The 57671-nt window shown below is 61.6% G+C and carries 46 protein-coding genes and 1 tRNA gene (1 of these 47 running past the window's edge); 35 read left to right on the forward strand and 12 right to left on the reverse strand.

The window, feature by feature from the left end; genetic code table 11:
• Positions 1-51: 51 nt before the first annotated feature.
• Positions 52-125, forward strand: a tRNA-Cys gene (locus AAIL67_RS16090).
• A 210-nt stretch (positions 126-335) separates the two neighbouring features.
• Here AAIL67_RS16090 and metE read toward each other — a convergent pair.
• Positions 336-2657, reverse strand: coding sequence for a 5-methyltetrahydropteroyltriglutamate--homocysteine S-methyltransferase (gene metE, locus AAIL67_RS16095; RefSeq protein WP_343484376.1), 2322 nt, complete (start codon positions 2655-2657; stop codon positions 336-338).
• 128 nt (positions 2658-2785) lie between these two features.
• On the opposite strand from metE, the gene AAIL67_RS16100 reads away from it, so the two are divergent.
• Complete coding sequence (locus tag AAIL67_RS16100; RefSeq protein WP_034360133.1) at positions 2786-3709, forward strand: LysR family transcriptional regulator; 924 nt, start codon at positions 2786-2788, stop codon at positions 3707-3709.
• 42 nt (positions 3710-3751) lie between these two features.
• Here the strand turns inward: AAIL67_RS16100 and AAIL67_RS16105 are convergent, their stop codons facing one another.
• The gene (locus AAIL67_RS16105) at positions 3752-4969 is read right to left on the reverse strand and encodes an MFS transporter (RefSeq protein ID WP_224650147.1); all 1218 of its coding nucleotides are present in this window, start codon (positions 4967-4969) and stop codon (positions 3752-3754) included.
• 150 nt (positions 4970-5119) lie between these two features.
• Between AAIL67_RS16105 and AAIL67_RS16110 the strand changes: the two genes are divergently transcribed.
• The gene (locus tag AAIL67_RS16110; protein WP_343484424.1) at positions 5120-5686 is read left to right on the forward strand and encodes a TetR/AcrR family transcriptional regulator; all 567 of its coding nucleotides are present in this window, start codon (positions 5120-5122) and stop codon (positions 5684-5686) included.
• 215 nt (positions 5687-5901) lie between these two features.
• On the opposite strand, the gene AAIL67_RS16115 is transcribed toward AAIL67_RS16110, so the two are convergent.
• Entirely contained in the window at positions 5902-6525 is a 624-nt protein-coding gene (locus tag AAIL67_RS16115; protein ID WP_034410309.1) for a DJ-1/PfpI family protein, read from the reverse strand.
• 90 nt (positions 6526-6615) lie between these two features.
• Between AAIL67_RS16115 and AAIL67_RS16120 the strand changes: the two genes are divergently transcribed.
• Entirely contained in the window at positions 6616-7953 is a 1338-nt protein-coding gene (locus tag AAIL67_RS16120; protein ID WP_343484377.1) for a PLP-dependent aminotransferase family protein, read from the forward strand.
• Positions 7954-8109: 156 nt separating this feature from the next.
• On the opposite strand, the gene AAIL67_RS16125 is transcribed toward AAIL67_RS16120, so the two are convergent.
• The 3 genes from AAIL67_RS16125 to AAIL67_RS16135 all read right to left on the reverse strand — a co-directional run bounded on the left by AAIL67_RS16125 (position 8110) and on the right by AAIL67_RS16135 (position 11150).
• Entirely contained in the window at positions 8110-8970 is an 861-nt protein-coding gene (locus tag AAIL67_RS16125) for an isocitrate lyase/phosphoenolpyruvate mutase family protein (RefSeq protein WP_034360141.1), read from the reverse strand.
• Between the two features lie 128 nt (positions 8971-9098).
• Complete coding sequence (locus AAIL67_RS16130) at positions 9099-10100, reverse strand: tripartite tricarboxylate transporter substrate binding protein (protein ID WP_034410319.1); 1002 nt, start codon at positions 10098-10100, stop codon at positions 9099-9101.
• A gap of 75 nt (positions 10101-10175) precedes the next feature.
• On the reverse strand, positions 10176-11150 hold the full coding sequence (locus AAIL67_RS16135; protein WP_034396738.1) for a tripartite tricarboxylate transporter substrate binding protein: 975 nt from the start codon (positions 11148-11150) through the stop codon (positions 10176-10178).
• Positions 11151-11333: 183 nt separating this feature from the next.
• On the opposite strand from AAIL67_RS16135, the gene prpR reads away from it, so the two are divergent.
• Positions 11334-13343 carry a propionate catabolism operon regulatory protein PrpR gene (gene prpR, locus AAIL67_RS16140; RefSeq protein WP_343484378.1) on the forward strand — a complete coding sequence of 670 codons (2010 nt, stop codon included), beginning with the start codon at positions 11334-11336 and terminating at the stop codon, positions 13341-13343.
• A gap of 231 nt (positions 13344-13574) precedes the next feature.
• A complete protein-coding gene (locus AAIL67_RS16145) occupies positions 13575-14522 on the forward strand; it encodes a sensor domain-containing diguanylate cyclase (protein ID WP_004341372.1) in 948 nt (315 codons plus the stop codon).
• Positions 14523-14573: 51 nt separating this feature from the next.
• On the opposite strand, the gene prpF is transcribed toward AAIL67_RS16145, so the two are convergent.
• The 5 genes from prpF to prpC are packed head-to-tail and all read right to left on the reverse strand — an operon-like array spanning position 14574 to position 20769.
• Positions 14574-15767, reverse strand: a complete 1194-nt coding sequence (gene prpF, locus AAIL67_RS16150) for a 2-methylaconitate cis-trans isomerase PrpF (protein WP_063664664.1) — start codon at positions 15765-15767, stop codon at positions 14574-14576.
• A gap of 54 nt (positions 15768-15821) precedes the next feature.
• Entirely contained in the window at positions 15822-16397 is a 576-nt protein-coding gene (locus AAIL67_RS16155; protein ID WP_034410325.1) for a 2'-5' RNA ligase family protein, read from the reverse strand.
• A gap of 9 nt (positions 16398-16406) precedes the next feature.
• Positions 16407-19034 (reverse strand): Fe/S-dependent 2-methylisocitrate dehydratase AcnD, encoded by a 2628-nt coding sequence (gene acnD, locus AAIL67_RS16160; RefSeq protein ID WP_343484379.1) that lies wholly within the window; start codon positions 19032-19034, stop codon positions 16407-16409.
• 25 nt (positions 19035-19059) lie between these two features.
• A complete protein-coding gene (locus AAIL67_RS16165; RefSeq protein WP_224650160.1) occupies positions 19060-19548 on the reverse strand; it encodes a GntR family transcriptional regulator in 489 nt (162 codons plus the stop codon).
• A gap of 24 nt (positions 19549-19572) precedes the next feature.
• Positions 19573-20769, reverse strand: coding sequence for a 2-methylcitrate synthase (gene prpC, locus AAIL67_RS16170; protein ID WP_343484380.1), 1197 nt, complete (start codon positions 20767-20769; stop codon positions 19573-19575).
• A 171-nt stretch (positions 20770-20940) separates the two neighbouring features.
• On the opposite strand from prpC, the gene AAIL67_RS16175 reads away from it, so the two are divergent.
• The 24 genes from AAIL67_RS16175 (at position 20941) to AAIL67_RS16290 (ending at position 47822) form a co-directional block, all read left to right on the forward strand.
• Positions 20941-22428 carry a short-chain fatty acyl-CoA regulator family protein gene (locus tag AAIL67_RS16175; RefSeq protein WP_063664657.1) on the forward strand — a complete coding sequence of 496 codons (1488 nt, stop codon included), beginning with the start codon at positions 20941-20943 and terminating at the stop codon, positions 22426-22428.
• A gap of 234 nt (positions 22429-22662) precedes the next feature.
• On the forward strand, positions 22663-23394 hold the full coding sequence (locus tag AAIL67_RS16180; protein WP_034378305.1) for a 3-oxoacyl-ACP reductase family protein: 732 nt from the start codon (positions 22663-22665) through the stop codon (positions 23392-23394).
• A gap of 12 nt (positions 23395-23406) precedes the next feature.
• On the forward strand, positions 23407-24174 hold the full coding sequence (locus AAIL67_RS16185; RefSeq protein ID WP_343484381.1) for an SDR family NAD(P)-dependent oxidoreductase: 768 nt from the start codon (positions 23407-23409) through the stop codon (positions 24172-24174).
• Positions 24175-24190: 16 nt separating this feature from the next.
• Complete coding sequence (locus AAIL67_RS16190; RefSeq protein ID WP_343484382.1) at positions 24191-24838, forward strand: nuclear transport factor 2 family protein; 648 nt, start codon at positions 24191-24193, stop codon at positions 24836-24838.
• A 9-nt stretch (positions 24839-24847) separates the two neighbouring features.
• Complete coding sequence (locus AAIL67_RS16195; protein WP_343484383.1) at positions 24848-25930, forward strand: alkene reductase; 1083 nt, start codon at positions 24848-24850, stop codon at positions 25928-25930.
• Between the two features lie 294 nt (positions 25931-26224).
• Entirely contained in the window at positions 26225-27127 is a 903-nt protein-coding gene (locus tag AAIL67_RS16200; RefSeq protein ID WP_034360167.1) for a VOC family protein, read from the forward strand.
• 16 nt (positions 27128-27143) lie between these two features.
• A complete protein-coding gene (locus tag AAIL67_RS16205; RefSeq protein WP_034360169.1) occupies positions 27144-28022 on the forward strand; it encodes a CoA-transferase in 879 nt (292 codons plus the stop codon).
• A gap of 12 nt (positions 28023-28034) precedes the next feature.
• Positions 28035-28805: a ketoacid CoA transferase gene (locus AAIL67_RS16210; RefSeq protein ID WP_034360171.1), complete on the forward strand. Its 771-nt coding sequence runs from the start codon at positions 28035-28037 to the stop codon at positions 28803-28805.
• A gap of 1 nt (position 28806) precedes the next feature.
• Positions 28807-29709: an enoyl-CoA hydratase gene (locus tag AAIL67_RS16215; RefSeq protein ID WP_034360173.1), complete on the forward strand. Its 903-nt coding sequence runs from the start codon at positions 28807-28809 to the stop codon at positions 29707-29709.
• Positions 29706-30794: a nitronate monooxygenase gene (locus AAIL67_RS16220; RefSeq protein ID WP_034396759.1), complete on the forward strand. Its 1089-nt coding sequence runs from the start codon at positions 29706-29708 to the stop codon at positions 30792-30794. Before AAIL67_RS16215 ends, AAIL67_RS16220 begins: the two co-directional genes overlap by 4 nt.
• A 22-nt stretch (positions 30795-30816) precedes the next feature.
• Positions 30817-31575 carry an enoyl-CoA hydratase family protein gene (locus AAIL67_RS16225; protein ID WP_343484384.1) on the forward strand — a complete coding sequence of 253 codons (759 nt, stop codon included), beginning with the start codon at positions 30817-30819 and terminating at the stop codon, positions 31573-31575.
• A gap of 28 nt (positions 31576-31603) precedes the next feature.
• On the forward strand, positions 31604-32758 hold the full coding sequence (locus AAIL67_RS16230) for an acyl-CoA dehydrogenase family protein (protein WP_034360180.1): 1155 nt from the start codon (positions 31604-31606) through the stop codon (positions 32756-32758).
• Between the two features lie 17 nt (positions 32759-32775).
• Positions 32776-33915, forward strand: a complete 1140-nt coding sequence (locus AAIL67_RS16235; protein WP_034410342.1) for an acyl-CoA dehydrogenase family protein — start codon at positions 32776-32778, stop codon at positions 33913-33915.
• The gene (locus AAIL67_RS16240; protein WP_343484385.1) at positions 33912-35066 is read left to right on the forward strand and encodes an acetyl-CoA C-acetyltransferase; all 1155 of its coding nucleotides are present in this window, start codon (positions 33912-33914) and stop codon (positions 35064-35066) included. The genes AAIL67_RS16235 and AAIL67_RS16240 overlap by 4 nt, the downstream gene beginning before the upstream one ends.
• Before the next feature lie 100 nt (positions 35067-35166).
• Positions 35167-36732 carry an amidase gene (locus AAIL67_RS16245; protein ID WP_343484386.1) on the forward strand — a complete coding sequence of 522 codons (1566 nt, stop codon included), beginning with the start codon at positions 35167-35169 and terminating at the stop codon, positions 36730-36732.
• Positions 36733-38322: an amidase gene (locus AAIL67_RS16250; RefSeq protein WP_343484387.1), complete on the forward strand. Its 1590-nt coding sequence runs from the start codon at positions 36733-36735 to the stop codon at positions 38320-38322.
• A gap of 57 nt (positions 38323-38379) precedes the next feature.
• Positions 38380-39255 carry an SDR family oxidoreductase gene (locus AAIL67_RS16255; RefSeq protein ID WP_034396763.1) on the forward strand — a complete coding sequence of 292 codons (876 nt, stop codon included), beginning with the start codon at positions 38380-38382 and terminating at the stop codon, positions 39253-39255.
• Between the two features lie 68 nt (positions 39256-39323).
• On the forward strand, positions 39324-40463 hold the full coding sequence (locus AAIL67_RS16260) for an acyl-CoA dehydrogenase family protein (protein ID WP_343484388.1): 1140 nt from the start codon (positions 39324-39326) through the stop codon (positions 40461-40463).
• Complete coding sequence (locus tag AAIL67_RS16265; RefSeq protein ID WP_034396765.1) at positions 40460-41638, forward strand: acyl-CoA dehydrogenase family protein; 1179 nt, start codon at positions 40460-40462, stop codon at positions 41636-41638. The genes AAIL67_RS16260 and AAIL67_RS16265 overlap by 4 nt, the downstream gene beginning before the upstream one ends.
• Before the next feature lie 216 nt (positions 41639-41854).
• Entirely contained in the window at positions 41855-42640 is a 786-nt protein-coding gene (locus tag AAIL67_RS16270) for an SDR family oxidoreductase (protein WP_034378317.1), read from the forward strand.
• A 2-nt stretch (positions 42641-42642) separates the two neighbouring features.
• Complete coding sequence (locus tag AAIL67_RS16275; RefSeq protein WP_004341299.1) at positions 42643-43128, forward strand: MaoC family dehydratase; 486 nt, start codon at positions 42643-42645, stop codon at positions 43126-43128.
• A 136-nt stretch (positions 43129-43264) separates the two neighbouring features.
• The gene (locus tag AAIL67_RS16280) at positions 43265-44467 is read left to right on the forward strand and encodes an acetyl-CoA C-acyltransferase (protein ID WP_034360206.1); all 1203 of its coding nucleotides are present in this window, start codon (positions 43265-43267) and stop codon (positions 44465-44467) included.
• A gap of 41 nt (positions 44468-44508) precedes the next feature.
• Positions 44509-45756 (forward strand): LuxR C-terminal-related transcriptional regulator, encoded by a 1248-nt coding sequence (locus AAIL67_RS16285; RefSeq protein WP_063664648.1) that lies wholly within the window; start codon positions 44509-44511, stop codon positions 45754-45756.
• A gap of 617 nt (positions 45757-46373) precedes the next feature.
• Positions 46374-47822 (forward strand): sensor domain-containing diguanylate cyclase, encoded by a 1449-nt coding sequence (locus AAIL67_RS16290; RefSeq protein ID WP_174447120.1) that lies wholly within the window; start codon positions 46374-46376, stop codon positions 47820-47822.
• A 269-nt stretch (positions 47823-48091) separates the two neighbouring features.
• On the opposite strand, the gene AAIL67_RS16295 is transcribed toward AAIL67_RS16290, so the two are convergent.
• On the reverse strand, positions 48092-49225 hold the full coding sequence (locus tag AAIL67_RS16295) for a CaiB/BaiF CoA-transferase family protein (RefSeq protein ID WP_059440856.1): 1134 nt from the start codon (positions 49223-49225) through the stop codon (positions 48092-48094).
• 184 nt (positions 49226-49409) lie between these two features.
• On the opposite strand from AAIL67_RS16295, the gene AAIL67_RS16300 reads away from it, so the two are divergent.
• The 5 genes from AAIL67_RS16300 to AAIL67_RS16320 all read left to right on the forward strand — a co-directional run.
• Positions 49410-50153, forward strand: coding sequence for an SDR family oxidoreductase (locus AAIL67_RS16300; RefSeq protein WP_034378320.1), 744 nt, complete (start codon positions 49410-49412; stop codon positions 50151-50153).
• Between the two features lie 286 nt (positions 50154-50439).
• Entirely contained in the window at positions 50440-51645 is a 1206-nt protein-coding gene (locus AAIL67_RS16305; RefSeq protein WP_034410364.1) for an acetyl-CoA C-acetyltransferase, read from the forward strand.
• Positions 51646-51662: 17 nt separating this feature from the next.
• Positions 51663-53822 carry a 3-hydroxyacyl-CoA dehydrogenase NAD-binding domain-containing protein gene (locus AAIL67_RS16310; protein WP_343484389.1) on the forward strand — a complete coding sequence of 720 codons (2160 nt, stop codon included), beginning with the start codon at positions 51663-51665 and terminating at the stop codon, positions 53820-53822.
• 86 nt (positions 53823-53908) lie between these two features.
• Entirely contained in the window at positions 53909-55615 is a 1707-nt protein-coding gene (locus AAIL67_RS16315; RefSeq protein WP_343484390.1) for a GMC family oxidoreductase N-terminal domain-containing protein, read from the forward strand.
• A gap of 29 nt (positions 55616-55644) precedes the next feature.
• Positions 55645-57671 carry the 5' portion of an acyl-CoA dehydrogenase gene (locus AAIL67_RS16320; RefSeq protein WP_343484391.1) on the forward strand. Its footprint extends 385 nt past the window's final position, so the window shows 2027 of its 2412 coding nt (coding positions 1-2027); its start codon is at positions 55645-55647; its stop codon lies beyond the right edge, outside the window.

Below are 57671 nucleotides of genomic sequence, written 5' to 3' on the forward strand. Positions count from 1 at the left end.
TATAGGTCGACGGTTCGAACCCGTTTTCCCGCTCCAGGTTTTTGTGATAGCGGCGCGATAGCAAAGCGGTTATGCCCCGGATTGCAAATCCGGTTAGACCAGTTCGACTCTGGTTCGCGCCTCCAAACTTGTGGCACAAGCCCTGCAGATGAAAGTCTGCAGGGCTTTTTGCTTTGTGCGCCTGGTATCTGAATACGCCGCAAATCCTGAAGGTGGGCGCCGCATCTGCATCGCCCTATGCAACTCAGGCCTGCTGCAGGCCATGTCCTTTCGCTATGCAAAAGCCAAGGGCAACGCCCTGGGCGAGTCGGAGAAGACGGGAGCGATGCCCGCGTTCAGGCGGGCTCGGCCAGCTTCACGCTCTGACGCAATGTCTTGGCGGCTTCCACCATATGTTGCAGCGCCGGAATCACTTCGGCCCACTGACGTGTCTTGAGACCGCAGTCAGGGTTGACCCAAAGGCGTTCCGTGGGAATGCGTTTTGCGGCTTTTTGCATGAGCTCCACGATGCCTGCCTTGGTGGGAATATTGGGAGAGTGGATGTCATAGACGCCCGGACCGATCTCATTGGGGTAATCGAAGTGCTCGAAGGCCTCCAGCAACTCCATGTCCGAGCGCGAAGTCTCTATGGTGATCACATCGGCGTCCATGGCTGCAATCGAAGCAATGATGTCGTTGAACTGCGAATAGCACATATGGGTGTGAATCTGGGTTTCATCGGCAACGCCATTGGCGCTGATGCGGAAGGACTCCACGGCCCAGTGCAGATATTCCTTCCATTGTGATTGGCGCAATGGCAAACCCTCGCGCAATGCAGCTTCGTCGATCTGGATCACGCGCACGCCGGCTCTTTCCAGATCCAGCACTTCTGCGCGAATCGCCAGAGCCAGCTGATAGCAGGATGTGGCGCGCGGCTGGTCATCGCGCACGAATGACCAGTTCAGGATGGTGACCGGGCCTGTCAGCATTCCTTTCATGGGTTTGCGGGTCAAGGACTGGGCGTACTGGATCCATTCCGTTGTCATCGCCTTGGGGCGGCTGATGTCGCCGAACAGAATGGGCGGCTTGACGCAGCGTGAGCCATAGGACTGCACCCAGCCGAACTGGCTGAAGGCATAGCCGTCGAGTTGCTCGCCAAAATATTCGACCATATCGTTGCGCTCGGCCTCGCCATGCACGAGCACGTCCAGCCCCAGAGCCTCCTGCTCTTGCACGCAGCGTTCGATCTCGGCGCGCATGGCGCCTTGGTAGCGGGCGAAATCCAGGCGACCGGCCTTGAATTCGCTGCGTGCCTGGCGGATCTCTGCCGTCTGTGGGAAAGAGCCGATAGTGGTGGTCGGGAAGGCTGGCAGCTTGAGCAAGCGGGCTTGCTTGGGGGCGCGTGCTTCATATCTGCTCTGGCGCTGGCCCAGCCCGGCGCTGATCTGCTTGACCGCAGCTTGCACCACGGGGTTGTGGACGCGAGGCGATGTGCGGCGTGCAGCCAGAGCTGAAGCGTTGTCGGCCAGTTCGGCCTTGACGCAATCTCGGCCATGGCGCAAAGCCTTGCCCAGCACGCGCAGCTCATCCAGTTTCTGCAGAGCATAGGCCAGCCAGGATTTGATGTCAGCATCCAGCTTTTGTTCGCTGTTCAGATCCACGGGTACATGCAGCAAGGAGCAGGATGGCGCAATCCAGAGACGGTCGCCTAGGCGCTCTGCCAGCGGCTCCACCCAGTCCAGCACGGCAGCCAGATCGGTTTTCCAGATATTGCGGCCGTTGATCACGCCCAGCGACAGTACCTTGTGCGCGGGCAGCAGCCCCAGCAGCTGTTGCACATCGTCCTGGCCGTTGATGGCATCGATGTGCAGGCCGGCTACGGGCAGGTTTGCTGCCAGATATTTGTTTTCGGCCAACTGGCCGAAATAGGTCGCCAGCAGCAGCTTGACCCTGCAGCTCTTGAGGTGGTGGTAAGCAGTGTTGAACGCATGTTGCCAGTCGGCATCGAGTTCGGTGACCAGGATGGGTTCGTCAATCTGTACCCATTCCACACCCTGGGTCGCCAGCGCATCCAGTAGTTGCGCATAGACGGGCAGCAGCCGCTGCAGCAGCTCTAGCTTGCTGGCGCCGTCCTTGGCCTTGCCCAGCGCCAGATAGGTGACGGGGCCTATGAGGACGGGCTTGGCCTGTATGCCTTGTGTCCTGGCTTCGGCCAGTTGTTCCAGCAGGCGCGATGCATCGAGCTTGAATTCGGTGGTCGAGCTGAACTCGGGCACGATGTAGTGGTAGTTGGTGTCAAACCATTTGGTCATCTCGCCCGCGGCGACGCCAGCGCAGCAGTGGGTGTGGCCGGTGCTACGGGATTCGGTTGTGACCGCCGAACGGCCACGGGCCACGCGAAAGTAGTTGTCCAGCGCATCGCCTTCGAAGTCTTGCACCCGTTCGGGCAGATTGCCCAGCGTAAAGCTCATGTCCAGTACTTGGTCGTAGAACGCGAAGTCACCCACGGGCACCCAGTCCAGCTCTTGCTGCGCGGTCCAGTGGCGTTGGCGCAGCTCGGCGCCCAGCGCCTTGAGCGCATCGCGCGAGGATTCACCTCTCCAGTAGGACTCCAGCGCGAACTTCAGTTCGCGCTTTGCGCCGATGCGAGGAAAGCCCAGGTTGTGAATAGTCGTCATGCAGAAATCCAGTCTTGTGATCTTCGGCCCATGGCCAGAGTGGCTTGGGTCAGCGGACTGGATGTTCCTGGAATCGATGCATGAAGTAAAATGGTTGTTTCTCATGTATCCATGAATTGTGTTCACAGATGATTGAGCGTATCCATCTCGCCATCGTGCAAGAGGTTGAAAAACAAGGCTCTTTGACTGCGGCAGCTGATGTGCTGTGCGTCACCCAGTCCGCCCTGAGCCACAGCATGAGAAAGCTGGAAGCCCAACTCGGCACCGATGTCTGGTTGCGTGAAGGGCGCAGCCTGCGCCTGACGCAGGCGGGTCAATACCTGCTGGCAGTGGCCAACCGCGTGCTGCCTCAGCTGGATCTGGCCGAGTCGCGTTTGCAGCAATTTGCTCTGGGAGAGCGCGGCAGCTTGCGCATCGGCATGGAATGTCATCCCTGCTACCAGTGGCTGCTGAAAATCGTCTCCCCATATCTGGCCGCCTGGCCCGACGTGGATGTGGACGTGAAGCAGAAGTTTCAGTTTGGCGGTATCGGTGCGCTGTTCGGCTATGAGATCGACATGCTGGTTACGCCCGATCCGCTGTTCAAGCCGGGTTTGCACTTCGAGCCCGTCTTTGACTATGAGCAGGTGCTGGTCGTGGCTGCGGATCACGCCTTGGCCCAGGTCGACCATGTCAAGCCCGATGATCTGTCTCGCGAGGTGCTGATTACCTATCCCGTGGCCGTAGACCGGCTTGATATCTATACCCAGTTTTTGCTGCCCAAAGGCATTGCGCCCAGGCGCCATAAGACCATAGAGACCACCGACATCATGATGCAGATGGTCGCCAGCGGCCGGGGTGTCGCGGCCCTGCCGCGCTGGCTGGCTCTGGAATATGCCGAAAAGATGGCAGTCGTACCCGTGAAGCTGGGCAGCAAGGGCATAGCCAAGCAAATCTACCTCGGCGCGCGCGAGGCAGAGTTGCATACCGACTATCTGCAGGCCTTTATTGCGTTGGCACGAGCACCTGGTCTGGCTCTGCCGGCTGCCGCATCCGCGCAGGACGACTCTTGAGAAGAGCGGCAGCCGACGGCTGAATAAGCAATAGCGGCTGACTCACATGTTGATGGCCGTCATGCCCGGTGCGGATGCACGGTCGGCTTGCCGTCCGGCTTGCACGCCCCACAGCCACATGGCGCCGCCCGCCAGTAGCGTCAGCACAAACGATTGCTGTGCGCCCCAGTGGTCGATCAGCCAGCCGGCAGCGGCAGCGCCCAGGGCCACACCGCTGGCGAGGCCAGTCAGCAGCCAGGTCATGCCCTCGGTCAGTCGGTTTGCCTGTACCTGCTGCTCCACCAGACTCATGGCCACGGTAATCGTCGGGCCAAAGGTAATGCCTGCCAGCAGCACGGCCAGCGTCAGTGCGGTCAGATTGCTGGCCAGCAACAGGGGCAGGGCGGAGATGGCGACCGATGCCCCGACCCAGACGATTTGGCGGCTGAGCGGCATCTGCAGGCGCAGCGTGCCAAACAGCAAGCCCATGGCGCAGGAGCCCAGCGCATAGAAGGACAGCACCACACTGGCCATGCCGGGCTGGCCCTGAGCCGTGGCGAAGGCTACGCTGGCCACATCGATCACGCCCACGATGACGCCTTGTGCCAGCATGAACAGCGCCAGCGTGCGCACCACGGGCTGGCGCAGCATCGACGAAGCCCTGCCTTTTTCCGAGCTGGTATGGGGGCTGACAGGTGGTTCGGTACGGCGTTGCACCACAAACAGGCCTACGCCGATGATGAGGAACAGCGCTGCTGCTAGCGGACCGGCCTCAGGGAATAACAGCATGCTCAGGCCCACCGATAGCGGCGGGCCGACGATAAAGGCCAGATCGTCGAGCACGCCTTCCAGTGCAAACGCGGTCTGCAACTGAGGCGTTCCACTGTAGATCGCCGTCCAGCGGGCGCGGACCATGGCCGGCATGCTGGGCAGACTGCCGACGGCAGCGGCCAGTGCCAGCAGCAGCCAGTCCGGCCCCTGCCAGTGGGCGCAGGCCAGCAAGGACAGCATCGACAGCGCACTGCTGGCGGCCGCAAACGGCAGCACCCTGAACTGGCCGTAACGGTCAACCAGCGCCGAGATGCGCGGTGCCAGAACGGCAATCGACAGCGCGAAACAGGCCGACACCATGCCTGCCAGCGTATAGGCGCCGCGCTGCTGCGACAGCATGGTGATCAAGCCAATCCCCGTCATCGACAGCGGCAGCCGCGCCAGCAGCCCGGCCAGCACAAAGCCCGTGCTGCCCGGCGCCGTAAACAGCTTGCGGTAAGCATTCAACATGGAAACCCTTGAATAGATTCATTTGCATACATCATGTATGCGAGTGACATTCTAGGAGCTTGGGATGTAGCGCGTATGATTGGCATACGCTTTGTATGTGAATATTGTCGGGAGTTCGCAGTGACCCAAGTTCGCCAGAGTCGTGCCAGCATGATCGAAGCCACACGGGCCAAGCTGATCAGTGCTGCGCGCAGCGCTTTCACCCAGCATGGCTACGCCCAGGCCGCCATGGACGAGTTGACCGCGCAGGCCGGTTTGACGCGCGGCGCGCTCTATCACCACTTTGGTGGCAAGCCTGGCCTGCTGGCTGCCGTGGTGGCCCAGATGGATGAAGAAATGGACCAGCGGCTGGAGCTAGTGCTGCGGGGCCATGACGATCCATGGGAAGGCTTTCTTGCCTATTGCCGCGCCTATCTGACCATGGCTCAGGAGGCTGAAATTCGCCGCATTGTGTTGCAGGATGCACGCTCCGTGCTCACCGGCACCGACCAGGGGCAGCAGCACCAGCAATGCATTGCTTTTATCGCCGGTTTTTTGCAGCAGCTCATCGACGAGGGCGTCATCGTGAGCGCCAGTGCAGCGGCGCTGGCAAGGTTGCTCAACGGCTGCCTGATCGAAGCGGCTTTCTGGATTGCCGAGGAGGGCGCTCCACCCGAGCGCCTGAACGAGGCCTTGCAGGCGCTGGATTTGATGCTGCAAGGCTGGAAGGCGGCTTGAGCCATTGCCAGAGCCGTGCTGCAGCCATGCCTGCTGTGCTTTGCCTGCAGTAGCCAGAATGAGGATCGTCTTGACTGCCAGGGTATTCTCGAGCTGAGGACATCAGCGATTTTGTGCAAGCGAACAATCCGGAATGTGCAAAGAGTCCGGGCTCGGAGGCTTTACCGGGACCGACGACCGACAGCTTTCGAGTCGTCTGAGGTCTTCAGCGCGCTTCAGCGATCGCGCCGATGCAGCAAGTCAGGCAGGTAAGGCGAGATATTGGCGATGGCCCGGGCCATATAAACATCTTTTTCACCCACAGGGGCCACGTAATGCAATGCACTCCTGGCGGCCTCGATCCCCTCGGCACGGGCAATAAGCCAGGCGGCAAGGTATTGCGCTGCCAGGCAGCCTCCTGCGGTAGCCACGTTGCCGTTTGCGAAGAATGGCTGCTCCAGCACGCGAACGCCGGCCTCTTCAACCCAGGGCCTGGTTGTCAGGTCGGTACATGCCATCACGCCATTCAGCAAGCCGAGTTTGGCCAGTATCAGCGTGCCGGAGCACTGTGCAGCAATCAGTTGCCGTGAAGGGTCCAGCCTGAGCCTTGACATGAGGTCGGCATTGCGCGCGACCTCACGCGTTTGCATTCCGCTGCCCACGATGACCGCATCTGCAGCGCCCGCATCCTCCAGAGTGGCCTGGGCTTCGATGACCACCCCGTTCATTGACCTGACGCGTGCGCTCGGGCATGCGATCGACACCCGCCAACCGGGTCGCTTGATGCGGTTGAGTATGCCTAGAGAAATGAGTGAGTCGAGCTCGTTAAAGCCTTCGAAAGTCAGGATTGCGATATGCATTGGGATGTTCCGGATGTGAACTTGTATCAATGCTCATGCTAGAGATGAGGTTCAATACACTCAAATAATTGTCATGGATACAGGTTCTATATGCCGATTGCCCGATACAAGCAGCTGGTGGACCAGCTAGCCTCGGAAATTCGCGAAGGCCGACTGGCACCAGGCACACGCCTGCCCACCCACCGGCAACTGGCATCCCGGGAGGGACTGGCCCTGGTCACGGCGACTCGTGTCTATGCCGAACTGCAGGCCATGGGCCTGGTCAGCGGCGAGACGGGGCGAGGAACTTTTGTGCGCGAAACAGCGCTGCCACGTGGCCTCGGTATCGACCAGCATGCCGCTGCGATAGGCATGCTGGACCTGAACTTCAACGCTCCTGCTCTTCCTGGTCAAGCCGAGTTGCTGCGCTCTGCATTGCGTCAACTTGCCGCCAGTGGAGATTTGGAGGCTCTGCTGCGCTATCAGCCGCACGGAGGCCGGGCCCATGAGCGAGCGGCTATCGCCCTATACCTTGAAAACCGTAGGCTGACGGTTCCTGCCGAACAGGTGCTTATCGTGGATGGAGCGCAGCATGGACTCGCAAGCACGGCCATGGCATTGCTGCAACCGGGCGATGTAGTGGCTGTTGATGCTTTGAGTTACCCGGGCTTCAAGGTGCTGGCGCAACAGCTGAGGCTTGAGCTGATTGCCATTCCGGCAGCTGGTTCGGGGCCGGACCTCGATGCGCTGGAGCAGCTGTGCCGACGCCGCAAGGTGCGCGCGGTCTATGCAATGCCGACTCTCCATAACCCGCTTGGATGGGTGATGAGCATCAACCGACGTCATGCATTTGCAGCGTTGATCCGTCGCCATGGCCTGTTGCTGATCGAAGATGCCGCGTATGCGTTTCTTGCTCGGGACGCACCACCGCCCATGGCCGCACTGCTGCCTGAGTCCACGGTATATGTCTCAGGCTTTTCCAAGAGTGTCGCCACGGGTTTGCGGGTGGGCTTTGTGGCTGCGCCGGCAGCCTGGATATCTCGGATAGAACGAGCTATCCGTGCAACGACCTGGAACACCCCCGGCGTCATGACCGCCATGGTTGTGAATTGGCTGAGAGACGGGACGGTTGCCAGGCTGGAAGCTCAGAAGCGAGAGGACGCCCAGATGCGTCAGAAACAGGTGACGCGGGTCTTCAAGGGGCTGCCCTGTATGCGCCACCCCAGTTCGTATTTTGTCTGGCTCCCCATGCCTGACGACCTGAGGGCTGATCAGGTCGCGATGGTGTTGCAGACGGCAGGAATTTCCGTGTCAACGGCCGAACCCTTCGCCACTGGCGTGCAAGTGCCGCAAGCACTGCGGCTGGCCTTGGGTTCGGTGCCGCTCGAAAAACTTCGGCATGCCTTGATGCGGGTCAGGCTGGCGCTGGATGGAGCCACGCTGCATTAGAGGATGATGCCCAGAGCTCCCTGTGCATCCGGTTTCGAGGCCGTAGCCAGGGTAGTGAATGCTGCCGGCCATGGTCACACCGACCTGAAAACATGGCGTGCGGCGCCTGATGTATCAAGGTTGCACGCGATTCAGGCGCAGGGTCCGGAGACCGGATTACTGGTACTTTTGCTCCAGACCATCCCAGAAATCCTTGTTCACCAGCCGCTGGCGCTCAAGGAAAGGTGCGACGATGGCGGGGTCTTCATCGACCTTGTGATCGTCGCGCAGCAGGGTCAGGCACTTTTGCATGCCGGCCACAGCGCCTTGAAGTGCGGCATTGGCGTAGAGCACAAAGCCATAGCCCAGCTCGCCCAGTTCGTCGGCGTTGAAGATGGGGGTCTTGCCACCGATGACCATATTCATGAGCTGTGGGGCTTGCAGGCGCTGCGGCAGGGTGCGCACTTCTTCGGCCTGGGTGACGGCCTCGACAAACAGGATGTCGGCGCCGGCTTCCTGAAACTGCTGGGCACGCTCGATGGCGGCTTCGAAGCCGTGGACGGCGGCCGCGTCGGTACGAGCCATGATGAGAGTGCCGCTGTCGCGGCGCGCATCGACGGCGGCCTTGATCTTGCCCAGCATTTCGCCGGTTTCGATCACGGCCTTGCCATTGAAGTGGCCGCAGCGCTTGGGGCTGACCTGGTCCTCGAGCTGAATGCAGTCGGCGCCGGCACGCTCCAGAGTGCGCACGGCGTGGTAGGTGTTGACGGCGTTGCCGAAGCCGGTGTCGGCATCGACCAGCAGCGGCACTTCCACGGCGTCGCGGATGCGGGCCGTATGGTCGGCGATATCGCTGAGACCCATGAAACCCTGGTCGGGCATGCCGAACCACATATTGGTCACGCCGGCACCGGTCACATAGATGGCTTCAAAGCCCAGATCGGCGATCAGCCGCGCCGACATGGCGTTGAATGCACCGGGCACGATGACGCCGCGGCGGGCATCGGCCAGGGCTTTGAGTTGTTGTTTGGGGTTCATGGGATTTCTTGATAAAAAAGACTCTGATGCTTATCTGCCCTGCGCGGCCGGCTGTCAGCCTTGACGAGGCAGGGCGCTGCCTGGCAGCAGCTGCCCCGCGCCCAAGGCTGCGGAGCGGCTCAGGGGGATTAGTCCAGCGAAATATTCGCGTTCTTGATCACGGGCCCCCACTTGGCGCGCTCGGCTTCAAGATATTTGCCATAGGCCTGGGGCGTGCCGCCCATGATCTGGCCGCCACTGCTTTCGATCATCTGGCGCAGAGACTTGTCGTTCTTGAGCGCTTCGTTGACGGCCTGGTTGAGCTTGACCACCACAGCGTCGGGCGTGCCGGCCGGCGCAATCATGCCCAGCCAGTTGTACGACTCAAAGCCCTTGACCCCGGCTTCGTCCAGCGTGGGCACCTCGGGCAGGACGGCCAGACGGGTCTTGCTGGAGACGGCCAGGGCATTGATCTTTTTGGCCTTGATGGAAGGCAGGGCTGAGTAACCCATCTCGAACATCATGGCCAGATGGCCGCCCATGAGGTCGGTGGCCGCCAGCGAGCCGCCCTTGTAGGGCACATGGGTCAGCTGGGTCTGGGTCTGATAGGCCAGCAGTTCGCCCGACAGATGGTGGGCACCGCCCACGCCCGAGGAGCCATAGGTCAGATCGCCGGGCTTGGCCTTGGCATGGGCCAGCAGTTGCTGCACGCTCTTGAAGGGCTGGTTGGGAGCGGTGGTCAGAAACAGGGGGGCCTGCTCGATGAGGATGATGGGCTTGAACGCCGTCTTGGCGTCATAAGGCATCTTCTTCATCAGCATGGGGTTGGTGACCAGGGGGCCGGGCGAGCCGAAGCCGAAGGTGTGACCGTCGTTGGCCTTGGCGATGGCATCCGTGCCCGTCACGCCGCCGGCACCGCCGCGGTTGTCGATGATCACGGGCTGGCCCAGCACCTTGCCCAGCGAGTCGGCAATCAGGCGCGCGCGGGTGTCGGCATAGCCGCCTGCCGCATAGGGCACGATGAGCTTGACGGTGCGGGTGGGCCAGACATCCGAACCCTGGGCCAGGGCTGCAGAGGCGCCGCCCAGCAAGGCGGTAGCGGCGGCGGCGCAGGCAGTGGCGCGGAGCAAGACATTTCTACGGGAAATCATGAATCAGCTCTCAGTACTATTTTCAGGCTTCAGCGTATATGGGCCATACGCTGGATGCTATGTTTTCTTCTCAGCTTACTTTTCCTGCATATGAGCTGCCTTGACGATCTCCCCCAGGCGCTTGCGCTCGGCATCGGCAAACTTCACGAATTCCGCACGTGTGCCGCCGACCGGCTCGATGCCCAGTCCCTTGAGCTTCTCTACGGTGGCAGGTTCCTTCATGGCCTTGTCCACGGCGGCTGCCAGCTTGTCCAGAATGGCGGGTGGCGTGCCCTTGGGGGCATGAATGCCGGCCCAATGCGCGATCTGCAGATCGGCAAAGCCCTGCTCCACGGCAGTGGAGAGCTGGGGGTAGGCCGAGATGCGCTGGGTCCAGGTCGTGGCCAGAGGTTTGAACTTGCCCTCGTGAATGATGTGCGGCAGCGCGATGATGCTGGCTTCTGAAGTGCCTTCGACCTGGCCGCCCAGCACGGCCGTGGTGCTCTCCGAACCGCTCTTGTAGGGCACGGGCTGCAGCTTGGCGCCGTATTTCACATTCAGCATCTCGGCCACGAAGTGCGGCGTGCTGCCCGTGCCGGCGGTGGCAAAGTTGAAGCCGGCGCCCTTCTTCGAAGCTTCGACGAAGTCGCGCAGATTGTTATAGGGCGCGTTCTTGGGCACCACGATCACCGAAGGTGCGAGGCCAATCATCACCACGGGCTGCAGAGCATCGTCCTTGAAAGGCATGGTCTTCTTGATCATGCTGTTGGAGATGACGCCGGCCGCGCTGACCAGCAGGGTGTAGCCATCGGGCTGGGCCTTGGCCACGATATCGGCACCTACGGTGCCACCCGCGCCAGGACGATTGTCGATCACCACGGGCTGGCCAAGGATCTTGGAGGCGCCTTCGGCCGCCGATCTGGCCATCAAGTCATTGGCGCCGCCTGCGGAAAACGGCACCACGAGGCGAATCGGACGCGTGGGCCAGTCGGCGGCCTGGGCCAGGCCGGCTGTGCCCAGCACGGAAAGAGTCAAGGCCTGGGCAACAAGATTGCGACGGTTCAAAAACATGGATATCTCCTGGATCCAAATCCCTATTGGTATAGCCCGATACCGCAAGCACTGTGCCAGGCGAATTTGGGGAAAACCCTCTGAATATCAAGTGCTTGAAATCATTGGGGTTTTTGTGATTCTGTGGACTAGCTGCCGGTAGCGGTGTATTGGTTGTATTTCATTGATGAAATAATTGTTTTCATGAATGAAGCAGATGCGATATCGAACGATGGCATCAAACGGATGCCAGCAGCCGGCCAGCCGCATTTGCCGCACATCGTCACCGTAGGCCGCTACCGTGTGGGGCGGGTGCTGGAGCGGCTGGCACAGCCCTGGTCGGGTGAGGCCAGGTTCTCGCATATCTCGGCCTCCTTCGATGATGCGGTGGCCCAGGTGCAGGCGCTCAATCTGCGCCAGCCCATCGATGCCCTGGTGGGGGCGGGAGCCAGTGGAGCCTGGATTCGAGAGCGCGTGGACATTCCGCTGGCCATGGTAGAAGTGCGTGGCCTGGATTTGCTGCAGGCGCTGCGCCAGGCCAAGTTGCAGACCACGGAAGAGGCTCCGCGCGTGGGCCTGGTCAACTTCGAGGTGCCGTCGCCCGTGGTGGCCCAGTTCGACAGCCTGTTCGGCCTGGGTCTGGTCCAGATCGCCTATCAAGGTCCGCATGACGCGCCGGCCTGCGTGCAGAAACTCAAGGCGTCGGGCGTTGGTGCCGTGGTGGCGCCGGGCCTGGTGGCCGATCTGGCAGAGCAGGCGGGCATGGCCAGCGTGTTGCTGTATTCCGATATTTCGGTGCGTCAGGCACTCAGCGACGCCATGCTGCTGGCCCGTCATCGACGTGCCGAGCGCGACCGGCATCAACGGCTCGAAACTGTGTTGCACCAACTGCAGGACGGTGTGGTGGCCGTGGACGAGCGTGGCCGCATTTGCGCGCTGAACCCACGCATGGCCGCCTTGCTCGGAGCCCCGGTCGAGGCCTTGCACGGCCGGATGCTGGAGGAGGTGGCTCCGGCCCTGGGGGCGGCTCGGGCACTGGCGGGCGAGGAGGGTGGAGAAGATGTGGTGCAACTGGCCCTGCGTACCCTGGTGGTGCGACGTGCGCCAATTGTGGAGAACGGGCTGGTGACCGGCGCTTTGCTGGTCTGCCGCGATCCAGCCGTCATCCAGCGGGCCGATCGCAGCCTGCGCGCCAATCAGCGGCAAAGAGCCGCCGGTGTACGCTGGCGCATTGAGGACTATCTGGGCAGCAGCCCCGCTGCACAGCGCGTGCGACTGCTGGCCAGGCAGTACGCGAACAGCGATGCGACGGTGTTGATCTTGGGTGAAAGCGGGACCGGCAAGGAGCTGGTGGCGCAGGGCATCCACAGTGCAGGACGGCGTGCGGCACAGCCGTTTCTGGCCGTCAACTGTGCGGCGCTCAGTGAAAGCCTGCTGGAGAGCGAGCTTTTCGGTTACGAGGAAGGCGCTTTTACCGGGGCCAGGCGCGGCGGCAAGACCGGGCTGATCGAGGCAGCGCATACCGGGACCCTGTTTCTCGATGAAATTGGCGACATGCCGCTGGCGCTGCAATCGCGACTGCTGCGCGTGCTGCAGGAACGCGAGGTATTGCGCGTAGGTTCCACCACGCCGATTCCCGTGGATGTGCGCGTGATTGCCGCCACCCATGCGGATCTGGCGGATCAGGTGGAGCGGGGTCAGTTCCGGCGCGATCTCTACTACCGGCTGGCGGTGCTGCGCCTGAGCACGCCTTCGCTGCAAATGCGAGGTGGTGCCGATGTTGCTGAACTGGGCCGCGCCATGCTGGCTCAGCGTCTGAACGCTGCAAGCGGGTTGCCCCGCGCACTGCATGACAGAGTGGAGCAGCAGCTTGATGCACTGCTGGCCAGGGCTGCGGCGCATGACTGGCCCGGTAATGTCCGTGAACTGGACAACTGGGTGGAGCGCCTGCTGGCCTGCAGCGACTATCTGGACTCAGGCCGGGGTGGCCTTCTGGATATGGCGCGCTTGCTTGAAGTCTTCCCGGAGTGCGCCGACGGCCTGGCTCTGGCCGAGCCTGCTGCGGCCCGGCAGGCACAGCTCAGGGACGCGGGTCGCCTTGCCGAACAGAAGCGATTGCGCGAGGTGCTGGAGTCGGTCGGGGGTGATCAGCGCCAGGCCTGTGAAATTCTCGGCATCAGCCGGGCCACTTTATGGCGGCGCATGAAGGCTTAGCGGCGTTGCAGCGTGAGGTCCGCCATACGTATGATTTCGGCCAATATCGCGAGTGTATGGCGTGAATTGCGGCAACCGGCGCAACAATCACCAGCAAGCGGAGATTGGGTTGTGCCTCGGGCTTTCTGGGTGTGAAAGACTGCAGGCTCCGCTGTCTGGTGAGCCGGGTCGAGGCTGGTGCCACAGCCGGGCCTGATGTTTTATCGATTGAGATCGGGAGAGAGACGGGTTATGTCCGACGTGAGCGAGCTTGAGAACGAGAGTGCGGTCTATAGAACCTTGCTGGAGTCCACCAAGGCCATTCCCTGGAAGATCGACTGGGCGACCATGAAGTTCGCCTATATCGGCCCTCAGATCGAGAGCCTGCTTGGTTGGAGCCGTGAAAGCTGGGTCAGTGTCGAAGACTGGGCCATGCGCATGCACCCCGAGGACCGCGAATATGTGGTGAATTTCTGCGTGAGCCAGTCCCAGGCCGGCGTGGACCATGAGGCTGACTATCGCGCGCTGACCAAGGACAACGGCTATGTCTGGATTCGCGATGTGGTCCATGTGGTGCGCAATGCGCAAGGCGAGGCCGAAGCGCTGATCGGCTTCATGTTCGACATCAGCGAGCGCAAAAAGACCGAGGAAAGGCTGCTGAGTCTGCAAAAGGAGCTGGAGGTGCTCTCCTTCAAGGATGGCCTGACCAGCATTGCCAACCGGCGCTGCTTCGATACCAGCTTCGAGCAGGAATGGGAGCGCACGCGCAGCGATGGCAAGCCCCTGTCCATGCTGCTGTTCGATGTCGACTTCTTCAAGCAATACAACGATTTGTACGGTCATATCCAGGGCGACAAATGTCTGGTGGATATTGCCCAGACCCTGAGCCTGGCGCTGGACGGACAGCGTGACCTGGTGGCGCGTTACGGTGGCGAGGAGTTTGTGGTGCTGCTGCCCGAAGCCGATGCCGAAACTGCGCAAAAAGTGGCCGAGCGCTGCCAGCGCCTGATCCAGAAGCAGTCCATCGTGCATGCGCTGTCGCCCCATGGCAGGCGGGTCACCATGAGCATTGGCGCGGGCACGGTGCAACCGGCAGAGCATGATCGACCTGCCAGCTTTATCGAAGCCGTGGACCGGCAGCTCTATGCGGCCAAGAACAAAGGCCGCCACCGGATTGAAAGCGTCATCTTGAGCGCTTGAACCCTGCCCAGGCCTGCGTGTGGCAGGCGCCCGGCAAGGAAATACCCGGTGTCAGGCCTGCAGCACTTCGCCCGGCACGCGTACCCAGCCTTCCATCAGAATGCGGGCGCTGCGGCTCATCAAGGCCTTGGTGACTTGCCATTGACCCTGGTCGGTCCTGGCCTCGGCCCCCACACGCAGGGTGCCGCTGGGATGGCCGAAGCGTACGGACTGGCGCTCGCCGCCGCCCGCCGCCAGATTGACCAGCGTGCCTGGAATGGCGGCAGCCGTGCCTATGGCGACGGCTGCCGTGCCCATCATGGCGTGGTGCAGCTTGCCCATGGAAAGCGCCCGCACCACGAGATCGATATCTTTGGCGGCAATCGCTTTGCCGCTGGAGGCTGTGTAGCTTTGCGCGGGAGCCACAAAGCCTATCTTGGGCGTGTGCTGGCGTGTGGCAGCTTCACCCAGATCCTTGATCAGGCCCATCCTGAGTGCGCCATGGGCGCGGATGGCTTCGAACCTGGCCAGGGCGGGGCCATCGCTGTTGATGGCATCCTGCAGTTCGCAGCCGGTATAGCCCAGCTCTCTGGCATCGAGAAAGATGGTCGGAATGCCGGCATTGATGAGGGTCGCGCAAAAGCGGCCGACGCCGGGCACATCCAGCTCGTCACTGACATTGCCGGTGGGAAACATGGCAGCTCCGTCCTCACCCTCATCGGCGGGGTCCAGGAACTCCAGGGCCACTTCGGCAGCGGCAAAGGTCACGCCGTCAAGTTCGAAGTCCCCTGTTTCCTGCACCTGACCATCGCGGATCTGCACATGGTTGATGATGGTCTTGCCGATATTGGCTTGCCAGATGCGAATGGTGGCCACGCCGTTGAGCGGAATGCGCTCTGCCGGAATCAGACCCATGTGAATGGCGCAGGGACCGACGGCAGCGCTCAGGTTGCCGCAGTTGCCGCTCCAGTCTACAAAAGGCTGATCGATGGACACCTGGCCGAACAGATAGTCCACATCGTGATCGGCGCTTGTGCTCTGGCTGAGGATCACGCCTTTGCTGGTGGAGGATGAGGCATTGCCCATGCCGTCAATCTGTTTGCCATAAGGGTCGGGGCTACCCAGGGTGCGCAGAAAGATGGCGTCGCGAACAGGGCCGGGCTGCCGGGCCGCTTCGGGCAGATCCTGCAGCTTGAAGAACACACCTTTGCTGGTGCCTCCGCGCATATAGGTGGCGGGAATGCGGATTTGCGAAGTGAGGGACATGGAATGGCAAACAAACAAGGTATTCAAGGCTCAAGCCAGGGCTTGAGACTTGAATCAGTGAAACAGATGTAGCTGTTGAGGACGAGGCGGAGAGCCGGAAGCCAATGGCCAGCGATGCAGCACCTGGTAGCGTAACTGCTTGCCTGTGCCGGTTCGCTCGACCAGCTGGATCTCATCGATCAGCCAGTCGACGGGATCGATACGCCGAGTGGGCAGGGCATGTAGAGCTCTGTAGCTGATGGTGATATGCGGTCTATGGCCGCCATCCTTGAAACCGTGGGATTTCAACTCGGTCTGCAGCGTTGTCAGCAGCTGGTTGAAAGGCTCTGGACGTCCGCGGGTTAGCAAAGACCAGTGAATGCGCTCGCCCTCCTCACCGCGAATGCGGTTGAAGCTGAGCTCGAAGGCCTTCAACTGCGCCGCTTGCACTGCATTGCCTGCGGCCAGCAAGGCGAGCAGTGCCTCTTGCCCGGAGTCAAAAGGGCCGCACCAGGTTTGGTGCCAGTTATCTGGAGAGAACATGCGCTCGCCCAGGTCCTTATCAAGGCCCAAGGCGCTGATCCGGGCACGCAGGCGATGACGTTCCGGGCTTTGGGGCTGGGTGACAATCAGCATGCGTGCCTGGCTCATAGCTGCTCCTTAGCTCACAAGTTCAGCCGTTGACGCGGAATCGGCTGTGGCGCTACCCGTCAGGAAGTCCAGGGCAAAGCGCTGCAGCACGCCACCGGCTTCGTAAATCGAGACCTCTTCCGCGGTATCGAGGCGACACAGTACCGGCACTTCGGTGCGGGCGCCGGTCGTGCGGTGGATATGAAGTGTAAGCCTGGCCTGGGGGCTACGCTGGCCGATGACATCAAAGCTCTCGGTGCCATTCAACCCCAGTGTGTGGCGGCTCGTGCCGGGCAGGAACTCCAGCGGCAACACCCCCATGCCGATCAGATTGGTGCGGTGGATGCGCTCGAAGCCCTCAGCCACGATGACCTCCACACCGGCCAGGCGAACGCCCTTGGCTGCCCAGTCGCGGCTTGATCCCTGGCCGTAGTCGGCTCCGGCGATGATGACCAGTGGCTGCTTGCGCTCCATATAGGTCTCAATGGCTTCCCACATGCGCATGGTCAGTCCCTCGGGCTCGACGCGAGCAAGAGAGCCCTGGCGCACCTTGCCCTGGTCGTCCACCACCATTTCGTTGAGGAGCTTGGGATTGGCAAAGGTGGCGCGCTGTGCGGTCAGGTGGTCGCCGCGATGCGTGGCATAGGAATTGAAGTCCTCCTCGGGCAGACCCATTTTGTGCAGATACTCGCCTGCGGCCGAGTCCATCAGGATGGCGTTGGAGGGCGAGAGGTGGTCGGTTGTGATGTTGTCGGGCAATATGGCCAGAGGGCGCATGCCGCGCAAAGTGCGCTCGCCCGCGAGGGCTCCCTCCCAGTAGGGTGGGCGGCGGATATAGGTGCTTTGCGGGCGCCAGTCATACAGTGCCTCGACCTTCTCGCCCTGGTCTGCGCGGATGGCGAACATGGGCTCGTAGACCGAGCGGAACTGCTCGGGTTGGACGGCAGCCTTGGCCACGGCGTCGATTTCCTCGTCGCGGGGCCAGATGTCCCTCAAACGAATCTCCCGACCCTGGAAGACGCCTAGCACATCGTTTTCAATGTCGAAGCGAATCGTGCCGGCGATCGCATAGGCTACAACCAGCGGCGGCGAGGCCAGGAAAGCCTGCTTTGCATAGGGATGGATGCGACCATCGAAGTTACGGTTGCCCGAGAGCACAGCCGTGGTGTAGAGATCTCGGTCGATGATCTCTTGTTGAATCACAGGGTCCAGAGCGCCACTCATGCCGTTGCAGGTGGTGCAGGCAAAGGCCACCACGCCAAAGCCCAGCGCCTCAAGATCATGCAGCAGGCCGGCTTGTTTCAGATACAGCGGCACGGTCTTGGATCCGGGAGCCAGAGAGGTCTTGACCCAGGGCTTGCGCTCCAGGCCCAGATTGCGCGCATTGCGCGCCAGCAGGCCGGCCGCGATCACATTGCGTGGGTTGCTGGTATTGGTGCAGCTGGTAATGGCTGCAATGATGACGGCCCCATCGGGCATCTGCCCTTCGGCCTGCGTCCACTCACCGGCAATACCTTTTGCCGCAAGCTCGCTGGTTGCCAGGCGGGCGTGTGGATTGGAAGGGCCGGCCATATTGCGCACCACGCCGGACAGATCAAAGCTCAGTGTACGTTCGTATTCGGCACTTTCCAGGCTATCTGCCCACAGACCTGCCTGTTTGGCGTAGTTCTCGACCAGTTGCACCTGCTCGGGCTCGCGCCCCGTCAGGCGCAGATAGTCGATCGTCTGTTCGTCGATCGCAAACATGGCCGCCGTGGCACCATATTCGGGTGCCATATTCGAGATGGTGGCGCGGTCGCCGATCGAGAGGCTGCGTGCGCCTTCACCATGGAACTCCAGATAGCTTCCCACCACTTTTTGCTGACGCAGGAATTGGGTCAATGCCAGCACGATGTCAGTGGCAGTGATACCGGCCTGCCTCCTGCCAGTGAGTTGCACGCCAACGATTTCGGGCAGGCGCATCCACGATGCACGGCCCAGCATCACGTTCTCGGCTTCGAGCCCGCCCACGCCCACGGCGATCACTCCCAGTGCATCGACATGTGGTGTGTGGCTGTCGGTACCTACCAGAGTATCTGGGAATGCTTCACCATCGATAGCATGGATCACAGGGCTCATGCGCTCCAGATTGATCTGGTGCATGATTCCGTTGCCTGGCGGAATCACCTCCACATTCTTGAAGGCTCGCTTGCACCAGTCGATGAAGTGAAAGCGGTCCTCATTGCGCCGGTCTTCGATGGCGCGGTTTTTCTCGAAGGCCTCGCGGTCGTAGCCACCGCACTCAACGGCCAGCGAATGATCGACGATCAGCTGCACGGGCACCACGGGATTGACAGCGGCCGGATCGCCACCTTGCTCGGCAATCGCATCACGCAGGCCGGCCAGGTCGACCAGCGCTGTCTGGCCCAGGATGTCATGGCAGACCACGCGGGCCGGGAACCAGGGAAAATCGCGTTCGCGCTTGCGTTCAACGATTTGCCTGAGGTACTCGGTCAGGTGGGCCGGATCGCTGCGCCGCACCAGGTTCTCGGCATGGACGCGACTGGTATAGGGCAGTGTGGTCCAACTGCCGGGGCGGATGGCTTCCACAGCGGACCGGGCGTCGAAGTAATGCAGCGCAGTGCCGGGCAAGGGTTTACGGTGGGGGTGGTGAGTCATTGTCTCGGGGATTCTTTTAGTAGTCTCAATAGGCCAGAGCCGAGCGTGAGGCTTCTGCGTTGCCGGCGCTGTGGCAGTGCGGGGATTGTGAAAGGGCTGCAGGCAATGGTGAAGGCATCGGCGCTTGGCTTGTCGGCTGCATGGCGAGCTGTGTACCCAGTGCGAGTTGGAGCCGGGCCTGCGACACGCGCAGCAACTGCTCGCAAAGCTGCGTGCTGGCAGTCTGCATCTGGCGTTGCCGCGCCAGATGGCCAGCCAGCAGGCTGCTCAGCAAGCGAGCCTCGGCCACCTGGGCTGCACTCAGGCAGGTCACGCTCATGCCGCGCCGGGGCTGAGCCGTCAGCAATCCTTCATGGCATAGCAGCTTCATGGCCTCGCGCACAGGAGTGCGGCTCACGCCAAACTCCTGCGCCAGTGCTCCGTCATTGATGTCCGATCCGGGCGGTAACTGATGGCTCAGAATGCGCTCGCGTAGCTTGTCGGCGATGGCAATGCACAGGGAATGGGCTTGCATGGGCTGGGCAGACATTGATGGAGCTTACTGGCGTGCCTCGATAGGCACGAAATGCAGGTCGTCCGGGCCTGTGTAGTTGGCGCTGGGACGGATGATCTTGTTGTCCTGGCGCTGCTCGATGATGTGCGCTGCCCAACCGCTGGTGCGGGCAATCACGAACAGCGGCGTGAACATGGTGGTGGGCACGCCCATCATGTGATAGCTGACGGCGCTGAACCAGTCGAGGTTGGGGAACATGTTCTTGACCTCCCACATCACCGATTCCAGGCGTGCGGCAATGTCGTACATCTTGCTGCTGCCGGCCTCGTCCGAGAGCTTTTTGGCCACGCCTTTGATGACCACATTGCGAGGGTCGCTCACGGTATAGACGGGGTGGCCGAAGCCGATCACGACTTCCCTGGCATCCACGCGGCGGCGGATATCGACCTCGGCCTCTGCCGGGTTGTCGTAGCGCTTCTGGATCTCGAACGCCACCTCATTGGCTCCGCCATGCTTGGGGCCGCGCAGAGCGCCTATCGCAGCGGTAATCGCCGAGTACATATCGCTGCCCGTGCCTGCCACCACGCGGGCCGTGAAGGTTGATGCATTGAACTCGTGCTCGGCATACAGATTGAGCGAGGTATGCATGGCGCGCACCCAGCTCTCGCAAGGCCTTGTGCCATGCAACAGATGCAGAAAGTGGCCACCGATGGAGTCGTCCCCGGTTTCGACCTCGATGCGGCGGCCCGAGTTGCTGAAGTGGTACCAGTAAAGCAGCATGCTGCCCAGGCAGGCCATCAGGCGGTCGGCGATATCGCGGGCGCCAGGAGGATTGTGGTCGTCTTTCTCCGGCAGCGCGCAGCCCAGGGCGGAGACACCGGTGCGCATCACGTCCATGGGATGGCTGGCGGCGGGTAGCTGTTCCAGCGCAGTCTTCACGCTGCCGGGCAGGCCGCGCAAAGCCTTGAGCTTGGCTTTGTAGGCCCTGAGTTCGGCGTGGGTGGGCAGTTTGCCGTGTACCAGCAGGTGGGCAATCTCCTCAAACTCGCAGACCTCGGCAATGTCCAGAATGTCGTAGCCGCGGTAGTGCAGGTCGTTGCCGTTCCTGCCCACGGTGCACAGTGCAGTGTTGCCTGCTGTCACGCCGGAGAGGGCGACGGACTTTTTTGGCCTGAAGCTTGCGGCGGCGTGGTTAATGGCGGTTGAAGATATTGGGGATGTTGGGGCTGTCACAGTGCTCATGGGTGTCTCCTTTGGATGTGCAGTGCAGGTCCTTGCTGGTCTGCGATACTTCGCAATCTACGCATTTGCTTTCTCTGCGTATAGAACTGAATTGGTGAATGCTTGCGAAACTGAATGCATGTATTTGCAAATTTTGCGAATCTTTGAGATCAACAAACAAGGAGCAAGCTAATGGCCAAGACCTTCATGGGCGTGCGTCTGCGCAGCCTGCGTGCCGAGCGTGGTCTTACGCAGGCTGCGCTGGCCCAGGCGCTGGAGTTGTCACCCAGCTATCTGAATCAGATCGAGCAGGATCAGCGCCCGCTCACGGTGGCCGTGCTGCTCAAGATTCACAGGGTGCTGGGCGTCGATATCCAGCAGTTCTCCGAGGATGAGGAGGCCCGCTTGCTGGCGCAATTGCGCGATGCGGTGGCCGCCATGCCTCAGCCAGAAGGTTCGGTGCCGCTTCCCGAGCTGCGTGAGGTCGCAGCCAAGCTGCCGCAGCTGGCACAGATGCTGCTGGCCATGCACCAGCGTCACCTGGCGGACGCCGAGCGGCTGGAGGCCTTGACCGCCCATCTGGGTGATGGCCGCGCCGGGCCGGATGCCGACACCTCAGTTCACGGAGATGTCGCCGGGAATGGCGCAATGGCAGGCCTGCTGGCTGAGCCCTCGCGCCAGATGCCCTTCGAGGCGGTTCGTGATTTCTTTTTTTCCCACCGCAATTACCTTGATGCGCTTGATCGTGCAGCCGAAGCGCTGGCTCGGCAGGCTGCAGAGCAAGGCGGTCATCTGCATGATTGGCTGCAATACCGGCTGCAGGCACGACATGGTGTATTGGTTCTGCATGCTCATGTTGGGAACGCTGAGAAATCGGGCAGCCATAGGCGCTACGATGCGCTCACGCGCACCTTGTATGTGGCTCCGCAACTGAGTCCCATGCAGCAGGCATTTCAGCTGGCTACGCAACTGGCGCTGCTGGAGTTTGATTCACTGCTTGAAAGGGAGCTGCAAAGCGTGCCCTGGCAGGACGAGGCCACGCGCCGGCTGGCACGCATGGGGCTGGCTAATTATGTAGCTGGGGCATTTGTGCTGCCATATGGAGAGTTCTTGCGTGCAGCCGAAGGCCTGCGCTACGACATAGACTTGCTGGCAAGGCACTTCGGTGTGGGCTTCGAGACCGTCTGCCATCGTCTCTCAACCTTGCAGCGACGCGATGCGCCGGGTGTGCCGTTTTTCTTTATCCGAGTGGACCGGGCCGGCAATATCAGCAAGCGCCAGTCGGCCACGCATTTTCATTTCTCCAAGACAGGCGGCACCTGCCCGTTGTGGGTGGTGTACGAGGCTTTTACCCAGCCGGGCCGCATAGTGCCCCAGCTCGCCAGCATGCCGGACGGGCGCGTCTACCTGTGGATTGCTCGCACCATCAGCCATGCCGGCCAGGGCTGGGGGGCTCCAGGCAAGACCTTCTCCATCGGCCTGGGCTGCGACTTGCAGCACGCCGCGCGGCTGGTGTACTCCCAAGGCATGGATTTGCGCAATATAGCAGCGGCCACACCTATCGGCATGGGCTGCAAGGTATGCGAGCGCAGCGCTTGCCCGCAACGTGCTTTTCCTTACGTAGCCAAACCGCTCAAAGTCAATGAAAACGAGAGCGGATTTGTCCCCTATGGCGGTTAGTTGCTGTTGCCATGTGCGGTGCAGTTGAGGGGGAGGCATCTGACGCTGGATTGCTGTCACCAACTGATTAACAGGCGTGAAAATGCATTGGAGCAAAAATCTGTATTGTATTTATTGCTATTTATTTGATAGCTTTCCGAGAAAATTTGCTTAGTCTTCTTGGACGATGGGCTGAGGGCGATTTCTTCATACGCTGTCTCCAAGTTTTGATTGCACATCAACAAGGAGACAAGAATGCGTTTAGCCGGAAAAGTTGCCGTGGTCACGGGGGCGGGCCAGGGCATGGGGCGAGCGATTGCACAGCGTTTTGCCGATGAGGGTGCCACTGTGGTGGCCGTGGACTTGAATGAAGAAGCAGCCAGACAGACCCTGGAGGGCAGGGGCGGCAAGCATCTGGCCCGTTCCTCCAATGTGGCCGACAGCGCTGCGGTCGATGCGCTGTTTGTCGAAATCCGCGAAAAGCTCGGCGCCGTCGACGTGCTGGTGAACAACGCCGGCGTAGGCTCGGTGGACCAATTTGCCGATATTCCTGATGCGACCTGGGAGCGCGTGATTGGCGTGAACCTGAACGGCGCTTTCTACTGCGCCCGTGCCGCCGTCAAGCAGATGCAGGAAGGCAAGGGTGGTGCCATCGTCAATATCTCCAGCACCTCGGCTGTCAGCGGTGACGGTCCGGCGCACTACTGCGCCTCCAAGGCCGCCCTGATGGGCTTGACCCGTGGCATGGCCAAGGAACTGGCGTCCAAGAAGATCCGTGTGAACACACTGGTTCCCGGACCCACCAACACGCCCATGATGCAGGGCATTCCCCAGGAGTGGGCCGATGCCATCATCGCGGGCGTGCCCATGGGTCGCATGGCTGAGCCAGAAGACATCGCCAAGGTGGCAGTGTTCCTGGCCAGCGACGACAGTGGCTTTGTGACGGGTCAGAACGTGGCAGTCAACGGCGGCAGCGCCTTCCTCTAAGGAGAGACAAGCATGAGCAAGCGTCTGGAAGGAAAGATTGCATTTGTGACCGGTGGTGGTTCCGGTATCGGTGCCGCAACGGCTGAGCGTTTCGCACAGGAGGGGGCAACCGTGGTGATCTGCGGCCGCCGCAAGCAGCCTCTCGACGAAGTCGTGGACAGGATCAAGGCAGCAGGCGGCAGTGCCGAGGCCATCGTGGCCGACGTGGGCAACGAAGCCCAGTTTGTCGGAGCGCTGGAGCAGACTGCCAAAAAGCATGGCAGCCTGGACATTCTGGTCAACAACGCCATGGCCTACACCTGGGGGGGCATCGATGGCATGACCACGGCCGACTGGCATGCCAATTTTTCCACCTCGGTGGATGGCACTTTCTGGGGAACGCGTACTGCGCTGAAGCTGATGGGGGCCAAGGGTGGTTCCATCGTCAATATCAGCTCCATCTGCGGCACGCTGGGCACACCTTTTATGTCGGGTTACTCGGCAGCCAAGGCGGCCATTCTCAACTTCTCGCGTGCTGCAGCCGCCGAAGGTGCGCCTGCTGGCGTGCGCGTGAACGTGGTGATTCCTGCCGTGGTGGAGACCCCTGCGACAGCGGGAATGCTGGCTGATGAGGCATCGCGCAAGAACACCGAAAAACTCATTCCCATGGGGCGTGTGGGTCAGTCCAGCGAGCTGGCGAATGCCGTGCTGTTTCTGGCCAGCGACGAGGCCAGCTATGTGACAGGTGCCGCCTTGCCCGTGGATGGCGGCCGTTCCGCGGTGCTGGTGACGGCACTGTAAGAAAGAGGCTGAAGAGATGAGTGAACCCGTGAATCAGTGGCCACAAACGCTGGAAGAGCGTATCGACAGGCTGGAGTCGCTGGATGCGATTCGTCAACTGGCTGGCAAGTATTCCCTGTCGCTGGACATGCGTGACATGGACGCCCATGTGAACCTGTTCGCTCCCGATATCAAGGTGGGCAAGGAAAAAGTGGGGCGGGCGCATTTCATGGCCTGGCAGGACAGCACGCTGCGTGACCAGTTCACGGGAACCTCGCACCATCTGGGCCAGCACATCATCGAGTTTGTGGACCGGGATCACGCCACCGGCGCGGTCTACTCCAAGAACGAGCATGAGTGCGGTGCCGAGTGGGTCATCATGCAGATGCTGTACTGGGACGACTACGAGCGCATTGACGGCCAGTGGTATTTCCGTCGCCGTCTGCCCTGTTACTGGTATGCCACAGACCTGAACAAGCCGCCGATTGGCGACATGAAGATGCGCTGGCCCGGTCGTGAGCCCTACCATGGCGCTTTCCACGACCTGTTCCCGAGCTGGAAGGAATTCTGGGCCCAGCGCCCCGACAAGGATGAGTTGCCGCAAGTGGCCGCGCCAGCGCCCCTGGAGCAGTTCCTTAAAAGCATGCGCCGTGGCACACCCGCGCCGCGCATGCGTGTGCGCTAAGGAGTCGGCATGAGTCAAACGCTTTTCACGCCCACCCTGCTGGGCAAGATTGCTCTGCAGAACCGCGTGGTCATGGCCCCCATGACGCGCAACCGCGCCGATGCCGATGGCACGCCCACCGACATCATGGCCGAGCACTATGGCCAGCGCGCTGATGCGGGCCTGATCGTGGCTGAAGGGGCCTGGCCCGAGGTCACGGGTCAAGCCTACTGTCGTCAGCCCGGCATCGAAACTGCCGCTCATGTGCGCGGCTGGCGCCGTGTGACGGACGCCGTGCATGCGCGTGGCGGATCCATTGTGCTGCAGATCATGCACTCCGGTCGTATCGGCAGCAGCCATATCAAACCCGCTGGTGTGCGTTCCGTATCGGCGTCCGCCATTCAGGCTCAGGGCAAGATCTGGACCGATGCGGCAGGCATGCAGGATTTCGACCAGCCCCAGGCATTGACCACCGAAGAAGTGCGCACGGCGATTGCCGGGCATGCTGCAGCTGCTCGGCGCGCCATGGATGCGGGCTTTGACGGCGTCGAGCTGCATGGCACCAGCGGTTATCTGAGTCTGCAGTTCCTGCACTCCAGTACCAATCAGCGTACCGATGAATATGGTGGCAACGCCAGCAGTCGCTCACGTTTCGCTGTGGAATGCCTGGGCGCCATGGGGGAGGCCATCGGCATCGATCGCGTGGGGCTGCGCCTGAACCCCGGCAACACCTTCAATGACACGGCGGATGAAAACTCCGCGGCAACCCATGCCGAGCTGATGCGTCAGGCCGCCAAGCTGGGCATTGCCTATCTGCATGTGATGCGTGCGGTCTTCGATCCTTCAATCGATGCCTTCAAGCTGGCGCGTGAGAACTTTGGCGAGAACCTGATTCTCAACGATGGCTTTGATGCGCAAAGCGCCGAAGTCGCGTTGCAGGCAGGCGAGGGCAAGGCGGTATCTTTTGCGCGGCATTTCATCGCCAACCCCGATCTTGTGCAGCGCATGCGCCAGGGCCTGCCTCTGGCCAGGTTTGACCGCAACACGCTCTACACCCCTGGTGCCAGGGGCTACAACGACTATGCGTCTGCAGAAGAAGTGCAGACCGTCTGATCCATCAAGAAACTGAGTTCATCGTGTTGGCCGCATTCCCGTATGGGGGTGCGGCCTTTTTTTTCGTACTGCGGGTTTTCACGGCTGTCGCAAGGGTGTCGGATCGGCCTGTTTCAAAAGGCTGAAAGCAATCTAGTCTATTCCGCTGAACTACATGCTGATTCTTGTATGAGTGCTATTAAATTTGGGTGGTGAAGCGGCAAATCGTTAGTCTCAATGGACGATGTTTGCAAAGGCTCTCCTCTTCAGAATCCTCTGCATCACTAAAGGATTTGGGTTGGAGGCCCCGACATCATGATGGAAATACGTGGACTAGCGTACGTTGTTGCCGAGAGCTCTGATTTGGATCGCTGGGTCAACTACGCACGTGACGTGCTTGGCATGATGCCGAGCACCACTGCCGATGGCGATCTGCTGATCAAGATGGATGAGCGTCAGTTTCGCTTCCAGGTTCAGCCTGGCAGCAATGACAAATACTCCGCATCCGGTTGGGAAGTGGCCAACAAGCAAGCCTTCGAGCAGGCGCTCAAGGTGCTGCAGGCCGCTGATGTGCACTACGAAATGGGCAGCTCCGAACTGTGTGCCAAGCGCCATGTGCAGGAGTTGGCCATCGTGATGGATCCGTCCGGAAACCGTCATGAGATCGTCTGGGGCTTCAAGTCCGACTTCAGCCATTTCGCATCGCCCCAGGGTGTTTCGCGCTTCATCACCGGTGACTATGGTCTGGGCCACACCGTGCTGCCTGCTCCCGACTTTGACAAGACCGTGGCCTTTGTGCGCAATGTGCTGGGCTTTGGCCTCTCGGATATTTACAACTTCAAGCCCGCAGGCGATGCCGGCCCCACGGTCCGAATCCACTTCTTCCACTGCGCCAACGCTCGTCACCACAGCCTGGCTCTGGCCGAATTTCCTTCTCCCTCGGGTTGCGTGCACGTGATGGTGGAGGTGGACAACATGCCCGAAGTGGGTCGTGCCATGGACCGCATGCAAAAGAGCCAGGTCAAGCTCTCGGCCACTCTGGGTCAGCACACCAACGACAAGATGATCTCGTTCTACATGAAGACGCCCTCCAACTTCGACCTGGAGTTCGGCTATGGCGGCGCCATCATCGACTGGGAACATCACATCACGCACGAGTTCACGACCGTAAGCCTCTGGGGGCACGACTTCAGCGTGGGCCGCCCTGAAAACAACTGATAGGAGGCTTGGAGACATGGCCAATAAATTGATGACAGCGAAGGACGTTGTGGCATCCATCAAGGACGGCATGACGATCGGAATTGGTGGCTGGGGGCCCCGGCGCAAGCCCATGGCCCTTGTGCGCGAGCTGCTGCGCAGCCCCGTCAAGGATCTGACCGTGGTGGCCTATGGCGGTGCCGATGTGGGCATGCTGTGTGCGGCAGGCAAGGTCAAGAAGTTGATCTTCGCCTTCGTGTCGCTGGACTTCATCCCGCTGGAGCCGTACTTTCGCAAGGCCCGCCAGAGTGGTGAGATCGAGGTCATGGAAATTGACGAGGGTCATATGGTGCTGGGCCTGAAGGCTGCCGGCATGCGCATTCCCTACATTCCCACCCGAGTCGGTCTGGGCACCGATGTGCTCAAGCACAACAGCTCCATTCGCCTTATCGAATCACCCTACGACGGCAAGGAGTGGGTGGCGATGCCCGCCATCAATCTGGATGTGGCCCTGCTGCACGTGGATCGCGCGGACTCTCGCGGTGTCTGCCAGATTGCCGGTCCCGATATCTATATGGACGACCTGTTTGCGCGAGCCGCAACCAATACGTTTGTGAGCTGCGACGAACTGGTCGAGTCCAGCAGCTTCGATTCGGAGCAAGCCGCGCGCCTGGTGTTCTGGGAGCGTTCTGAAACCACGGGTGTCGTGCATCTGCCCGGCGGTGCTCACCCATCGTCTTGTGCTCCTCTGTATGGCTTTGATGTCAAGCACTTCAAGGAATACGCGGCCAGCAGCAAGGAAGAGGGCGGCTGGAGCAGCTACCAGCAGAAATACGTGCAGTGCACGGAGCAGGAATATCTGGAAAAAGTGGGTGGCATGGAAGCAATCAAGCGCCTGCCCTTGCCCGTGTTCTGAGGAGGCACAGAGATGAGTGAAATTGCATTGGTAGATCGCGTCATCTGCGCCGCGGCACGTGCCTGGGAAAACGACGGCGAGGTGTTGGCCACCGGCATTGGCCTGGTGCCACGTCTGGCGGCTTCGCTGTGCATGCGTTCCATCAACACCGATCTGATGATGACGGACTCCGAAGCCTGGGTGGTCAATGAGCCCGTGCCCGTAGGTCCACGAGGTGAATACAAGATCAAGCGTGAAAGCTGGATGGGTTTCTCGCGCATCTTCGACAACGTCTGGGGAGGCAAGCGCCACGCCATGGTGGGCCCCGTGCAGGTGGACCGCTTCGGTCAGGGCAATATCTCCATGGTGGGCAGCGACTACGCTCGTCCCAAGTCCATGATGCTGGGGGTGCGCGGCTTCCCCGGCAATTCGATTAACCACGCGAATTCCTTCTTTGTGCCCAACCACAGCACCAAGGTGTTTGTCCCGGGTGAGGTCGATGCCGTGGGCAGCGTGGGCTACAACCCTGCGCGCCTGGCCAAGGGCTGGACGCTGGAGGAGACCACCGACATTCGCTTCATCTTCACCAACCTGTGTGTGATGGACTTTGGCGGACCCAGTCATCAAGTGCGCCTGGTGTCGCTGCATCCCGGCGTGACGGCGGTGCAGGTCAAGGAGGCCACGGGCTTTCCGATCCATGTTCCCGAGAACGTGGGAGTGACACCTGATCCCACGCCCGAGCAACTGGCCTTGCTGGCTCAGCTCGATCCGCACAATCTGCGCGCTACGGCCATGGGAGTCTGATATGGATGATGCATCCAGCGAATTTGTGACACGCGAGGACAAAGCCGTCTATGAAACAGACGAGCCCGTTCTCTACAGCGTGGACAACGGCATTGCCACGGTCACCATGAATCGGCCCACGTTCAACAACGTGCAGAACTCGCAGATGACCTATGCGCTGGATGCTGCATTCCGCAAGGCGACCGATGACGATAGCGTCAAGGTCATCGTGCTGCGCGGCGAAGGCAAGCACTTCAGTGCGGGTCACGATATCGGCACGCCCGGCCGAGACATCAACAAGTCCTTTGACCGTGCACACCTGTGGTGGGACCACACCAACAAGCCCGGCGGCGAGCAGCTGTTTGCCCGCGAGCAGGAGGTCTACCTGGGCATGTGCCGACGCTGGCGTGAGATCCCCAAACCCATGATTGCCATGGTGCAGGGGGCATGCGTGGCGGGCGGTCTGATGCTGGCCTGGGTCTGCGACCTGATCGTGGCCAGCGACGATGCGTTTTTCCAGGATCCCGTGGTGCGCATGGGCATTCCCGGTGTGGAGTACTTCGCCCACGCTCACGAACTGCATCCGCGTATTGCCAAGGAGTTTCTGCTGCTGGGCGAGCGCATGCCGGCAGAGCGCGCCTATCAGATGGGCATGGTCAACCGCGTGGTTCCGCGTGCCGAGCTCGAGGACCAGGTCTATGCCATGGCCCAGCGCATGGCGGCACAGCCGCGTCTGGGCCTGGCACTGACCAAGATGGTCGTCAACAAGGCTGAAGAGCTGCAGGGGCTGCGTTCCACCATGGACATGGCTTTTGGCTACCACCACTTTGCTCACGCGCACAGTCAGGCGATGGGCATGGGGCAACTGGGCGGCCAGGATGCCAGGTCCATGGCAAAGGCCAATAAAGAAGAGTCAAAGGCATGAGCAATATGAACGATATGGGCAGTCTGCGCACTCCTATCTGCGACCTGCTGGGGTGCCGCTACCCCGTCATCCAGACGGCCATGGGCTATGTGGCGGGCGCTGATCTCGTGATAGGTACTACCAACGCCGGCGGCTTCGGCTTTCTGGCCGGCGCCACCATTCCCGCCGACAGGATCGAAGCCGAAATTCTGCGTGTCAAGCGCGAGACCGACGACCAACCTTTCGGGCTGAACTTTCACATGTTTCAGCCCAATGCCCAGCAACTGCTGGATCTGGCCGTGAAGTACCGTCTGCGTGCGGTGAGCTACGGCCGTGGTCCGGACAAGAAGGTGATAGGCCGTCTGCGCGATGCCGGCATCGTCTGCATGCCCACAGTGGGAGCCTTGAAGCATGCCCAGAAGGCGATCGAGATGGGCGCCAATGCCATCACTGTGCAGGGCGGTGAAGGGGGAGGCCATACCGGCAGCGTTCCCACCACGGTGCTGCTGCCTCAGGTTGTGGATGCGGTCGAGGTGCCCGTGATTGCCGCAGGCGGCTTTTATGACGGCCGTGGCCTGCTGGCTGCTCTGGCCTATGGCGCATCGGGTATTGCCATGGGCACGCGGTTTCTGATGACCAGTGATTCCAAGGTGCCCGCTGCCACGCTGCAGCGCTATCTGGCTGCAAGGGATGCGGAAAAGATCTCCATCTCGCATCTGGTCGATGGCATGCCCCAGCGCATGATTCCCAACGAATACCTGGCCATGCTCGAAAAAGCCAGCCCCATGAAGCGCTTGCGCATCGCCCTGGGTCTGGCATTGCAGTGGAAGGCCGAGACCGGCATGACCACGGGCCAGGCCTTGAGCATCTTCATCAAGGCCATGCGCGAAGACTCGTCATCCGTCGCACAGACCGTGATGGCTGCCAACGCCCCCATGTTGCTGCAGCGCTCCATGGTCGATGGCAATCCCGCAGAGGGCGTGATGTCTGCCGGCCAGGTGGCCGCGCTGATTGGCCGGCTCGACAGCTGCGAGGAAGTGATAGGCGGCATTGTCCGCCAGGCCATGGACCGTCGCAACGCATTGAACGCATTGACTCCCGCATAACAACAAGCCAACGAGACCGGATATGTCCACTCAACAATTTCACTCCAATATTCATGACAACGGCGTGGCGGAGCTGGTGATAGACCGTGCTCCCGTGAATGCCTTGAATGCAGCCGGCTGGAATGGCCTGGCCCGGGAAATCCAGGCGCTGGGCGACAGGCCCGAGGTGCGCGTGATCGTCATCCGTGCCGAAAACCGTGGTTTCTGCGCGGGTGTGGACATCAAGGAGCTGTCGACCAACGACAAGCTCATCATCGACGTGAACGCAGGCAACTACGCCACGTTCAAGGCCGTGCACCTGAACAAGGTACCCGTCATCACCGCCGTGCACGGCTTTGTGCTGGGCGGCGGCATCGGTATCTGCGGGGCATCGGACATCGTGATCGCCGCGGAAGACGCCACTTTCGGCCTGCCTGAAGTGGACCGCGGAGCCATGGGTGGTGCCGCCCATCTGCAGCGCATGTTCGGCGTGCAGAAGACTCGCTATCTGTTCTTTACGGGCGAGATGATCGCTGCGGCAGAAGCCCTGCGCCTGGGTGCCATCGAGCGTGTTGTTCCCCGTGAGCAGCTGCGCGACGTCGCCATGGAGATCGCCAACAAGATTGCCGCCAAGAGCCCCGCCATGATCCGCATCGCCAAGGAGGCGCTGACCGGCATCGAAGACGGCAATCTCGAAGACAAATACCGCTGGGAGCAGGGATTCACCCTGCAAGCCTATATGAGTCCAGATTCCGCCGAGACGCGCAGCGCCTTTGTGGAAAAGCGCGACGCCAAATTCTGAGCATCACTAGCGCGAAGAGGAGACAACCATGGATTTGACATACACCCCAGCGCAGAAGACCTTCCGTGCCCAGGTACGTGAATGGCTCAAGAACAATGTGCCCAAGGAACGACTGCAGAGCTATGACACTCGAGAGGGTTTCGAGCAGCACCGCCAGTGGGAAGCCAAGCTGGCCAGCGCCGGCTACAGCGCCGTGACCTGGCCCAAGGACCTGGGCGGCAGCGGCTGCGACCTGACCGAATGGCTGATCTTTGAAGAAGAGTACTGGGCAGCCGATGCGCCATCCCGCGTGAACCAGAACGGCATTCTGCTGCTGGGCTCCACGCTGATGGAATTCGGCACGCCCGAGCAGAAAGCCCGCTTTCTGCCCCGTATGGCCCGCTGCGACGATATGTGGGCCCAGGGTTGGTCCGAGCCCAACGCCGGCTCGGACATGGCTGCCATCAGCAGCCGCGCCACACGCATGGGTGACAAGTTCATTCTGAACGGTCAGAAAATCTGGTCTACCCGTGCGATCTTTGCCGACTGGGTGTTCGGCCTGTTCCGCAGTGATCCGACATCAAGCCGCCATCATGGTCTGAGCTACATACTGGTGCCCTTGAATACGCCCGGCATCACCGTGCGTCCCATTCGTGCCATCAATGGCCGTGAGCACTTTGCCGAAATCTTCTTCGACGATGTCGAAGTACCCGTGGAGAACCTGCTGGGTGCAGAAGGCAAAGGCTGGCATGTGGCGATGGCGACGGCCGGCTTTGAGCGCGGCCTGCTGCTGCGCTCTCCCGCCCGCTATCAGCGCAGTGCGCAGAAGCTGGTGGACCTGTATCTGCGCAATCAGGTCGAGGCCGACCGCGATCACTCCATTCGCGATGCCGTGCTGCGTGCCTGGCAGGGGGCGGAGGCATACACGCTGTCTTCCTATCACACGGTGGGCCGCCTGAACAAGGGCGCACAGATTGGCGCCGAAGCCAGCACCAACAAGATTGTCTGGTCCGAGCTGGACATCATGATTCACGAAACCGCGATGCGCATTCTGGGCGCGCGTGCCGAGCTCATCGATGACGTCGAGGCCAACGAATGGCTGGAAGGTTTCCTGTTCTCGCAGGCAGGTCCCATCTACGCGGGCAGCAACGAGATCCAGCGCAACATCATCGCTCAGCGCATGCTGGGTCTGCCCAAATCCTGATCGGCAGGGAGACAACCATGGACTTCACCTTTACCGAAGATCAAATCGCATTCCGTGACTCGATCAGCCGCTTTCTGATGACCGAAGCAGCCCCCGAGCTGCTGCGCGACATCTGGGAAACTCCGACCGGTCGCAGCCCCGAGCTGTGGGCCAAGATTGCAGAACAAGGCCTGATGGGCCTGTCCGCTCCCGAAGCCGATGGCGGCATGGGCATGGCCGATGTGGACTGGGCACTGCTGCTGCAGGAAGTGGGCTATTACGCTCTGCCCGATTCCCTGAGCGACACCGCCTATGTGGCTGTGGGCATGCTGTGTGCATTGCCGCAAGGACATGAGAGCCGTGTCTGGCTGTCCAGGATTGCCGAAGGCAGCTGCCGTGTGGCCGTGGGCCATCCCGTCAACCTCAATGTGGCGGACGCGGCATTGGCCGATGTGCTGTTGCTGCCCCATGCCACGGCCACCGGCCTGGAGCTGCACCTGGTCAGGCCTGCACAGTGCGAGATCACGGCGCTGAGCAGTATCGACTCTTCGCGCCGTCTGTCACGGGTACGCTGGACGGCATCCGATGCCACTCGTTTGCTCGACGGCACTCAGGGTCAGAAGGTCTGGGACACTGCCGGCGAGCGCGGTGCAATCGCCGCAGCTGCCCAGATGCTGGGCCAGGCTCAGCGCATGCTGGATCTCTCGGTGGACTATGTGGCGCAGCGCAAGCAGTTCGACAAGGTCATCGGCAGCTTTCAGGCCGTGCAGCACCACCTGTCGGACATCGTCACCAAGATCGAGTTTGCCAAACCTGTGCTCTACCGTGCCTTCTATGCGCTGCAGCACGGTGAACCCGATCTGGCCGTGCGTATCTCGCACGCCAAGCTCCAGTGCAGTGAAGCGAGCTGGTTTGCGGCACGCAACAGTCTGCAGGTGCATGGCGCCATGGGCTACACCTGGGAAGTCGATCTGCAGATGTTCATGAAGCGCGCCTGGGTGCTGGACGCTGCCTGGGGCGACAAGGCATACCACGCGGCCCGCCTGACTCAGGGCTTGCTGCGCAGTCCCAATGCCCCGGTGGGCCCCGGATCGACTTTTGATCGAGAAATCGATTCATGTGCCTCCTGCTCTGCGCAAGATGCTATTAAGAACGTTGCGGAAGAGGTGGCTGCATGAGCGCCCAGGCTTATATCGTTGATGCGCTGCGCTCTCCTACGGGAAAGCGCAAGGGCTCTCTTGCCACTGTGCACGGTGCCGATCTCGGCGCCCATGTGATCAAAGCGCTGGTCGAGCGCAACGACATTCCTGCAGCCGATTACGACGACGTGATCTTTGGCTGCGTGGACACCATAGGTTCTCTGGCTGGCGACATTGCCCGGACGTCCTGGCTGGCAGCCGGCATGCCCTTGAACGTGCCCGGCACCACAATTGATCGCCAGTGCGGCTCGTCCCAGCAAGCCATTCATTTTGCGGCCCAGGCCGTGATGAGTGGCACGCAGGACGTGGTGCTGGCCGGTGGCGTGCAGACCATGACCGCCATTCCCATTTCCTCGGCCATGCTCGCCGGTCAGCCCCTGGGCTTTACTACGCCGTTTGCCGAGAGCAAAGGCTGGCAGGCGCGTTTCGGTAACGCACCCGTCAATCAGTTCTACGCCGCCCAGCGTATTGCCGACCACTGGGGCGTGAGTCGTGCCGACATGGAAGTATTTGCCAAGGAAAGCCACGACCGCGCTTTGAATGCGCTTGCCGAGGGCCGCTTCGACCGTGAAATCGTCCCCTTTGGCGCTTTCAGGATGGATGAGACGGCTCGCCTCTCGACTCTGGAGAAGATGGCCACGCTGGAGCCGGTGGACGCCGACTATCCCTCCATCACTGCAGCCGTCTCAAGCTCCACCTGCGATGCGGCGGCTGCCGTGCTGGTGGTGTCCGAAGCGGCGCTCAAGCGCTACAACCTCAAGCCACGCGCCCGCATTCACCATATGAGCGTGCGCGCCGATGACCCCATTTGGCACCTGACCGCGCCGATTCCAGCCACGGAATATGCGCTCAAGAAGGCGGGCATGACCATGTCCGACATCGACCTGGTCGAGATCAACGAGGCCTTTGCTTCCGTGGTCATGGCGTGGCTCAAGGAGACTGGCTACGACCATGCCAGGACCAACGTCAACGGTGGTGCGATTGCGCTCGGTCATCCACTGGGAGCCTCAGGCGCCAAGCTCATGACCACGCTGCTGCACGAGCTGGAGCGCACCGGCGGGCGCTACGGCTTGCAGACCATGTGCGAAGGTGGAGGACAGGCCAATGTGACCATCATCGAGAGACTCTGACGGCAGACATGCAGGCACCTCTGGGTGCCTGTATTGCGTTGGAGATCCGGTGTTGGCAGCTTAGCAAGTCATCCACAAAAATATCAACGGAGACAAAGACATGCAAGACAAAGCGACGGATTCAGATCGCAGAGCATTCCTGGCCGGAGCAACTGCCACGGCGGCAGCGCTGGGTCTGCCAGCAGCGCAAGCTCAAGTCGGCACCAGGACCGTTGCGCAGGCCGATGCCATCACCATGGCAGCGCAGATGCGCAAAGGCGATGTCACGCCGCTGGAGGCTCTTGATGCCGCCATTGCGCGCGTTGAAGCCTTGCCCAAGCTCAATGCCGTGGTCATCAAAGACTACGAACTGGCCCGCGAGCATGCCAAGAAGCTCTCGACCATGGGCCGCGATGCACGCAAACAGGCGACTGACAAAGCTCCGCTGTGGGGTCTGCCGTTTGTGCTCAAGGACCTGGGTCTGAGCATGGCAGGAACCGTGACCAGCAATGGTTGCCGCTTCTTCAAGGATGCTGTCGCTTCGCAGGACTCCACGCTGGTGATGCGCTACAAGGCTGCGGGTCTCAACATCTTTGGCAAGACGGCATCTCCCGAGTTCGGCATGACGACTACCACGGAGTCAAAGCTTTACGGCGCCACGCCCAACCCCTGGAACACCGGGCATACCACGGGCGGTTCTTCCGGTGGGACTGCCGCTGTGGTGGCGGCCGGCATTCTGCCCGTGGGTCATGCCAGCGATGGTGGCGGCTCCATCCGCATACCGGCCGCACATTGCGGCCTGTTCGGACTCAAGCCCAGTCGTGGACGTGTGCCTGCAGGGCCAGGAGCGCTGGATGGCGCAACAGGTTTGTCGGTGAACCACGTCATCAGCCGCAGCGTGCGCGACACAGCCTTGCTGCTGGACTTGAGTGCTGGGCCCGAGTTCGGCTCGCGAGTGCGACCTCCCTCTGATGTTTCTCCGGGCTACCTTGAAGCGATGCACCAGCCCGAGCGCAAGCTGCGTATTGCCGTCTGGCGCAAGAACTACTTCGGGATTCCCGTGCACGCCGAATGCCTGGAGGCTGTGGACAAAGCGGCCAAGGCCTGCGAGGCCCTGGGGCATTTTGTTGAAGAGGCCATGCCGGAGCTGCCGGTGAACGAAATTTTTGGCGGTATGGGTGCAGGCATGTCGGCAGGTCTGCTCAGCGCCATTGAATACCGTGAGAAGCAGCTGGGCCGCGCTGTGCGCGAAGACGAGATGGAGCCGCTGAACTGGGCTGCGTTGCAGGCCGCGAAGAAGGCCTCGGCGCTGGATCTGTACCGTGGCCGCGCAGGCTTCGACAAGGCGGGGCAATTGATCGATGCATTCCTGTCCAAGTACGACCTGATTCTGACGCCCACCACCGTGGTGCCTGCACAGAAACTGGGCGCGCTGCGACTCGATCAGCCTTATGAAAGCTATGCCGCCGAGGCCATGAATTCCTCCGCGTTTACCTCGCTGTTCAACATCAGCGGTCATCCGGCCATGTCCGTGCCGCTGCATTGGACGGCAGACCACCTCCCTGTGGGGTCCCACTTTGTCGCACCGTTTGGTGGCGAAGGCCGCTTGCTGCGTCTGGCGGCGCAGCTGGAGCAAGCCTTGCCATGGGCACATCGCGTGCCGGACCTGTCTGCACTCAAGGCTTGAATGTCCAGCAACAAGAAGGAGGAGAGCATGGAATCAGTGAATCAAGGTGTGGATCGTCGTGGCTTTATTCAGGGCGCAGGTGCCGTGGCCGCAGCAACAGCCATGCCGGCAATGGCTGCACAGAAGAAAAATGAGGCGGCGGCGGTGGATGGCTGCGCCTGGGCAGAACAGATCCGTCGGGGTGATATCACGCCGCTGGAAGCGCTGGAAGCGGCGATTGCACGTACGGAGGCCTTGCCCAAGCTCAATGCAGTGGTCATCAAGGACTACGATCTGGCACGTGATCAGGCCAGGCAGATGTCGGCTCTGGGCAGCGCTGCACGTGCCGAAGCCACAGCCAGGGCGCCCATGTGGGGCGTGCCCTTTCTGCTCAAGGATCTGAACCAGTATTTGAAGGGAACGGTCACAACCAACGGCTGCCGCTTTTTCAAGGGGGCCGTGGCAGAGTACGACAGCACCCTGGTGGCACGCTACAAGGCGGCCGGTCTCAATATCTTTGGCAAGACGGCATCGCCCGAGTTCGGCCAGACGCCCACGACCGAGTCCTTGCTCTACGGCAAGTCGCCCAATCCATGGAATGCTGCCCACACGACGGGCGGCTCCTCGGGTGGTGCGGCATCGGTGGTTGCCGCAGGCATTGTGCCCGTGGCCCATGCCAGCGATGGAGGCGGCTCCATTCGCATTCCCGCTTCGCACTGCGGCCTGTTTGGCCTCAAGCCCAGCCGCGGCCGTCTGCCCGCCGGTCCGGCCAATATGGAAGGCTGGATGGGCTTGTCCATGAACCATGTCATCAGTCGCAGCGTGCGCGACAGCGCTCACCTGCTCGATCTGACGCAGGGGCGCGAGCCGGGCTCGCGCACCGTGCCGCCGCGCGACGTGGAGGGCAGCTATCTGGACGCCCTCAAGCAGGCACCCAGGAAGCTCAGGATCGCAGTCTGGTCCAGGAACTACTTTGGCATTCCCGTGCATGCGGACTGTCAGGCTGCGGTGGACAAGGCCATCAAGGCCTGCCTGGCGCTGGGACATGAAATCGTGGAGGACATGCCGGAGTTGCCTGTGGCTGAGGTGTTCTCGGGCCTGGGCGTGGTGACATCCGTGGGCATGATGGCCAGCATCCGCGCCCGCGAAAAGCTGCTGGGTCGCGCCGTGCGCCAGGATGAGGTAGAGCAGATGGACTGGCTGTATCTGGAAAAGGCCAAGTCCTATACCGCCGAGCAGATGCTGATGGCGCGTACCAACTTCGATACGGCCGGCCAGATTCTGGACCGATTCTTTCTGAAGTACGACTTGATTCTGGCCCCGGTGATGGCTGTGCCGCCACCGCTGTTGGGCGTGCTGACGCTGGACCAGCCTTATGACTCATTCGCGCGCGAAGCCGTCAAGGCTTCGCCCTATACCGCGCTTTTCAATATGACAGGCCAGCCTGCCATGTCCGTGCCCATGCACTGGACCAGGGACAACTTGCCTGTGGGCGCGCACTTTGCTGCACCGTTCGGCCGCGAAGGGCGTTTGTTGGCGCTAGCCGCGCAGCTGGAGCAAGCCGTTCCCTGGGCACATCGTCAGCCTGATCTGTCGGTTTTCAAAGCGTAATTTCAAAAAGGCAGACGGCCATGAGGTTGTCTGCATTGCAAGCAAAAGGGGAAAGAAATGGGTATTTGCAACCAGAGAACCGTCGTCATCACCGGTGCAGGCGGTGGCCTGGGCCGCGCTTATGCGCTGGCCTTCGCACAAGAAGGTGCAAATGTGGTGATCAACGACATCCGTTCCGAAGCCGCCCAGGCCGTGGCCGAGGAAGTCAAGGCCGCTGGTGGCAAGGCGCTGGCCAACACCGGTGACATCACCACTGTGGCCGGGGCGCAATCGATTCTCGATGCGGCACTGGCCGCCTTTGGCGATGTGCAGGTCATCGTCAACAACGCGGGAGTGCTGCGCGACCGCATGTTCCTGAGCCTGTCCGAAGAGGACTGGGATATGGTCATGCGCGTGCATCTGCGCGGACATTTCTGCATGGCCAAGGTGTTTGGCGGCTACTGGCGCGATCAGAAGAAGGCCGGCAAGGACGTGGATGCACGCATCATCAACACCAGCTCTGGCGCGGGCCTGCAAGGCTCCATAGGCCAGAGCAACTATGCCGCAGCCAAGGCCGGCATCGCCGGTCTGACACTGGTGCAGGCCGCGGAGCTGGCGCGCTACGGCATCACCGCCAACTGTCTGGCACCTGCTGCGCGCACCTCCATGACCGAAGGAGCCATGCCCGATATGGTCAAGAAGCCCGAATCCGGCTTCGACGTCTGGGACCCCATGAACGTGGCCTCCATCGTCGTCTGGCTGGGCAGCGCGCAGTCCAGGCATGTGACGGGCCGCTGCTTCGAAGCCAAGGGCGGCGAGCTGTCCGTGGCCGACGGCTGGTTCACCGGCAAGATCAATGACAAGCAGGCGCGCTGGGAGCCTGCCGAGCTGTCAGGTGTGGTCGATCAGCTGATCGCCGAGGGCAAGGCCCCTCAGAAGGTCTACGGGACCTAAGCAGAAGAATCAGCCGGGGCATGGGCCCGGCCTTCCCATTCGATGAAGAACTCAGGACGCGAGCCATCATGGATTTAAGTCTGAACGAAGAACAAAAAATGATCGCCGAGAGCGCCGCGGTGTTTCTGCAGGAAAAATGCAGCACGGCGCAGGTGCGCAAGGTTTCTGAAACCGAGGGCGGGCTGGACCGTGCCCTGTGGCAGGAAGTGCTGGACATGGGCTGGTGCAGCGTGGCCCTGCCCGAAGCCGCAGGTGGCATGGGTCTGGGCTGGCGCGAGCTGGTTCTGCTTCAGGAGCAGATGGGTTATCACCTGGCCTGCGTGCCGTTTTTTGACGCTGTCGTCGCAGTGACGCCGTTGTGGCAAGCGTTGAGCCAGACCGGGCAGGGCCTGGGTGTGGTGGAGCGCCTGGCGGCCTCGGGCCGGATCTGCGTGCTGGGCATGACGGTGCGTGGCGAACTGACCGCGACCGCGACCGTGAAGCTCGAAGGCGATGAGCTGGTGCTCAATGGCCAGTGGAGTCAGGTGGGATCAGGAGCACATGCCGATGTGTTCCTGCTGCCCGCCACCCTGCCTTGCGGCTCGCTGGGCCTGCTGGAGGTGCACGCCAAGGAAGAAGGTTTGAGCGTGCAGGCGCTGACTACGGTGGACGCCACACGCAGCAGTGCCGATGTCATGGCCGTTAATGTGAGATTGACTGGCGCTGCCGTGCTGATGCATGGCGAGGCGCTCAGGAGCCTGTGGGCGCAGACCCGCAATCTGGCGGCCATCGGTTTGGCGGCTGAACAAGTCGGTGTGGCCGAGCGCGCGCTGAATCTGGCCGTGGAATACACGAAGGAGCGTCAGCAGTTCGGCAAGGCCGTGGGCGGTTTTCAGGGCGTCAAGCACCGGGCAGCGCAGATGCTGGTGAAGGTGGAGACCGCTCGTTCTGCTGTCTATGCAGCAGCTTTCATAGCTGATAGCGCCGATGTCACAAGCGATCTGAGCTACTTCGCGGCTCAAGCTCGCACAGATGCAACGGAGGCTGCTCTCTTTTCCACGCGCGAAAGCATTCAGTTGCACGGCGGAGTGGGATTCACCTGGGAGTTTGATCCGCATCTGTTCTTCCGCCGCGCGCAGGCATCCAGCCAGCGCATGGGCACGGTGGAGCAGTGGCGCGAGCTGGTGGCTGCGCGTTTGTTGGACGAGAGCGTGACGGAGGCAGCATGAAAATGCAGGAGTCGGAAATCAATGAAGCCTTTCGCGCTGAAGTGCGTGAATGGATGGCGCAACATCTGACAGGGCGGTTCGCCCCGCTCAAGCATGCCAGCGGTCTGGGTGCCGAAGGTTATGACGCGCAACTGGCCAAGGAATGGGAGCAGGAGCTGGCCAAGGGCGGCTGGACCGGCCTGGGCTGGGAGACCCGGTACGGCGGCCGCAACGTCCCGCTGGCCCAGCAAGTCATCTTCCACGAGGAGTATGTGCGCTGCGGCGGTCCCGGCCGCATCGGTCATATCGGCGAGACCCTGCTGGCCCCCACGCTGATGGCTTTTGGCACGCCAGAGCAGAAACAGCGTTTTCTGCCCGGCATTCTGGCCGGTACCGACTATTGGGCTCAGGGCTATTCCGAGCCCGGTGCGGGCTCCGACCTGGCGGGCATTCGTACCAAAGCCCATCGTGATGCGGCCACGGGCGAGTGGGTGATCAACGGTCAGAAGGTCTGGACTTCCTGGGCCCATGAGTCCGAATGGGTGTTTGTGCTGGCTCGCACCGACGAGGTCGGAGCGAGCACTGCCAGCCCCCGCCATGCGGGCATGGTGCTGCTGCTGGTGCCCATCAAACAGGCCGGCGTGGAGGTGCGTCCGATTCGCCAGATCACCGGCACTTCGGAGTTCAACGAAGTGTTCTTTGACGGCGCACGCACCGAAGGCGCGCTGCATCTGGGCCCCGTGGGCGATGGCTGGAAGGTCGCCATGTATCTGCTGGGCTGCGAGCGCGGTGCTTCCACTCTGGGCCAGCAGGCACATTTCCGCTATGAGCTGGACCTGATCATCGACCTGGCCAGGCGCAATGGCGCTGCCCGCGACCCGCTGATCCGTCAGCGCCTGGCCAAGGCCGATATGGGCCTGCAGACTCTGCGCGCCCATGCGCTGCGCTCCAGCGATGAGAGCACGCCCTTCCGTGTGGCTTCCGTATCCAAATACGCATGGTCCAACTGGCACCGTGATCTGGGCGAGCTGGCCATGGATGTGCTGGGCGAGCAGGGCGAACTGGTGCTCAAGGATCCCGCGTTCAGCGCTTTGCAGCAGCTATGGCTGGTCAGCCGTGCCGACACCATCTACGCAGGCACCAACGAGATTCAGATGAACCTCATGGCCGAACGTGCACTGGGCATGCCGCGCTGATCGAGCGCGCCTGCTCCTTTGGTCATTGGAGTAGGTGAATACGCTGAGTGGCTCCAAAGAAGATGCTGTGAACCGCGGGTTCTCCCTGGTGGTTTGCAGCATTTTCTCCTTTGAAATGTCCTCCCAGCGACATTAGGGAATGACCTATCGTCCAAAGTGACGATGCTGCAGCGCAGCGGCGATCGGAAGATCGAGGCAACTACTTTTGAATGACAAATGACTAGCGCACCCTCTTACGTTGCTCCCCACGGCCTGCTCAAAGACAAAACTGTGCTCGTTACCGCTGCTGCTGGCGCCGGTATCGGCTTTTCAGCTGCAAAACGGGCAGCAGAGGAGGGCTGCAAGGCCTTGTTTATCTCCGACGTGCATGAGCGTCGGCTGGCCGAAGCCGTGGAGCAGATCAAAAAGGATACGGGTTTACACCAGGTCTTTGGCAAGCTCTGCGACGTGAGCAAGGAAGAGCAGGTTCAGGCGCTGATCTCCGAAGCCGACAGCGCCATGGGCGGTATCGATGTGCTGATCAATAACGCGGGTCTGGGCACCAGTTGCAAGGTCGTCGACATGGGCGATGACGAGTGGAGCAAGGTCATCGACATCACGTTGACCGGCACCTTCCGCATGACGCGCGCAGCGCTCAGGCTGATGCAGCCACGCGGCAAGGGGGTGATCGTCAACAACGCATCGGTGCTGGGCTGGCGCGCTCAGACCGAGCAGGCTCACTACGCGGCCGCCAAGGCGGGCGTGATGGCCCTCACACGCTGTTCGGCGCTGGAAGCGGCCGAATTCGGCATCCGCATCAACGCCGTGGCACCTTCCATCGCCATTCACGCCTTCCTCAAGAAGTCTGCCTCTGAAGAGCTGCTGGCCAAGCTGTCCGAGAAGGAAGCCTTTGGTCGGGGTGCCGAGCCCTGGGAAGTAGCCAATGTGATGATCTTCCTGGCCAGCGACTACTCCTCGTACATGACGGGTGAAGTGGTGTCCGTCAGCTCGCAGAGGGCCTGAGCATGAATGCAGTCGCAGACAAGATGCTGTTTGACTCGGCAGCCTCGGTGCAGGCGTCGGTGGGGCGTCAGCTGGGCGAGACCGAATGGGTGCAGATCACGCAGGAGCGCATCAATCAGTTTGCCGATGCCACGGGCGATCACCAATGGATTCATGTGGACCCCGAGCAGGCCAGGAACGGCCCGTTCGGCGCCTGCGTGGCCCATGGATATCTGACGCTGTCTCTGGCCAATCTGTTTTTGCCTCAGCTGGTCAGCTATCAGGGGCTGAAGATGGGCGTCAACTATGGTTGCGAGAAGGTGCGTTTTCCGGCTCCGGTGCTGGTGAACAGCTTCGTGCGTGGCAGCGGCGAGGTGGTGGCGGCGACGCCTATCGGAGAAGACGGCGTACAGGTCACGATCCGAATCACCGTACAGGTCAGGAATCAGGATAAACCCGGCTGTGTGGTTGAAACCATCAGCAGGCTGTTCTTTATCCGGGAAAATTGAGTGTGTGCAAGCGCCTGCTTCGGCGGGCGATTGCATTTTTTGTGAAGAGGGATGAGCTGCCGACAGAGTAGCCGACCTCGATACGGCAGCAAAAGCTGCCCAGGGCGCGACGACAAGAAAGTTAGGAGACAAAGACATGAAAGACGCAGTCATCGTTTCGACGGCACGTACCCCCATAGGCAAGGCTTACCGTGGTGCCTTCAACGACACCGAAGCCCCGGTGCTGGGCGGACACGTCATTCGCGCGGCGCTCAACAAGGCGAACGTGGCTGGTGCGGATGTGGATGACGTCATTTTGGGCATTGCCGCGCAGCAGGGCACGCAGGGCTACAACCTGGGGCGTCTGTGCGGCTACACCGCCGGCCTGCCGGAATCCGTGGGCGGAATGGTGATCGATCGCATGTGCGCATCGGGCCTGATGAGCATTGCCACGGCTGCCAAGGGTGTCATGACCGGCGAGATGAATATCGCTGTGGCCGGCGGTCTGGAGTCCATTTCCCTGGTGCAGAACAAGTACAAGAACTCGTACCGCGCCCAATCGAAGGCGGTGCTGGCCGCAGAGCCCACAGCCTACATCCAGATGATAGAGACGGCCGAGCTGGTCAGCCAGCGTTACGGCATCAGTCGTGAAGCCCAGGACGAGTACTCGCTGCGCAGCCAGCAGCGCGTGGCCGCCGCACAGGCCCGTGGCCTGTTCGACGATGAAATCGTGCCGCTGACCACGGTCAAGCAGCTGTTTGACAAGGAAGGCAATGTCACCGGCAGCGAGGAAGTCACGCTGACCCGCGACGAGGGCAACCGTGCCGACACCACGCTTGAGAGTCTGGCCAAGCTCAAGCCTGTATGGAAGAACGGTCAGTGGGTGGAGCAAGGCCAGTTCATCACGGCCGGCAATGCATCCCAGCTGTCCGACGGTGCCAGCGCCTGTGTGGTGATGAGTGCCGACGAAGCCCGCAGTCGCGGCCTCGCGCCTTTGGGTATCTATCGCGGCGTGGCAGTGGCAGGCTGCCGTGCCGATGAAATGGGGATCGGCCCCGTCTATGCCATCCCCAAGCTGCTAAAGCAGCATGGGCTGACGGTTGGCGACATCGGCCTGTGGGAAATCAACGAGGCATTTGCCTGCCAGGTGATCTACAGCCGCGACAAACTCGGCATTCCCGATGAGCGCCTGAACGTCAACGGCGGCGCGATCTCCATCGGCCACCCCTTCGGCATGTCGGGCGCACGCCTGGTTGGTCACGCCCTGCTGGAGGGGCGTCGCCGCGGCGTGCGTTTTGTGGTGGTGAGCATGTGTATTGGCGGCGGCATGGGCGCTGCCGGCCTGTTTGAGCTGAGCTGATCCGATCTGTCTGCAACCAACCTTCAACCAAGGAGTTGAACATGATGGACAGCGCTTTCGCCAAGATGGGTTTTTCCACCTACACGCCAAGTTCCATCGCTTGCGTGATCAAGGATGTGCCCATATTCGACACCCCGGCCCCCGTGCGCGCATCGGCCGATGCACCCTTCGTGAGCGCCGAGCAGTTCAGTGCGCTGATCAGTCAGCTCTATGAAGCTGCCATGGATCCGGAAGGCTGGAAGCCTTTTCTGGAGACTCTGCGTCTGCAACTGGGAGGCAATTACGCCTCGCTCATAGTGCGCCCAGGCTCCGCCGATGATGTGGGGCTGATCGTCTCGGCCGCAGGCGACCGCCGCGATCTGATGCCGAACTGCCCCAAGATCAGCATGAGCCCGTTTCGCAGCATGCCTACCGATCGTATCGTGACCGTGGGGGATGTGATGCCCGAGTCCGAGTGGCGCGCTTCAAGCTACTACAACGACTGGTGCAAGCAGCTGCAGGTGTTCCACGTGATGGCTGCCGACATCGTCACCAAGGATAGCTGCGTCTACGGTCTGCGCATCACGCGGCCCGAAGGTTCCCCGGCTTTCAACAAGCAGGAGCGTGCCTTTGGCGCCATGATGCTGCCGCATATCAAGCGCGCGCTGAACCTGCATCTTTCGGTGAACCAGGACCGTCAGGTCATCTCCCTCTACAGCAAGGCCACGGCCCAGCTGATGGTGGGGGTGGTCATCCTCGATCAGAACGGCAATGTGCTGGAGTGCAATCCCGCTGCGGCCAGCATTCTGGACATGCAGGACGGTCTCAAGATCTCCGGCGGCATGCTGGAGGCCAACTACGCCAATGACAACCGCAAGCTGCAGCGCCTGATCAAGGATGCGCTCATGCATACCCAGGTCTCGCGCCTGTCCATGACCGAAGGCATGTCGGTCAGCCGGCAGTCCGGCCAGCTCAACTGGGGCGTGGTGGTGCAAAGCATTTCTCCCGACGAGTGGACCGAGGGCAAGCAGCGTCCCAGTGTCGCCGTCTTTGTACGCGACACCGGCGGCAAGGCAGACCCTCCCGTGAAGCTGGCTCAGCAGCTGTTCCAGCTGACGCCAGCCGAGACTTCGCTGGCCATTCAACTGGCCAACGGCCTGTCGCTTGAAGAGGCCGCCGAAGCGCTCAACATCCGCCGCAACACGGCACGAGCCCATCTGCGCTCCATCTTCTCCAAGACGGGGGTGCGCCGTCAGACCGAGCTGGTGCGCATCTTCCTCAACAGCGTGGCCTGGCTGGGAAACAAGTGACCACGGTTGGTGGAAATAAAAAGCGGGCTTCGGCCCGTTTTTTTGTATATGGAGCAGAGCCGGGCAGTCTGCTTTCAATCCTGACCGTGGAAAATTCCTCGCGACAGCATGTCGATGGGAGGCCCGGATTCAGGCCGCTTGTGATCGGGCGTGGAGCAGCCTCGACTCATTGAAGGCCAGGTCGAAATGGCGCCTGTGCAGAAATGACTTTACGGTTGCAGGCAAGCCCAGCGATTGTGGTCCATGCATTCCTTGGCGAAATCAATCTCCAGGTCCTGGAGTTTGCTTGCGCACAGCTTGTCCGCGCAGCATGGCCACATGGTCTCCCTGGCTTGCTTCTCATATATTTCATCCGCGCCAGTTCAATCGTTTGAAAACAAGCTGGCGGTCGCGGTGCGAATGCCTTCCAGAGCAAGATAACCCCCCGCCCCTCACTAGAGAAACCAAGGCAGAATGACGTGCGCGAGGGTGAGTATCCGGTGTTCCTACGGAAGAAAGCACTTGCATGGCTAAACAGAAGAAATGTGACCGGCTCGCTCAAATACAGCAACGACATGAAACTATTTCGCAAGCCTGCTCTTGATCACTTCAACTTCATTTCTGGTGCGCCCTATGCAATGCTCTTGGTGGGTGGGATTATTGCGCTGTCGATGACAGTGATCTGTACCGTCGTCCTCTATCAGAGTCGGCTGGATGCAATGGAGCATGCGATAGAAACATCACGCAATGTTGCCCTTCTTGCTGAAAATGACGTGGTTCGGAACTTCGAGCTCTATGCACTGTCGTTGCAAGCCGTGGTCGATGGACTCAACGATTCCGAGGTGATGGCCGCCTCGCCGCATCTGCGTAATGCGGCCTTGTTCGACAAGGCCGCGACCGCGACCTATCTGGGATCCATCCTGGTTCTTGACGCAGACGGAAAAATTGCCCTCAATGCAGGGGTCGAGAATGCGGTGAATGGGCATTACTCGGATCATGACTTTTTCAAGGTGCACAAAGAAAGCCCAAGCATCGGGCTCTACGTGGGGGACCCTTATTCATCCGCGCTGCATGGCGGCTCCCTGAGCATTCCTCTGAGTCGTCGGATTTCCCATGCGGACGGCTCTTTTGCCGGCATTGTGCTGATAGATGTTCAGCTGGAGTACTTTCAGAAACTGTTTTCTGCGCTTTCGCTAGGTAAACACGGATCGCTGGCCTTGATAAGGAAAGACGGAGCCATGATGATGCGGCAGCCCTTCGATGCAAAGGTCATCGGGCGCAATATCCGCAATGCAAGCACGTTCCAGCAGTTCATGTCGGCACCCGAAGGCAGCTTTTCGGATACGTCGTACCTTGATGGGGCCCAGCGGGCGTATTACTTCAAGAATCTGCCCAGCTTGCCATTCATCATCATGGTGGCCAAGGCGCATTCCGATATTTACGCGGTCTGGCGACAGAGAGCCTTGCTGATTACCTCTGTCATGGGGATGCTCACCATGGCTTTCATTGGCCTGTCCTTCGCTTTCGGAGTGCAGCTCAAACGCCGCATGTGCGCAGAGTCTGAATTGGCGATGCTGGCACGTACCGACGGCCTGACTGGCTTGAGCAACCGCCGCAAACTCGATGAAATCATCGATCACGAATGGCGCAGGGCAAAAAGGAATCACAGCGCTTTTTCGCTGTTGTTCGTGGATATCGATTGGTTCAAGGCCTATAACGACACTTACGGGCATCAGGCCGGGGATGCTGTTCTGGCGACCGTGGCGAAATGCATTGGCGATAATATTCGGCGCCCGGAAGACAGTGCGGCACGCTATGGAGGTGAGGAATTCATCGTGGTGTTGCCCGACACGCCCCTGGATGGAGGGGCGCTCATTGCCGAGAATATTCGTGCGGCGATCGCACAGCTTGCCATTGCGCACACTGGAAGCGAATTCGGGTGCGTCACGGTCAGCATAGGTTGTGCTGCCTGGGTGCCGGCAAGAGATCTGGATATGCCGACGATTTTGCGTTCGGCCGACAAGGCGCTGTACAGCGCCAAGATGACGGGCCGTAACAAGGTCGCTTTGTCAAGCGCGTATTCATAATAGTGCTCCGCAAACCCTTGCCTGGCTTACCGGCGTGGCGCAAGGGGCCTGGTGCCTACCGGACTTGCCTTGCGTTGAAGCATGCACCCCGGTTCTCGGCCAACGGCATTTGCCCGGCAAGGAGAACTGCATACAAAACTAATAGCTGCAAGCGCTTGATATCAATAGATATCAGCATTGAAAGTATCTGAATTCCATTGATATATTGTGCTGGCAGCTTTTATTTTGATAGTGGCTGTCTCAGGCAGTTGCTCGGGCGCATGCCTTGCTCAGGCGCATGCCTTGCTGGCGCGCAGCGCCGCAATATCTGCCCTGGCATAGCCCAGGGATGCGAGCACGGCATCGGTGTCCTGCCCGATCCTGGTTCCCGGTGTGGGGCGGCGCGCTGGGGTGCGTGAAAAGCGTGGGGCCGGTGAGGGCTGGCGCTGGGTACTGCCGTCCACTTCCAGATCGACGAACAGATTGCGCTGGGCGTTGTGTGGATGAGCGGGTGCCTCGGCCAGGCTCAGTACCGGGGCAAAGCAGACATCGCTGCCTTCGAGCTCTTCGCTCCACTGTGCCTGCGTCTTCCTGCGCACGATTTCGGCCACGCGGGCCTTGACTTCGGGCCAGTCGGAGCTCTGGTACTGGCGCCTGGGGTCCACATCGCTCAGGCCCAGCTTTTGCAGCTGCAAGGCATAGAACTGCGGCTCGATGGCGCCCAGGGTGATGTGCTTGCCATCTGCGCACTCGAATACTTCATAGAAGGGTGAAGTGTTGAGAAAGTGATTCTGTGCGGGATCGTCCTTCCAGTAGCCCATGCCGCTGCGCATCTGGTGCATCAGACCACTCATGGCGCTCACTCCGTCGATCATGGCTGCGTCCACCACCTGGCCCCTGCCGGATTGACGAGCCTCGTGCATGGCGCACATGATTCCGAACAGCAAGAACATGGCACCGCCCGCCATATCGCCCACGATGGTGGGCGGCAGCACGGGAGCTTGGCCGGGGCGCATGGAGGTGGACATCACGCCCGTCAGCGCCACATAGTTGATGTCATGGCCTGCGGCCTGGGACAGGGGGCCGGTCTGCCCCCAGCCGGTGACGCGGCCAAAGACCAGGCGCGGCGCGCGGCGGGCGACTTCCTCGGGACTGAAGCCTAGGCGCTCCATCACGCCGGGTCTGAAGCCCTCGATGAGCGCGTCGGCAGACTCGATCAGCTTCCAGGCGGCGGCGCGTCCGCCCTCGGACTTGAGGTCTAGCGCGATGGACTTCTTGCCCCGGTTCTGCGCCATGCGCGGGTAGCGGGATGCCGCAGCATGGTCTGCGCTGCGCTCGATGAGAATCACTTCGGCACCCATATCGGCCAGCATCATGCCGGCAAAGGGGGCAGGGCCTATGCCTGCAAATTCGATGACACGCATTCCGGCCAAAGGCCCCGGGCTCTGGCCTTGAAAAGGGTGTTCTGTACTCAAGTCGGTCTCCTGTTTTTGTCTGCGACTTTTCTATCTTGTGGATCCTGCCGGTTTTGGACCCGTCCGTTTGGAGTATGTCCGGGGTGAAAGCCAGGCCAACACTGGACATTCCATAAAAAAAGGAGAGCAATACATGTTCAGGCTGGATGGGAAAGTGGCGCTGGTCAGCGGTGCCGGGCGCGGCATGGGGTTCGGCATCGCGCAGGCGCTGGCCGCGCAGGGCGCGCATGTGGTGGTGAACGACTTTCATCAGGACCGCGCCGAGAGTGCGGCAAGTCAGCTGCGCGAAGCGGGATTGAAGGCATCGGCACAGGCGGCGGATCTGACGGATCGCGACGCCATTTTTGCCATGGTGCAGCGCATTCGGGACGAGGTCGGTGTGGTCGATATCTTTGTGCACAACGCCGGTATCCCGGCCCAGGGCTGGGGCTACACGCCGTTTCTGCAGTCGCCCGAGTCCGAATGGAACGCCTGGCTGCAGCTCAATCTGCATGGGTTGATGCATGCCTGCCAGGCTCTGCTGCCCTCCATGCAGGAGCAGGGCTGGGGGCGCATTGTGGCCATCAACTCCGACGCGGCGCGCACGGCCACGGGCATGGGGCTGTGCGCCTATGGTGCAGCCAAGGCGGCCGCGATTGGCTTCATTCGCAATCTCTCGGGCGAAGTGGGCCCGCACGGGGTGACGGCCAACGCTCTGTCGCTGGGCACCATGAACAACTGGGAAGGCTCGGAGAAGATTGCCAGAAAGGGTACGTCCGTGGGCCGGGCAGGATCGCCCCAGGATGTGGGTGCGGCCGTGAGCTATCTGGCATCGACCGAGGCTGAGTGGGTCAACGGCCAGGTGCTGCCGGTCAACGGCGGTGGTCTGGTGGCCTGAGTTCAGCAGCCGTCCTCAACAGCCTTCCGGTGCAAGCCGGAAGGCTTTTTTGTCACTCATGGGACCGCGAGTTGTGGCAGCGAAGGCGACAGAGCCTCCGGTGCGGGCATTCTGGCGGCGCAAACCAGCTTTCGCGCCCGGCGGTGCAAGCCATGTGCCACCAGGGGCGGTTGCGGCCGGTTTTTCTCATAGTCTGCCCCTAGTCCGAATCAGGTAGGTTTGGGCAAAAGCCGTATGGCAATCTGAAAAAGAACTCGATAACAACCTGGTGATGTGAGGAAAGCAGATGGAGGCATTGATCTTCGACCATGTCCGAACCCCCCGAGGCAAGGGCAAGCCGGATGGCGCACTGCATGAGGTGACGCCGGTCTGGCTGGCCGCGCAGCCGCTGGTGGCGCTGCGTGAGCGCAATCGGCTCGATACGGCGGTGGTGGACGACGTGATCATGGGCTGCGTGGTGCCCGTGGGCGAGCAGGGTGGCAATGTGGGCCGCATGGCGGTGCTGCAGGCCGACTATGCACAGAGCGTGGCCGGCGTGCAGCTCAATCGCTACTGCGGCTCGGGCCTGGAGGCGGTGAGCTTTGCCGCGGCCAAGGTGATGGCCGGCCAGGCCGACATGACGATCGGTGCCGGCGTGGAGATGATGTCCCGCGTACCCATGGGCTCCGATGGCGGCGCCTGGGCGCAGGACCCGCAACTGGCCAGCAAGACCTATTTTGTGATGCAGGGCATCTCGGCAGACTTGCTGGCATCGCTGCGCGGCCACAGCCGCCGTGATCTGGACGAGTACTCGGCCGAAAGCCACCGCCGCGCGGCCAAGGCCTGGACGGAAGGTCGCTTTGACCAGTCTGTCGTTCCCGTCAAAGACTTCCTGGGCATGACGCTGCTGGAAAAGGACGAGACCATTCGAGCCGAGACCACCGCCGATTCGCTGGCCGCCCTCAAGCCCGCTTTCACCGAGATGGGCCAGAAATACGGTTATGACAGCGTGGCGCTGCAGCGCTATCCGCAGGTCGAGCAGATTCACCATCATCACCATGCAGGCAACAGCTCGGGCATTGTCGACGGGGCGGCTGCCGTGCTGATCGGCACGGCCGAGGCCGGTGCCAGGCAGGGCATGAAGCCCAGGGCCCGCATCCGCGCCTTTGCCAGCATCGGCTCCGAGCCGACCTTGATGCTGGACGGCCCGGCCCATGCCGCACGCAAGGCTTTGGCCAGGGCGCGCATGCAGGCTTCGGACATCGATCTGTGGGAGCTCAACGAGGCCTTTGCCACGGTGGTGCTGACCATGATGGAGGAGTTGGACATTCCCCATGAGCGCATGAACGTCAACGGCGGAGCAATCGCGATGGGCCACCCGCTGGGTGCGACCGGCGCCATGATTCTGGGCACGGTGCTGGACGAGCTGGAGCGCACCGGCAAGCGCACGGCGCTGATCAGCCTGTGCGTGGCCGCGGGCATGGGCTCGGCCATGATCATCGAACGCGTGTGAGTGAGGGAGCACAAGTCATGACAACGGAAATCATTCGCTACGCCGTAGATGAGGACGGCATTGCCACGCTGACGCTGGATTACCCCGGCAAGACCATGAATGTGATCGACCAGGCTTTCATGGACAGCCTGGAGGCCTGTATCGCACGCATGCACGGCGACGACCGGGTGCGCGGCGGCATCATCACCTCGGGCAAGGACAGCTTTGTCGCGGGGGCCGACCTGCTGGGCATGGAGGCCAATATCGACGCCATGGCGGACATGCCCATCGAGGAACTGTTCGCCTCCTGCGCATCGTTGTCCAGGCTGCTGCGCAAACTGGAGACCTTGGGCAAGCCGCTGGTGGCGGCCATCAACGGCATGGCATTGGGCGGCGGCTATGAAATCTGCCTGGCCTGCCACCACCGCATTGCAGCCGATGCACCCACGGTCATGGTCGGTCTGCCCGAGGCGCAAGTGGGCTTGCTGCCCGGTGCCGGCGGCACCCAGCGCCTGCCGCGCATGATCGGTATTCTGGCTGCAATGCCTTTTCTGATGGAGGGCAAGCAGTTGCAGGCAGTGAAGGCCAGGGAGGCCGGACTGGTGGACGAGGTGGTGGCTCCCGAGCAGTTGCTCGGCGCTGCCAAGGCCTGGCTGCTGGCCAGTCCCACGGCGGTGCAGCCCTGGGATGTGAAAGGCTTTCGCATCCCCGGTGGCGGCCCGCTGGATGCGCGCGTGGCACCGGCTTTCGTGGTGGGCAACACCATGCTGCAGGCCAAGACCTTTCACAATATGCCGGCGCCGCTGTGCATTCAAAGCTGCATCTACGAAGGTTGCCAGCTGCCCATGGACAAGGGCCTGCGCATCGAGAGCAAATACATGGCCACGCTGTCGCGCAGTCCCGTGGCGCGCGGCATGATTCGCACGCTCTTTGTCAACAAGACCAAGGCCGAGAAAGGCATGCACCGTCCTGCAGGCTTGGAGCCCTTCCAATGCCGCAAGCTGGGTCTGATAGGCGCAGGTATGATGGGCGCGGGCATTGCCTTGGTGGCCGCCCAGCGCGGTATTCAGGTGGTGCTGATAGACCGGGATCAGGCAACTGCGGACAAGGGCAAGCAGTACTCCGAGAAGACACTGGCCAAGCAGGTGGACAAGGGCCGCCAGAGCCGCGAGAAGGCCGATGCCATCCTCGCTCGCATCACGCCCGGCACCGATTACGAGCTACTGCGCGATGCCGATATGGTGGTCGAAGCCGTGTTCGAAGACCGTGCCATCAAGGCTGAAGTGACCCGCAAGCTGGACGCCGTGCTGCCGCCCGGCTGCGTGCTGGCCAGCAACACCTCGGCCCTGCCCATCAGTCTGCTGGCGCAGGCGAGCGACAGGCCCGATCGCTTTATCGGCCTGCACTTCTTCTCGCCGGCCGACAAGATGCCGCTGGTGGAAGTCATTCGCGGCAAGCAGACATCGGATGCCACGCTGGCGCAGGCACTGGATTTCGTGGCTCAACTCAAGAAGACGCCCATTGTCGTCAACGACAAGCGCGGCTTTTTCACCAGCCGCTTCATCGGCGCGTTTGTGGATGATGCCATCGGCATGGTGGCAGAAGGCATTGCCCCTGCATTGATAGAGAACTGTGCAAAGCATGCGGGCATGCCCGTGGGGCCGCTGGCGATTACCGACGAGCTGTCGATTGATCTGTCCAAGCATGCGGGCGAATCCCAGGCCAAAGAGTTCCCAGGGGAATACAAGCCCGGTCGCTCCGTGCCGGTGATCGGCAAGCTGTTCGAGCTGGGCCGTCTGGGCCGCAAGGTGGGCAAGGGCTTCTATGACTACGATGAAAGCGGCAAGCGCATCTGGCCGGGCCTGGCCGAGCATTACCCGCTGAAAGACCTGCAACCCAGCGCGCACGACCTCAAGCAGCGCATTCTCTATGTGCAGGCCGTCGAAGGAGCGCGTGCCATGGAAGAGGGCGTGCTGCTGGCGCCGGCCGATGGCGACATCGGCTCGATTCTGGGGGTGGGCTTCCCCGCCTATACCGGCGGCCCCTTCTGCTTTATCGACGGCATAGGTCTGGCGCAGTTCGTGGCCGAGGCCGATCGCCTGGCAGATCTGTTTGGCGAGCAACTGCGCCCGCCACAGATACTGCGCGATATGGCGGCCAGGGGGCAGACCTTCTACGGAAAGACTGCCAGGGCCTGAGCAGGCCGCAAAGGGTGGGCGGGCGCGCTCACCCGGTATCGGCTCGACACAGTCACTCATCCAATAACAATCAATGGAGACAAGCCATGGATGAAGTCTTCGATTACATCGTCATAGGCGCGGGCTCGGCGGGCGGCACACTGGCCGCACGGCTGAGCGAGAACCGACAGCACAAGGTCCTGCTGCTGGAAGGTGGCGCAAGCCACAAGGATTTGCTGGTCTCCATGCCTTCTGGCTGGGGCCAGATGATCAACAGTTCCCGTTATTCCTGGGGGCACGAAACAGAGCCCGAGCAGTACGCAGCCAAGCGCCGTATCAGCCTGCCGCGAGGCAAGCGCCTGGGGGGCTCATCTTCCATCAACGGCATGATTTATGTGCGCGGCGATCGCGCGGACTTCGACAGCTGGGCTGAGCAAGGGGCGGCGGGCTGGAGCTATGACGAGTTGCTGCCCTACTTTGTGCGCACCGAAGACCAGCAGCGCAGCGAACAAGAATTCACCCGGCCCTGGCATGGGCGCGGCGGGCCGCTGACGGCCAACAATCTGCACAATCCCCATCCCGTATCGCTGGCCATGGTACAGGCCGCCATTCAAGCCGGCATGCCCGCATGCAAGGATTTCAACAACGGCCATCCCGACGGGGCAGGGCTGTTTCAGGTCAATCTCAAGAATGGTCAGCGCTCGTCGGTGGCCAAAAACGCCATCGAGCCCGCCATGCGGCGGCTCAATCTGGATGTGCGCATGCAGGTGCTGGTCACCCGCATAGGTCTGGACGGGCTGCGCGCCAGCACGGTGCACTGGAGGGACAAGGCTGGCGCAAGCCATGCAGCTCGCGCCAGCAAGGAAGTCCTGCTGTGTGCAGGGGCCCTGCAGTCGCCCCAGTTGCTGATGCTTTCGGGCATCGGCCCGGCAGCGCACCTGCAGGAGATGGGGATCGAGGTCAAGGTGGATCTGCCCGGGGTGGGCGCCAATCTGCAGGACCATGCGATTGTCCCCATGTCCTGGCGCATGAAGGCCGGAACGCCCAGCCTCAACCGCTCGCTGCGCGGCCTGGGGATTGGCGCTTCGCTCATTCAGTACCTGTTGACCAGGCAGGGAGCCATGGCCATGCCGGCCTCGGAGTTTGCCGCATGGTTCCGCAGTGACTCCAGCCTGCCCTACAACGACATCCAGATTCACGGCCTGCCCGTGACCGGCGATATCGAGGGCTATATGCAGGGCGGCAAGAACTACCGCACCGAGGCCTTCCCCGGCATGACGATGGCGCCCTATCAGGTGCGGCCCTATTCACGCGGCCAGCTCAGGCTCAGGAGCAGCAAGCCCGAGGAGCTGGCCAGCATTCGCATGAACTTTCTGCACGACGAGCGTGACCGCAAGGCGCTGCTCCATGGAGTACGCATGGCCAGCAGGATTGCCCAGCAGCCCGCGCTGGCCGGCCTGATCGAAACGCAGACGCGCCCGGCACCTGGCCTGCAAAGCGACGAGGAGCTGCTGGACTGGATCTCCATGTACATGGGATCGGGCCACCACGCCTGCGGCAGCTGCCGCATGGGCCATGCGGCCGATCCGCGAAGTGTGGTCACCCCCGACCTCCGGGTCAAGGGCGTGCAGGGTCTGCGCGTGATCGATGCCTCGGTCATGCCGCATCTGGTGTCGGGAAACACGAATGCTGCATCGGTGGTGATTGGCGATAAGGGCGCAGATCTGGTGCTGGGCCTGGCGCCGCCCGCTGCAAGGCGGTGGAATGTGGCAGCCGTGCTGCCGGATGGCGCATGCGCCGCCGCCGTGGTTTGAGCTTTGGAAGATTGGGTGGAGGCAAAAAGATGAACTTCGATTTCAGTGACGACCAGAATGCATTGCGCAACGAAATACGAAAATTCCTGACCAGGGAATCGCCGCTGACGCAGGCGCGTGCCTTGCTCGAGGGCGAGGGTCACCATGCGCAGGACGTATGGAGCGGCATGGCCCAGCTGGGTGTGAGCAGCCTGATGCTGCCGGAGGACTGCGGCGGTATCGGCCTCGGTGCCATGGAAATGTGCGTGGTAGCCGAAGAAGTGGGCCGCCAGCTCAGTCCCGTGCCTCTGGCATCGACCATGTATCTGGCGGTGCAGGCCGTCCTGCTATCTACACAGGAGCAGTCTGCGCAACGAAGGCAATGGCTGCTGCCGGTTTCGGGTGGAAGCATTGGCTGTCTGGCAGCGCCGACGGACGGGCAGGAGCCGCCATACGCTCTGCCCCTGTTTGACGGCAAGACCTTGAAGGGGGAGTGTCCGCTGGTGGCCGATGGCATGGCCGCGCAATGGGGGGTGGCGCTGGCGCGCAATGCGATGGGGGCGGATGTGCTGGTGGCCTTCAGGTGTGACGGCTCGGTGCAGCGCAAGAAGCTCAAGACGCTGGATCCTTCCAAGCCCTATGCCTTGTTGCGCTTTGACGGCACGGCGGCCGAGCAACTTGACGGAGCCTGCAGCGCTGCCCAGGTGCTGGCACGCGTGCGCAATCGTGCTGCCGTGATGCTGGCCTTTGAACAGCTGGGAGCAGCCGACGCCGCGCTGGAGATGGCCTGCCACTACGCCAGGGAGCGCAAGGCCTTTGGCCGGCCCATTGGGTCCTATCAGGGCATCAAGCACAAGCTGGCCAATCTCTACACCAACAACCAGCTGGCCCGTGCGCATTGCTACTACGGAGCCTGGGCGCTGACGGCAGACATGGCTCTGGCTGATGGTGCGTCCGAGCTGCCCGGCGCAGCCGCCGCAGCACGCGTGAGCAGCACTCAGGCGCTGTCGGATGCTGCACAGGAAAACCTGCACACCCACGGCGGCATGGGCTATACATGGGAGCTGGATTGCCATCTGTTCTACCGCCGTGCGCGCCAGCAGGCCGTGGAGCTAGGCAGTATCCACGCCTGGCGCGAGCAGGTGGCGGCCGAGTTGCAAAAGCGGTTGCTTGCTCCTGTGAAAGAGACGATTGTGCAGAGCTCGACCGCGGCTGACCGTCAGTCCATGGACTTTGAGGACACGCCCGAAGAGGTCGCCTTCCGCGCCGAATGCCGCGCCTGGCTGCAAGCCAATGCCGAGCCCAAGGCCAGTGCCGACGACTACTTCGGTCGTGACATGACTGCCGAGCAGCGCATGGAGGCAGCCCGGCTCTGGCAGGGCAAGAAGGCTGCAGCAGGTTTTGGTGCGATTACCTGGCCCAAGGTGCTGGGTGGCCGGGGCGGTACACCCATGCAGGAGCTGATCTGGCGCCAGGAGGAGGGGCGGGTCAAGGTGCCCACAGGCATGTTCAATGTCAGCCTGGGCATGGTGTTGCCATCGGTGATGGCGCACGCCAGCGCCGAAGTGCTGGCCCTGCATGTGGCCCCGGCACTGGGCGGCAAAAACCTCTGGTGCCAGTTGCTGAGTGAACCCGGCGCAGGCTCTGACCTGGGCATGGTGCGTACCCGTGCCGAGCGTGCGACCGATGGCCGCGAGGGATGGATCGTCAACGGCCAGAAGGTCTGGACCTCTCTCGCGCAGTTTGCCCAGTTTGGTCTGGTATTGACTCGTACCAATCCCCAAGCCAGCAAGTTTGAAGGCTTGACCACTTTCTTCCTGGACATGAAGTCGCCCGGCATTACCGTGCGCCCGATTCGCCAGGCAGGGGGAGAGTCCGAGTTCAACGAAGTCTTCTTCGAGGATGTGTTCGTGCCCGATAGTCAGATGGTGGGCAAGCTGGGTGGTGGCTGGAAGGTCACGCTGACAGGCTTGATGGCAGAGCGCCTGGCCATTGGCGGAGTGATGCCCGCCGAGCTGTGGCGCACCACGGCTGGCTTGCTGGCCGATCATCGATTTGACGGCAGGCCGGCGCTGCA

Origin of the sequence: Comamonas sp. A7-5, assembly GCF_039581385.1 — a bacterium.
Taxonomy (GTDB): domain Bacteria; phylum Pseudomonadota; class Gammaproteobacteria; order Burkholderiales; family Burkholderiaceae_C; genus Comamonas; species Comamonas thiooxydans.

Bases quoted from the DNA above. Each gene is read 5' to 3' on its own strand.
- metE (WP_343484376.1), bottom strand. From the start codon at position 2,657: ATGACGACTATTCACAACCTGGGCTTTCCTCGCATCGGCGCAAAGCGC.
- AAIL67_RS16100 (WP_034360133.1), top strand. From the start codon at position 2,786: ATGATTGAGCGTATCCATCTCGCCATCGTGCAAGAGGTTGAAAAACAA.
- AAIL67_RS16105 (WP_224650147.1), bottom strand. From the start codon at position 4,969: ATGTTGAATGCTTACCGCAAGCTGTTTACGGCGCCGGGCAGCACGGGC.
- AAIL67_RS16110 (WP_343484424.1), top strand. From the start codon at position 5,120: ATGATCGAAGCCACACGGGCCAAGCTGATCAGTGCTGCGCGCAGCGCT.
- AAIL67_RS16115 (WP_034410309.1), bottom strand. From the start codon at position 6,525: ATGCATATCGCAATCCTGACTTTCGAAGGCTTTAACGAGCTCGACTCA.
- AAIL67_RS16120 (WP_343484377.1), top strand. From the start codon at position 6,616: ATGCCGATTGCCCGATACAAGCAGCTGGTGGACCAGCTAGCCTCGGAA.
- AAIL67_RS16125 (WP_034360141.1), bottom strand. From the start codon at position 8,970: ATGAACCCCAAACAACAACTCAAAGCCCTGGCCGATGCCCGCCGCGGC.
- AAIL67_RS16130 (WP_034410319.1), bottom strand. From the start codon at position 10,100: ATGATTTCCCGTAGAAATGTCTTGCTCCGCGCCACTGCCTGCGCCGCC.
- AAIL67_RS16135 (WP_034396738.1), bottom strand. From the start codon at position 11,150: ATGTTTTTGAACCGTCGCAATCTTGTTGCCCAGGCCTTGACTCTTTCC.
- prpR (WP_343484378.1), top strand. From the start codon at position 11,334: ATGAATGAAGCAGATGCGATATCGAACGATGGCATCAAACGGATGCCA.
- AAIL67_RS16145 (WP_004341372.1), top strand. From the start codon at position 13,575: ATGTCCGACGTGAGCGAGCTTGAGAACGAGAGTGCGGTCTATAGAACC.
- prpF (WP_063664664.1), bottom strand. From the start codon at position 15,767: ATGTCCCTCACTTCGCAAATCCGCATTCCCGCCACCTATATGCGCGGA.
- AAIL67_RS16155 (WP_034410325.1), bottom strand. From the start codon at position 16,397: ATGAGCCAGGCACGCATGCTGATTGTCACCCAGCCCCAAAGCCCGGAA.
- acnD (WP_343484379.1), bottom strand. From the start codon at position 19,034: ATGACTCACCACCCCCACCGTAAACCCTTGCCCGGCACTGCGCTGCAT.
- AAIL67_RS16165 (WP_224650160.1), bottom strand. From the start codon at position 19,548: ATGCAAGCCCATTCCCTGTGCATTGCCATCGCCGACAAGCTACGCGAG.
- prpC (WP_343484380.1), bottom strand. From the start codon at position 20,769: ATGAGCACTGTGACAGCCCCAACATCCCCAATATCTTCAACCGCCATT.
- AAIL67_RS16175 (WP_063664657.1), top strand. From the start codon at position 20,941: ATGGCCAAGACCTTCATGGGCGTGCGTCTGCGCAGCCTGCGTGCCGAG.
- AAIL67_RS16180 (WP_034378305.1), top strand. From the start codon at position 22,663: ATGCGTTTAGCCGGAAAAGTTGCCGTGGTCACGGGGGCGGGCCAGGGC.
- AAIL67_RS16185 (WP_343484381.1), top strand. From the start codon at position 23,407: ATGAGCAAGCGTCTGGAAGGAAAGATTGCATTTGTGACCGGTGGTGGT.
- AAIL67_RS16190 (WP_343484382.1), top strand. From the start codon at position 24,191: ATGAGTGAACCCGTGAATCAGTGGCCACAAACGCTGGAAGAGCGTATC.
- AAIL67_RS16195 (WP_343484383.1), top strand. From the start codon at position 24,848: ATGAGTCAAACGCTTTTCACGCCCACCCTGCTGGGCAAGATTGCTCTG.
- AAIL67_RS16200 (WP_034360167.1), top strand. From the start codon at position 26,225: ATGATGGAAATACGTGGACTAGCGTACGTTGTTGCCGAGAGCTCTGAT.
- AAIL67_RS16205 (WP_034360169.1), top strand. From the start codon at position 27,144: ATGGCCAATAAATTGATGACAGCGAAGGACGTTGTGGCATCCATCAAG.
- AAIL67_RS16210 (WP_034360171.1), top strand. From the start codon at position 28,035: ATGAGTGAAATTGCATTGGTAGATCGCGTCATCTGCGCCGCGGCACGT.
- AAIL67_RS16215 (WP_034360173.1), top strand. From the start codon at position 28,807: ATGGATGATGCATCCAGCGAATTTGTGACACGCGAGGACAAAGCCGTC.
- AAIL67_RS16220 (WP_034396759.1), top strand. From the start codon at position 29,706: ATGAGCAATATGAACGATATGGGCAGTCTGCGCACTCCTATCTGCGAC.
- AAIL67_RS16225 (WP_343484384.1), top strand. From the start codon at position 30,817: ATGTCCACTCAACAATTTCACTCCAATATTCATGACAACGGCGTGGCG.
- AAIL67_RS16230 (WP_034360180.1), top strand. From the start codon at position 31,604: ATGGATTTGACATACACCCCAGCGCAGAAGACCTTCCGTGCCCAGGTA.
- AAIL67_RS16235 (WP_034410342.1), top strand. From the start codon at position 32,776: ATGGACTTCACCTTTACCGAAGATCAAATCGCATTCCGTGACTCGATC.
- AAIL67_RS16240 (WP_343484385.1), top strand. From the start codon at position 33,912: ATGAGCGCCCAGGCTTATATCGTTGATGCGCTGCGCTCTCCTACGGGA.
- AAIL67_RS16245 (WP_343484386.1), top strand. From the start codon at position 35,167: ATGCAAGACAAAGCGACGGATTCAGATCGCAGAGCATTCCTGGCCGGA.
- AAIL67_RS16250 (WP_343484387.1), top strand. From the start codon at position 36,733: ATGTCCAGCAACAAGAAGGAGGAGAGCATGGAATCAGTGAATCAAGGT.
- AAIL67_RS16255 (WP_034396763.1), top strand. From the start codon at position 38,380: ATGGGTATTTGCAACCAGAGAACCGTCGTCATCACCGGTGCAGGCGGT.
- AAIL67_RS16260 (WP_343484388.1), top strand. From the start codon at position 39,324: ATGGATTTAAGTCTGAACGAAGAACAAAAAATGATCGCCGAGAGCGCC.
- AAIL67_RS16265 (WP_034396765.1), top strand. From the start codon at position 40,460: ATGAAAATGCAGGAGTCGGAAATCAATGAAGCCTTTCGCGCTGAAGTG.
- AAIL67_RS16270 (WP_034378317.1), top strand. From the start codon at position 41,855: ATGACTAGCGCACCCTCTTACGTTGCTCCCCACGGCCTGCTCAAAGAC.
- AAIL67_RS16275 (WP_004341299.1), top strand. From the start codon at position 42,643: ATGAATGCAGTCGCAGACAAGATGCTGTTTGACTCGGCAGCCTCGGTG.
- AAIL67_RS16280 (WP_034360206.1), top strand. From the start codon at position 43,265: ATGAAAGACGCAGTCATCGTTTCGACGGCACGTACCCCCATAGGCAAG.
- AAIL67_RS16285 (WP_063664648.1), top strand. From the start codon at position 44,509: ATGATGGACAGCGCTTTCGCCAAGATGGGTTTTTCCACCTACACGCCA.
- AAIL67_RS16290 (WP_174447120.1), top strand. From the start codon at position 46,374: ATGCTCTTGGTGGGTGGGATTATTGCGCTGTCGATGACAGTGATCTGT.
- AAIL67_RS16295 (WP_059440856.1), bottom strand. From the start codon at position 49,225: ATGCGTGTCATCGAATTTGCAGGCATAGGCCCTGCCCCCTTTGCCGGC.
- AAIL67_RS16300 (WP_034378320.1), top strand. From the start codon at position 49,410: ATGTTCAGGCTGGATGGGAAAGTGGCGCTGGTCAGCGGTGCCGGGCGC.
- AAIL67_RS16305 (WP_034410364.1), top strand. From the start codon at position 50,440: ATGGAGGCATTGATCTTCGACCATGTCCGAACCCCCCGAGGCAAGGGC.
- AAIL67_RS16310 (WP_343484389.1), top strand. From the start codon at position 51,663: ATGACAACGGAAATCATTCGCTACGCCGTAGATGAGGACGGCATTGCC.
- AAIL67_RS16315 (WP_343484390.1), top strand. From the start codon at position 53,909: ATGGATGAAGTCTTCGATTACATCGTCATAGGCGCGGGCTCGGCGGGC.